The sequence below is a fragment of the Nocardia xishanensis NBRC 101358 genome, assembly GCF_001613365.1.
GTDB classification, from domain to species: Bacteria; Actinomycetota; Actinomycetes; order Mycobacteriales; family Mycobacteriaceae; genus Nocardia; species Nocardia xishanensis.
In genome coordinates this window covers 1-57,671 of record NZ_BDCF01000015.1, presented here as the reverse complement: position 1 = coordinate 57,671, position 57,671 = coordinate 1, and the positions used below count along the sequence as shown (strand labels likewise).

Annotated in this window: 47 protein-coding genes and 2 pseudogenes (1 of these 49 running past the window's edge); 34 read left to right on the top strand and 15 right to left on the bottom strand. The window is 67.0% G+C overall.

The window, feature by feature from the left end; genetic code table 11:
- The 4 genes from NX1_RS14380 to NX1_RS14375 form a co-directional block, all read left to right on the top strand.
- Positions 1 to 39, top strand: the 3' portion of a protein-coding gene (locus NX1_RS14380; protein ID WP_157119738.1) for a PucR family transcriptional regulator. Its footprint begins 1,182 nt before the window's first position; 39 of the gene's 1,221 nt are visible here — the last part of the coding sequence; its start codon lies beyond the left edge, outside the window; the stop codon is at positions 37 to 39.
- Between the two features lie 278 nt (positions 40 to 317).
- Positions 318 to 587, top strand: coding sequence for a hypothetical protein (locus tag NX1_RS36240; protein WP_157119737.1), 270 nt, complete (start codon positions 318 to 320; stop codon positions 585 to 587).
- Between the two features lie 21 nt (positions 588 to 608).
- A complete protein-coding gene (locus NX1_RS36235; RefSeq protein ID WP_157119736.1) occupies positions 609 to 749 on the top strand; it encodes a hypothetical protein in 141 nt (46 codons plus the stop codon).
- Positions 750 to 1,646: 897 nt separating this feature from the next.
- Positions 1,647 to 2,009 carry a GFA family protein gene (locus NX1_RS14375; protein ID WP_068058598.1) on the top strand — a complete coding sequence of 121 codons (363 nt, stop codon included), beginning with the start codon at positions 1,647 to 1,649 and terminating at the stop codon, positions 2,007 to 2,009.
- A gap of 57 nt (positions 2,010 to 2,066) precedes the next feature.
- Here the strand turns inward: NX1_RS14375 and NX1_RS36230 are convergent, their stop codons facing one another.
- Positions 2,067 to 2,204: a hypothetical protein gene (locus NX1_RS36230; protein ID WP_157119735.1), complete on the bottom strand. Its 138-nt coding sequence runs from the start codon at positions 2,202 to 2,204 to the stop codon at positions 2,067 to 2,069.
- 33 nt (positions 2,205 to 2,237) lie between these two features.
- Complete coding sequence (locus NX1_RS14370) at positions 2,238 to 2,777, bottom strand: SMI1/KNR4 family protein (RefSeq protein ID WP_084501428.1); 540 nt, start codon at positions 2,775 to 2,777, stop codon at positions 2,238 to 2,240.
- A gap of 585 nt (positions 2,778 to 3,362) precedes the next feature.
- On the opposite strand from NX1_RS14370, the gene NX1_RS14365 reads away from it, so the two are divergent.
- Positions 3,363 to 4,025 carry a DUF3558 family protein gene (locus NX1_RS14365; protein ID WP_157119734.1) on the top strand — a complete coding sequence of 221 codons (663 nt, stop codon included), beginning with the start codon at positions 3,363 to 3,365 and terminating at the stop codon, positions 4,023 to 4,025.
- A gap of 214 nt (positions 4,026 to 4,239) precedes the next feature.
- Here the strand turns inward: NX1_RS14365 and NX1_RS14360 are convergent, their stop codons facing one another.
- Positions 4,240 to 5,463: an FAD-dependent monooxygenase gene (locus tag NX1_RS14360; RefSeq protein ID WP_068058593.1), complete on the bottom strand. Its 1,224-nt coding sequence runs from the start codon at positions 5,461 to 5,463 to the stop codon at positions 4,240 to 4,242.
- A gap of 182 nt (positions 5,464 to 5,645) precedes the next feature.
- Positions 5,646 to 6,494, bottom strand: coding sequence for an alpha/beta fold hydrolase (locus NX1_RS14355; protein WP_068058773.1), 849 nt, complete (start codon positions 6,492 to 6,494; stop codon positions 5,646 to 5,648).
- Between the two features lie 99 nt (positions 6,495 to 6,593).
- Here NX1_RS14355 and NX1_RS14350 point away from each other — a divergent pair, with 99 nt between their 5' ends.
- Positions 6,594 to 6,980 carry a winged helix-turn-helix transcriptional regulator gene (locus NX1_RS14350; RefSeq protein WP_068058591.1) on the top strand — a complete coding sequence of 129 codons (387 nt, stop codon included), beginning with the start codon at positions 6,594 to 6,596 and terminating at the stop codon, positions 6,978 to 6,980.
- 162 nt (positions 6,981 to 7,142) lie between these two features.
- On the opposite strand, the pseudogene NX1_RS35380 reads toward NX1_RS14350, so the two are convergent.
- Both NX1_RS35380 and NX1_RS14345 read right to left on the bottom strand, forming a co-directional pair.
- Positions 7,143 to 7,334, bottom strand: a pseudogene (locus NX1_RS35380) (ATP-binding protein); the annotation flags it as partial.
- A gap of 108 nt (positions 7,335 to 7,442) precedes the next feature.
- Complete coding sequence (locus NX1_RS14345) at positions 7,443 to 8,342, bottom strand: helix-turn-helix transcriptional regulator (protein ID WP_068058589.1); 900 nt, start codon at positions 8,340 to 8,342, stop codon at positions 7,443 to 7,445.
- 102 nt (positions 8,343 to 8,444) lie between these two features.
- On the opposite strand from NX1_RS14345, the gene NX1_RS14340 reads away from it, so the two are divergent.
- Positions 8,445 to 9,872, top strand: coding sequence for an MFS transporter (locus tag NX1_RS14340; RefSeq protein WP_068058587.1), 1,428 nt, complete (start codon positions 8,445 to 8,447; stop codon positions 9,870 to 9,872).
- Positions 9,873 to 9,974: 102 nt separating this feature from the next.
- Entirely contained in the window at positions 9,975 to 11,561 is a 1,587-nt protein-coding gene (locus tag NX1_RS14335) for a GMC family oxidoreductase (RefSeq protein WP_068058585.1), read from the top strand.
- A 49-nt stretch (positions 11,562 to 11,610) separates the two neighbouring features.
- Here the strand turns inward: NX1_RS14335 and NX1_RS14330 are convergent, their stop codons facing one another.
- A complete protein-coding gene (locus NX1_RS14330) occupies positions 11,611 to 12,087 on the bottom strand; it encodes an HAD-IIIC family phosphatase (RefSeq protein WP_068058583.1) in 477 nt (158 codons plus the stop codon).
- Between the two features lie 917 nt (positions 12,088 to 13,004).
- Between NX1_RS14330 and NX1_RS14325 the strand changes: the two genes are divergently transcribed.
- From NX1_RS14325 to NX1_RS14225, 21 genes are all read left to right on the top strand, one after another.
- A complete protein-coding gene (locus NX1_RS14325) occupies positions 13,005 to 14,225 on the top strand; it encodes a PucR family transcriptional regulator (protein ID WP_068058581.1) in 1,221 nt (406 codons plus the stop codon).
- Positions 14,226 to 14,547: 322 nt separating this feature from the next.
- On the top strand, positions 14,548 to 15,180 hold the full coding sequence (locus tag NX1_RS14320; protein ID WP_068058579.1) for an HAD family acid phosphatase: 633 nt from the start codon (positions 14,548 to 14,550) through the stop codon (positions 15,178 to 15,180).
- A gap of 679 nt (positions 15,181 to 15,859) precedes the next feature.
- Positions 15,860 to 16,081 carry a hypothetical protein gene (locus NX1_RS14315; protein ID WP_068058577.1) on the top strand — a complete coding sequence of 74 codons (222 nt, stop codon included), beginning with the start codon at positions 15,860 to 15,862 and terminating at the stop codon, positions 16,079 to 16,081.
- A gap of 131 nt (positions 16,082 to 16,212) precedes the next feature.
- Positions 16,213 to 17,358, top strand: coding sequence for an NAD(P)/FAD-dependent oxidoreductase (locus NX1_RS14310; RefSeq protein ID WP_068058575.1), 1,146 nt, complete (start codon positions 16,213 to 16,215; stop codon positions 17,356 to 17,358).
- A 1,065-nt stretch (positions 17,359 to 18,423) separates the two neighbouring features.
- Positions 18,424 to 18,681, top strand: a complete 258-nt coding sequence (locus tag NX1_RS14305) for an acyl carrier protein (protein ID WP_068058573.1) — start codon at positions 18,424 to 18,426, stop codon at positions 18,679 to 18,681.
- 67 nt (positions 18,682 to 18,748) lie between these two features.
- Positions 18,749 to 24,694 (top strand): aminotransferase class III-fold pyridoxal phosphate-dependent enzyme, encoded by a 5,946-nt coding sequence (locus NX1_RS14300; RefSeq protein ID WP_068058571.1) that lies wholly within the window; start codon positions 18,749 to 18,751, stop codon positions 24,692 to 24,694.
- Positions 24,691 to 25,536: a nucleoside/nucleotide kinase family protein gene (locus NX1_RS14295; protein ID WP_068058569.1), complete on the top strand. Its 846-nt coding sequence runs from the start codon at positions 24,691 to 24,693 to the stop codon at positions 25,534 to 25,536. Before NX1_RS14300 ends, NX1_RS14295 begins: the two co-directional genes overlap by 4 nt.
- On the top strand, positions 25,533 to 25,784 hold the full coding sequence (locus tag NX1_RS14290; RefSeq protein ID WP_068058567.1) for an acyl carrier protein: 252 nt from the start codon (positions 25,533 to 25,535) through the stop codon (positions 25,782 to 25,784). The genes NX1_RS14295 and NX1_RS14290 overlap by 4 nt, the downstream gene beginning before the upstream one ends.
- Positions 25,781 to 27,502, top strand: coding sequence for a fatty acyl-AMP ligase (locus NX1_RS14285; RefSeq protein ID WP_068058564.1), 1,722 nt, complete (start codon positions 25,781 to 25,783; stop codon positions 27,500 to 27,502). Before NX1_RS14290 ends, NX1_RS14285 begins: the two co-directional genes overlap by 4 nt.
- A complete protein-coding gene (locus NX1_RS14280) occupies positions 27,499 to 28,884 on the top strand; it encodes a cytochrome P450 (RefSeq protein ID WP_068058562.1) in 1,386 nt (461 codons plus the stop codon). The genes NX1_RS14285 and NX1_RS14280 overlap by 4 nt, the downstream gene beginning before the upstream one ends.
- A 61-nt stretch (positions 28,885 to 28,945) precedes the next feature.
- On the top strand, positions 28,946 to 31,687 hold the full coding sequence (locus tag NX1_RS14275; RefSeq protein ID WP_068058560.1) for a PEP/pyruvate-binding domain-containing protein: 2,742 nt from the start codon (positions 28,946 to 28,948) through the stop codon (positions 31,685 to 31,687).
- 89 nt (positions 31,688 to 31,776) lie between these two features.
- Positions 31,777 to 33,081 (top strand): aminotransferase class I/II-fold pyridoxal phosphate-dependent enzyme, encoded by a 1,305-nt coding sequence (locus NX1_RS14270; RefSeq protein WP_068058558.1) that lies wholly within the window; start codon positions 31,777 to 31,779, stop codon positions 33,079 to 33,081.
- Complete coding sequence (locus NX1_RS14265) at positions 33,078 to 34,478, top strand: nucleotidyltransferase domain-containing protein (protein WP_068058556.1); 1,401 nt, start codon at positions 33,078 to 33,080, stop codon at positions 34,476 to 34,478. Before NX1_RS14270 ends, NX1_RS14265 begins: the two co-directional genes overlap by 4 nt.
- Positions 34,475 to 35,212 (top strand): HAD family hydrolase, encoded by a 738-nt coding sequence (locus tag NX1_RS14260; protein ID WP_068058554.1) that lies wholly within the window; start codon positions 34,475 to 34,477, stop codon positions 35,210 to 35,212. Before NX1_RS14265 ends, NX1_RS14260 begins: the two co-directional genes overlap by 4 nt.
- Positions 35,197 to 36,150, top strand: coding sequence for a diacylglycerol/lipid kinase family protein (locus NX1_RS14255; protein ID WP_068058553.1), 954 nt, complete (start codon positions 35,197 to 35,199; stop codon positions 36,148 to 36,150). The genes NX1_RS14260 and NX1_RS14255 overlap by 16 nt, the downstream gene beginning before the upstream one ends.
- Positions 36,147 to 36,926, top strand: a complete 780-nt coding sequence (locus NX1_RS14250) for an SDR family NAD(P)-dependent oxidoreductase (RefSeq protein WP_157119733.1) — start codon at positions 36,147 to 36,149, stop codon at positions 36,924 to 36,926. The genes NX1_RS14255 and NX1_RS14250 overlap by 4 nt, the downstream gene beginning before the upstream one ends.
- Positions 36,927 to 37,013: 87 nt before the next feature.
- Positions 37,014 to 37,460: a helix-turn-helix transcriptional regulator gene (locus NX1_RS14245; protein ID WP_068058549.1), complete on the top strand. Its 447-nt coding sequence runs from the start codon at positions 37,014 to 37,016 to the stop codon at positions 37,458 to 37,460.
- A 5-nt stretch (positions 37,461 to 37,465) separates the two neighbouring features.
- On the top strand, positions 37,466 to 37,876 hold the full coding sequence (locus tag NX1_RS14240) for a VOC family protein (RefSeq protein ID WP_068058547.1): 411 nt from the start codon (positions 37,466 to 37,468) through the stop codon (positions 37,874 to 37,876).
- A 214-nt stretch (positions 37,877 to 38,090) separates the two neighbouring features.
- Complete coding sequence (locus NX1_RS14235; RefSeq protein ID WP_068058545.1) at positions 38,091 to 40,508, top strand: ATP-binding cassette domain-containing protein; 2,418 nt, start codon at positions 38,091 to 38,093, stop codon at positions 40,506 to 40,508.
- Between the two features lie 198 nt (positions 40,509 to 40,706).
- Positions 40,707 to 43,058, top strand: coding sequence for an arylsulfatase (locus NX1_RS14230; protein WP_068058542.1), 2,352 nt, complete (start codon positions 40,707 to 40,709; stop codon positions 43,056 to 43,058).
- A 214-nt stretch (positions 43,059 to 43,272) separates the two neighbouring features.
- Positions 43,273 to 44,880 (top strand): AMP-binding protein, encoded by a 1,608-nt coding sequence (locus NX1_RS14225; RefSeq protein ID WP_068058771.1) that lies wholly within the window; start codon positions 43,273 to 43,275, stop codon positions 44,878 to 44,880.
- 388 nt (positions 44,881 to 45,268) lie between these two features.
- Here the strand turns inward: NX1_RS14225 and NX1_RS14220 are convergent, their stop codons facing one another.
- Together NX1_RS14220 and NX1_RS14215 are read right to left on the bottom strand one after the other, a co-directional pair.
- Complete coding sequence (locus tag NX1_RS14220; protein WP_068058540.1) at positions 45,269 to 46,081, bottom strand: SDR family NAD(P)-dependent oxidoreductase; 813 nt, start codon at positions 46,079 to 46,081, stop codon at positions 45,269 to 45,271.
- Entirely contained in the window at positions 46,078 to 46,767 is a 690-nt protein-coding gene (locus NX1_RS14215; RefSeq protein ID WP_068058538.1) for an SDR family NAD(P)-dependent oxidoreductase, read from the bottom strand. The genes NX1_RS14220 and NX1_RS14215 overlap by 4 nt, the downstream gene beginning before the upstream one ends.
- A 345-nt stretch (positions 46,768 to 47,112) precedes the next feature.
- On the opposite strand from NX1_RS14215, the gene NX1_RS14210 reads away from it, so the two are divergent.
- Complete coding sequence (locus NX1_RS14210) at positions 47,113 to 47,562, top strand: SRPBCC family protein (RefSeq protein ID WP_068058536.1); 450 nt, start codon at positions 47,113 to 47,115, stop codon at positions 47,560 to 47,562.
- Between the two features lie 268 nt (positions 47,563 to 47,830).
- On the opposite strand, the gene NX1_RS14205 is transcribed toward NX1_RS14210, so the two are convergent.
- Positions 47,831 to 48,505, bottom strand: coding sequence for a nuclear transport factor 2 family protein (locus NX1_RS14205; protein ID WP_068058534.1), 675 nt, complete (start codon positions 48,503 to 48,505; stop codon positions 47,831 to 47,833).
- Between the two features lie 374 nt (positions 48,506 to 48,879).
- Positions 48,880 to 49,638 (bottom strand): helix-turn-helix transcriptional regulator, encoded by a 759-nt coding sequence (locus tag NX1_RS14200; RefSeq protein WP_068058532.1) that lies wholly within the window; start codon positions 49,636 to 49,638, stop codon positions 48,880 to 48,882.
- 297 nt (positions 49,639 to 49,935) lie between these two features.
- Between NX1_RS14200 and NX1_RS38705 the strand changes: the two are divergent.
- Positions 49,936 to 50,135 (top strand): annotated as a pseudogene (locus NX1_RS38705) (hypothetical protein); the annotation flags it as partial.
- Positions 50,136 to 50,226: 91 nt separating this feature from the next.
- Positions 50,227 to 50,982 (top strand): class I SAM-dependent methyltransferase, encoded by a 756-nt coding sequence (locus NX1_RS14195; protein WP_068058769.1) that lies wholly within the window; start codon positions 50,227 to 50,229, stop codon positions 50,980 to 50,982.
- Positions 50,983 to 51,515: 533 nt separating this feature from the next.
- On the opposite strand, the gene cyaB is transcribed toward NX1_RS14195, so the two are convergent.
- From cyaB to NX1_RS14175, 4 genes are read right to left on the bottom strand one after another with little or no spacing between them, the layout of a single operon-like run.
- Positions 51,516 to 52,082 carry a class IV adenylate cyclase gene (gene cyaB / locus NX1_RS14190; protein ID WP_157119732.1) on the bottom strand — a complete coding sequence of 189 codons (567 nt, stop codon included), beginning with the start codon at positions 52,080 to 52,082 and terminating at the stop codon, positions 51,516 to 51,518.
- Between the two features lie 8 nt (positions 52,083 to 52,090).
- The gene (locus NX1_RS14185) at positions 52,091 to 53,470 is read right to left on the bottom strand and encodes a hypothetical protein (RefSeq protein ID WP_068058528.1); all 1,380 of its coding nucleotides are present in this window, start codon (positions 53,468 to 53,470) and stop codon (positions 52,091 to 52,093) included.
- A gap of 52 nt (positions 53,471 to 53,522) precedes the next feature.
- Positions 53,523 to 53,741, bottom strand: a complete 219-nt coding sequence (locus NX1_RS14180; protein WP_043704286.1) for a hypothetical protein — start codon at positions 53,739 to 53,741, stop codon at positions 53,523 to 53,525.
- Positions 53,738 to 54,070 carry a hypothetical protein gene (locus tag NX1_RS14175; RefSeq protein ID WP_157119731.1) on the bottom strand — a complete coding sequence of 111 codons (333 nt, stop codon included), beginning with the start codon at positions 54,068 to 54,070 and terminating at the stop codon, positions 53,738 to 53,740. Before NX1_RS14175 ends, NX1_RS14180 begins: the two co-directional genes overlap by 4 nt.
- Positions 54,071 to 54,829: 759 nt before the next feature.
- On the opposite strand from NX1_RS14175, the gene NX1_RS14170 reads away from it, so the two are divergent.
- Positions 54,830 to 56,266 (top strand): helix-turn-helix domain-containing protein, encoded by a 1,437-nt coding sequence (locus NX1_RS14170; RefSeq protein WP_157119730.1) that lies wholly within the window; start codon positions 54,830 to 54,832, stop codon positions 56,264 to 56,266.
- Positions 56,267 to 56,273: 7 nt separating this feature from the next.
- Entirely contained in the window at positions 56,274 to 57,188 is a 915-nt protein-coding gene (locus tag NX1_RS14165) for an aminoglycoside phosphotransferase family protein (protein ID WP_068058522.1), read from the top strand.
- Positions 57,189 to 57,671: the final 483 nt, after the last annotated feature.

Sequence of the window (57,671 nt, the reverse complement as noted above, 5' to 3'; positions counted from 1 at the left end):
CTGCGTTCGGCACTGATCGCCCACACTTACCGCAGCTAGCGGAGTGCGGTCGAGCGGGTGCGTAATTACTCCGGTCGATCAGCATCCGCCGTTCCAGTCGCAGCACGGCGGCGCCCGCGCTGGAGAGCGCCACCGACTGTTTCCGGTCACAAATTTCACACCACCAACGCCGACGAGTTGCGTAAACAGAGAATGTTTCCGTTCTCGCCCATGCTCGCGCCCGACCCGATCGATAGTATTCCTGCAATCAGCAGGAGGTAGACATCGACAACGGGCGAAAACGCTTCAGAACAAAGTCGACGAGTTAGAAACAAAATATGGATGACATCCGAAGAACCGAAGCCGACGGATTGCGCGCGACATGGCGGCCGTTTCAGGACTATCTGATATCCATCGTCGCCGTCCACGAGGAATCCGGTGCCACGCCGATCGTATCCTTCGGCCCCGAGGGCTTTCCCGATCTCGCACAAGCCCGAGAACTCCTTCCGGAAATGAACAAGCTATGGGATGCAGTCCGCCACGACTTCTGGACCAAACTCATTCCGCCGCAACCACGGTCTCGGCAATGGCGATGGACGCGATTTTGAAACCCCCGTACCCACTGCCGCGTGCGCATCGACCCCTCGATCAACGACCACCGCCATGCGGTCCTGCGCGACACCGCCGGAAAGGGCCAGGGTCTCGACAACCCGACGCTGAAGAACTGGTCAGCAAACCCGTCGACGCCGCCGGCGCAGATACCAGCGTAGGTTTCAGCATTGCCCGCCCAGGGATTTCGTTCCCTGGCACCACGAACTAGCACGTGCAGCCTGGCCGCTGTATTCGGCCCCTACGCACTGATCATGGTCGACTGGAGCTCGGTGCTGCCGTGGGGTCTCCCGCAGGCCGCACCCACGACAGGCCGATCAGACCGCACGCCGATCCAGTTCCGCCGGAATGCCCGTTTCAGGTGTGGGTGCTCGACACCCCGCCGTCCGGCAACGACGCCGATGGCGGTCCACAATGGCGTGGACCTGAAACGGGCCCTAGTCATGGTTGCCCTGAGTCAATGTCATAGGCCCGCAATATCGATACCTTTGCGCATCCGCGCTCGGAGCCCGACCAGATGGAACCCGGTTCACTCATGGATAACACGCATTGCCGTATATGCGGGAGCGATTTGCCATCGACAATGAAAGACCGTCAACGCCCGCACACATGCAACGCCAGGGCGGGTGCTCGTACAGGAATGACCTCTGCTGATTGGAAAGCTGTCGCTTGTTGGCTCGACCCGGGCAGGAATCATCCGAGGGGACAGATGGGATCGGAATAGCGGATCCGAGCAGCGCATTGAATCGACATGGATCTGCAATGCCAGGTAAGGATTTTCGCTTCCGAGGTACGCCCACGGGACGGAGCGCAAGTCACACCGGTTCTGGGCTCCGCCGTCGCTGTCGGCGAGAAGGGCGGACCGCAGGCGGGGCTCGCCGCCGCACGCGCTCGATCCACTCGAGTCAGGCGATCGCCCTGGCCTGAGTTGGCGCCGCCCAGCATCCGGGAGATCCCGCGGCCGGCGGCTTGCAGCGCGGGAACAGCGGTGCGGGCCGCGACATTGTTGGGGACGACCACCGACAGCGCCGCCACGATCCGGCCGCCCAAGGAGCGATGTGAACGGCGGCTGTCTCTGCGGCAACATCCGGTTCTCCGCGACCGGCGACCCCGACTTCCCTCACCTGTGCTCGTGCGAGCACTGCCAGCGACTTTCAGGCGCCCCGGTGATGTCGTGGGTGTCCTTCCCGGAGGAAGGATTCGCCTGGACCGGTCCGGGCGGAGAACCGACCTGGTTCGAGACCTTCCCACAGATCTGCCGCGGGTTCTGTCCGAAGTGCGGTTCCTCGGTCGCGTCCAAGGGGGATGAAGCCGGCTTGGTGGGGGTCACGATCACGGCCTTGGATGATCATGCCGACCTGGTGCCGGTCAAGCAGAGCTTTGCTCACAACGCAGTCCCGTGGATGGCCCCGCTGAGGTGAGTCGCTGCCCTTGCGGGACAACCCATTCCGGCTGTCCCGCAGAGGCGTTGGGACCTTTTACTTCTGCCGAAAGTCCTCGGTCAGTACCACATCCGCGCCCTGACCGTAGGCGCGGTCCTCGGTCATCGCCAACAGCAGCCTGCCGTCCCGGCCGACCGCAAGCTGGTCGATGCGATCGTGTTCACGCACTGTCATCTGTCGAACCTATCCTCTGTATGCCGTGGTCAGTCACTCGTCTTCGTCGAGCGGCATGTCACCCAACTCCACCAACTCCTGGTACTCATCGACCGACTCTTCGAGCCAATGGATGAAGCTGTCGTACTCGCCCTCTTCGTCTTTGTAGTGCTGAACCAGACGCCAATCGCCGTCGTCCGTCGCATCGGATGGATCGAGGAGAATCCGCGTCTGGTTAGCGTCTGCCCAGCCGATCACCACACCGCCCGCCGCGACTGGATCCGCGGACTTGTCGGCCTGGCGCTGCCAAGCCTCGATCCTCTCGGCTTTCGCCCCGCCGAGCAGATCCTCCACCGGCAGCAGATCGGTGACGCCATCCACCATCTGCCAACCGTTGTGCAGCAAGAGAAACGCTCGGTACGAAGGCGGCAGGCTTTGCCCAATCCTGGTTTCCAACCGACGGATCAGTTGCTCGCCGGCCGGCGCACCGAGCGTCTGCAGATCGTCCAGGCCGATCGATGCGTAGTAGGCCGAACGAGCCCGTACGCCATCCTCCACCGCGCGTCGCACGCGGTCAGTCAAATCAGCTTGCATGCTTCTCTCAACAGTTCTCGGTAGTGAATCCGGCGGGGTTGTTGTTACTGCTGGCCCGTGCCTACCCGATATTCTGGCCCGCCCCGAGGAGCCCTCGACCTCGCCGTCCACCCTCCACCTCAGACACCGACCCCAGCCAGCACAGCGCCAACCACCCCGCCACCGCAGCGCAGCAACTCGAAAACCCAACCCTATCAATGGCCTACGGCATATCCGCCCGAAATTCGGGAGTCGCCCCCAAGTCCTTCTCGCCGCGATGAACACCGCCTACGCCGAGAAGGCAGCAGGAGGAGTTCTGGATTCTCGCCTTGCCGTTGCTGCTGGGAGTGTTCGTGACTGTTTTGGCCTGCTTCGTGCTGGTGCTGTTCGAACGACGTCTGTGGCCACCGGAGCGCCCTGCCGGGCGGCGGCGGACGAACCAACGGGAGAACTTCGTTGCCTGACGTAACGTGTTGAGCGACTTGGCGATACACCCTCGAGTCCTGGCCGCAGGCTGGGTCCCGCTGATCGAATATGTGAGTACGGCCCGGCGATATCGACGGGTCGGCTGCGCGCAAACGCGCAGTGGCGGAAAGGGTTTCGCTCATGACGGGTAACGTGAAGAAGGCTGTTCTGGTCTGTGTTGTCGGGGCGGCGCTCGTCTTGTCCGGCTGCACCACCGCCGAGGACAAGGACGCGGGTGCGGGGACCACGACGGGATCGGTGACAGTTTCCGCGGCAGCCACCAGCTCGGCCACGAATTCCATTGGCGGCCAGCAAGAGCCGACCCTGGGCGCCGAAAAGCCCACGCCCGCGCCGCAAGCGTCCTGGACCGCGCCGACCACGGCGGAGTCACGGACCTCGGCACCGGCGATGTGGAATCCGTGCGCGATCGCCGACGCCGACATCGCGCATCAGGGGCTGCGACCCGAGAGCAAGCAGGTCGTCGAGGGATCCGACGGCGAGCCGGGTTGTCGCTGGCGTTCGGCCACCGACGCCTTCGAGGTGACCATCACCTCCACCCACCAGAGCTTGCAGGATGTCGAGCAGTCCGGCCGCTACACCGATTTCGCCGCGGTGCGCGCAGGCGGGCACGACGCCACCCGATACCGTGCGGCCCAGGACACGAACAAGATCGGCTGCTATGTGAGCATCACGGTGGCGGGCGGGCAAACGGTGTTCGTGACCAGAAACCTCAAATCCGATGCTCTCGAACCCTGCGGGGTCACCCAGCGTGTGGTTGACGGGCTGACCGGCTACCTGTCCTGACCCCGAGACGGACTCGGCGAGGAAATCGTGGACGGGGCCGTGGGGATGGCGGCGACGCAGGCGGCCGAGGTGCGGGCTGTCGTCGCCGAGGTCGCCGCGTTCGCGTCAGGCGGGTTCGATTCTGTGCCGACCCCCAGACCAGGTGCGGCATATGCGGACGCAGTGCGACGGCGTCCTACTGAAGCGTTGCCCCGTTCGACACGCTATGTGACACCTAGGGCTTGGCCGACGAGGCGGCCGGCGGTCCGGCTAGGATTCCGGAGTCCGGCAGCTCCGCGTAGTCGGGCAGTTCGACCCCGTTGATCGCGCGCTCGACCAGCTCGGCGAACCACTCTCCGGTGAAATCGGGGCCCGGCTCGGCATCGGCCCCGGGGATGTCGCGGCTGCGGGCGTTCAATTGGGCGATCTCCTGATTGGCCTCGACGAACGAGCGCATCCGCGCCTCGTAGCGGGCGAAACCGATCTCTGGATTCCACTCGGCAGCAGCCAGCTCGCCGGCCAGCACGTAGGCGCCGACCAGGGCCAGCCCGGTGCCCTGGCCCGACATCGGGGAGGAGCTGAACGCCGCGTCGCCGAGCAGCCCCACTCGCCCACGCGACCAGCGATCCATCACGACCTGAGCGACCTGGTCGAGATAGAAGTCCGGGGTGTCGTCCAGATGCGCGAGGATGCGCGGGGTCAACCAGCCCAGGCCGTCCATCCGCTCACGCAGCAGCCGCTTCTGGGCCTCGATATCGCGGTAATCGACATCGACGTCGGCCGCGGCGAAGGAGAACATGGCCATCGCCCGGGTGGCGTCCTGTATCGGCCGCAGCCCGGCCGAGCGCCCGGACTCCTGGTACTCGATCAGCCATTTGTCGAGTCCGAACTCGTTGGGCACGCTGAAGAAGGCCAGCACGTGCCCGAGGTGGCGGACGAACTGCTCGTGCGGCCCGAAAACCGTTGTGCGCAGCGCGGAATGCAGCCCGTCGGCTCCGACCACCAGCTCGAAACGCCGCCGGTTACCGCTGTCGAAGACCACCTCGACCCCGTCCGCGTCCTGGGAGAGTTCGGCGATCCGGTCGCCGAAGACATATTCGACATCGTCACGGGTGTCCTCGTAGAGCACCTGTGACAAGTCACCGCGCAGGATCTCGATCTCCGCGATGAATCCGTCGCCGCCGTCGTCGTCCACGCGGAAGGTCTCCAGCACGTTCCCGTCCACGTCTACGGTGTGCGCGCCGATGGTCTGGGTGCAGGCCGCGCGCACCGCCGGGTCCAGCCCCATCCGCCGGATGACTTCCTTGGTCACTCCACGCGCGTCCACGGCCTGGCCACCGGGACGCAGTTCGGCGGCCCGCTCCACCACGGTCACCACAGCTCCCCGCCGGTGCAACCAGTGGGCCAGCGCGGGCCCCGCAATGCTCGCTCCCGCCACCAACACTCTGATACCGCTCACCGCGCCTCCCACTTACCCCGCCGAATCAAAGTCCGGATGAATTGCTTCTGTTCCGACCCACCGCTTTCGGTGCATCCAGAGGTATCGACGACGAATCCGCCAGGAATTCATCGGTGCACCCGAGACCGTGTCCACGTTCCTGCGAACCCCCTGAGCCCGCAGGCATTATCGTGTGTTGCCCTTCAGGAATCGAGAAAGTCGATGAGCAGCGGCACCAGAGTCGCCGGGCGGTCGAGGGGGATGATGTGGCCGCAGTCCTCGATCATGTGGCCGGTCAGGGTGTCGGCGATGGGGCGGAGTTGGTTTTCGAGTGCGGTTCCGACCGGGTGAGATCCGATGGCCATGGTCGGCACGGTGAGCCGGGCGGTGTCGACAGCTTGCCGGATCTGCTCAGCGCTGGTGGGCATCGCCCGATAGTAGGAGAAGGCGCACCGCAAGGAATCGGTGTCGGTGTAGGAGGCGACGAAGGCGTCGCGGGTTTGCGCGGGTATGCCGCGCCCCCGGGTGCCGGTCGCCAGGAACCAGTCGAGGTAATCGGATTCGTTTCCAGCAAGGACTTTTTCGGCAAGACCCGGCACCGCGTGAAACCCGAACCACCAGGGCGGCCCACCGGCCAGAAAGGTTTCGGCACCGGGCAGCGTGCCCAGCAGCGATTCCATGAGCACCAGCCGATTGACTCGTTCGGGCCGTCGCATCGCGAGGAGGAACGCCGGGGGAACACCGGCATCGATCGCGACGACAGAGGCGCTGGTTTCGCCCAGGGCGTCGAGCAGCCCCTCGGCGTCGGTGGCAAGGGTGTCCGCGTCGTAGCCGTCGAGTGCTCGTGTGCTGGCGCCGAGGCCGCGCAGGTCTGGCGCGATCACCCGGTGTCGTCGGGCGAGTGGGCCCATCACCTCGCGCCACAGCTGCCAGGTGTGTGGAAAGCCGTGCAGTAACAGGACTGCCGGTCCGGTGCCGGCGATCGCCACGTTCGCCTCGATGTCGTTGGTTGCCACCATCTGCACTGTGAAATCGGGCAGTTCCGAAGGCATTCGATTCTCCACTTGGGTTACTGATAGTTACTACATGACCATAGGTAAGTATGGCTAAACTGCGAAGACGGCACTTTCGAGACAGGTGGTGAGCTCTAGGTGACTACCCGACCCGGCACAGGCCAGCGCGGAGATCTGTTCTCTCCGCGCTGCCCGACCCGCCAGCTACTGGATCGGCTCGGCACCAAGTGGGTGTCCATGGTGGTGAAACTTCTCGCCGAGGCCGCGCCCGGCGAGGTGCGCTTCGCCGAACTGCAGCGTCGGATGCCCGGCGTTTCGCAGAAGATGCTGTCGGTCACTCTGCAAAGCCTGTGCCGCGACGGACTGGTCGCCCGCCGCGTCGAACCCACTGTTCCGCCGCGCGTGCACTATCGCCTTACCGATCTCGGACTCTCCCTGGAAAATCCGTTGGCCGCGCTGCGGGCGTGGGCGGAGGAGCACATGGCCGAGATCGACGCCGCCGCAAAACGTGCGGGCCACGCATGACCTCAGGTCTATCCCGGCGATAACCACAAAGACTCCCACGGTGTGGTGGCGGCGTCAGCGGGTCGAAGACGAGACGGCGCACCTAGCGGCCGTCGCTCGGGTCCATTCGGCGAATGATCCGACAATCGGCTGCTTAAGACTGGTGGTAGGACAAGGAACCTCGGCCAGCCGCGCCACCCATTTCGCGGCGGTCGCGAACGCGACCCGATGCCCGGCCTGGCAGGCCCGGATCGAGAGCCCGATCGACAGATGCGTCTTACCGGGCCCGGGCGGCCCGAGAAAGACCACATTCTTTTTCGCGGTGACGAAGTCCACGGTTCCCAGATGGGTGGTGGAGTCACGCTCGAGGGAGCGCTCCGCGGCACCCGACCCCACCCCGGGCCGCCCGCGGACAACAAACCCACGAAATCATCAGGCGCACCCCAACGGTCGAGGCCCTTGTTTCAGCGCGACATACGAAACTCACCCCGCCGCAGCGTGAAACCTCTCCCGATGCTCCACCCACGGACGCTGCCGCTCCTCCTCGGCCATCGCCAACAACTCCCGCAACTTCCCCCACCCCACCTCATCGGTCGGCGTAAACACCTGCATCCACGCATGCGGCACCGACGGCAATGACATACTCGTCAAGAACATCTCCAACTCCCCCACCGCCAAATTCCGCACCAGCTTCGTCCGACTCGCCGGCACCGCCACATCGTTCAGCGCCCACAAAGATGCGAAAGCCTCGCTCTCCGAACACATCTCGGCAATGAACTCCTCCCACCCCGGATCACCCAGATTCTTCGCGTACGCCCCACGCAAATACCCCACCATCCGACGAAGATCATCCCAATTATGGTGATAGGTGTTGCAACACTCCGGCGTCAGGAAGACGCGGCGGGCCACATTACGTTCCAACAGGAAGCCAGGGCACAGCGCCTCATACGGCTTGTTGTGCGCCAACACGTCATACCGCGCACTCAACACCACCCCCGGCAACGGCTCCAGATGATCCAAAATCACCTGCAACTCCTCCGGCAACGCCGACCCCGAATGGCCAGAAGGCACCGTCGGCACGTCCGCCATCCGATATAGATGCGCCTTCTCCGCCGCATCCAACGACAACGTCCGGGCCACCGCATTCAAAACCTGAACGCTCACATTGATTTCGCGCCCCTGTTCCAGCCACGTGTACCACGTCACCCCGACTCCGGACAGCTGCGCCACCTCCTCCCGGCGCAGCCCGGGCGTACGCCGACGCGGCCCCGGCGGCAGGCCGACATCCTCCGGTGAGATGCGGGCGCGCCGCGATTTCAGGAAGGCGCCCAGCTCGTTTCGCCGGGCCTTGCGCAGGGCGCGAGCATCCACCGTATCGGTCATACAGTGATCCTCACCGATCGTGTCCGGCTTATCCAGGTGGTGCCAGTACTAGTTTTATCGGGCTCCTGTTACCGGTGTCGGCGATCGCGCAAGCTCGATCCCATGACCCAGACCTTGCCGACACGGCCAGCCGACACGGCGGCCGCCCCGGCCCGCGGCGCATGGCGCGCCACGGCCATCCTCGCCATCATCCTCACCGGTCAGTTCATGGCCGTGCTCGACGCTTCCATCGTCAACGTCGCCATCCCGTCGATCCGTTCGGGGCTGGGCACCAGCGGGTCCGCGCTCCAGCTGATCGTCGCCGGTTACGTGATCGCCTACGCGGTGTTGCTGGTCACCGGCGCTCGCCTCGGCGACCGTTTCACCCAGCGGCGCGCCTTCATCGCGGGACTCGCGCTGTTCACCGTCGCCTCGCTGGCTTGCGGGCTTGCCTGGAACGCGGTGGCGCTCATCGTGTTCCGCTTCGTCCAGGGTGCGGGCGCGGCGGCGATGATTCCGCAGGTGATGACCGTCATCCAGCGGGACTTCAGCGGACAGGCCAGGGCCAAGGCGCTGAGCGTGTACTCCGCCATCATCTCCGGCGGCGTGGTCGTCGGTCAGGTGCTGGGCGGACTGATCGTGGACGCCGATCTCTTCGGCAGCGGCTGGCGGGGTGTGTTCCTGGTGAACGTGCCGGTCGGCGCGGTACTGCTGGTACTCGCCCCGCGTGTACTTCCCGCCGACGGACCGCGTTTCGACCGGAAACTCGATCTGGCCGGGCTCACCGTGCTCACCGTTTCGGTTCTGCTGCTGGTGGTGCCGCTGGTGCTCGGCGCCGAACAGGACTGGCCCGCGTGGACGTGGATCGCCTTGGGCGCCAGCGCGTTCGGCGCCGTGACGTTCGCGTTGGTCGAACGCCGTGTCGCCCGGCGCGGCGGTGCGCCGCTGTTCGCGCGGGAGGCGCTGCGCGCACCGGGCCTGCTGCTCACCGCGGCGACGCTGCTGGTCGTGATGGCGACCTTCGGCGGCTGGATGTTCGTCATGGCCATCCACCTGCAGAACACGCTCGGTTACTCCGCGCTGCACGCGGGACTGGTGTTCGTGCCGATGGGCGCGGTCTTCGCCCTCGCGAGCCTGAACTGGCAGCGCGTCCCCGAGCGGTTCCACCGCGCGATGATTCCGCTGGCACTCGTCCTCGGCGCTGCGACAATGACGGTGCTCGCGGCGATGCTGCGCAACGGTGCCGAGCCGGGGCCGTTCGCCCTGGTTGTCTTCGGACTGATGGGGCTGGGGTTCGGCCTCGCCTTCACCCCGCTGATGACTCGCACGCTGGCGACCGTTCCGCGCGCGGTGGCCGCGGACGCGAGCGGCATCCTCGTCACGCACGTCCAGCTGGGTATCGTCGTCGGCATCGCCTCCTTCGGGACCGTGTTCCTGAGCCTCGCCGGCGCGACCACGGTGTCTGCGGCGCGGGCGCTCGGTGTGACCGGCATGGCGGAAGGGGCGACGGTGCTGCTGGCGGCCGCGTTCGCGTCCCGCGCGGCACGGTGAGGCCGGGAGCCTGTCCGGCCCGGGCGGCGTCTGCGCGAAACCGGGCCGGGGCGGGCTCGTTGGCCGTATCTTTGCCGTAAGTGGTGCAGATCGGAGTGGACAGTGGCAGCAGGGCAGCTCTCGGCCGACTACGTGATCGTCGGATCGGGGTCGGCGGGCGCGGTGATCGCCAACCGGCTCAGCGAGGATTCGGGAACCCAGGTGGTGGTGCTGGAGGCCGGCCCGCCGGACAAGGACAAGTTCGTTCATATTCCGGCGGCCTTCGCGAAACTGTTTCGCTCCGAGATGGATTGGGACTACTTCACCGAGCCGCAGCCGGAGCTCGACAACCGCCAGGTTTACTGGCCGCGCGGTCGCATGTACGGCGGGTCGTCCTCGATGAACGCCATGATGTGGGTGCGCGGCTTCCGTGCCGACTACGACGAGTGGGCGCTGCTGGCCGGCGAGGAGTGGGGATTCGCCGCCGCGGTCGAACAGTTCCGCCGGATCGAGAACGTCGAGGACGCGCAATACCCCGACGAGGGCACCGCGGGACCGCTGTACGTCTCGCACCAGCGCAGCCCGCGCTCCTCCACCGCGGCGTTCCTGACGGCGGTGCAGGAATCGGGCTTCACCGTGGAGGCGCCGAACCGGCCGCGGCCCGACGGTTTCAGCCAGACCATGGTGACCCAGCACGGCGGCAGGCGGTGGAGCACCGCCGACGGGTACCTGCGCCCGGCGCTGCGGCGCGCCAACCTCACCGTGCACAGCGAAGCCCTGGCGACGCGGGTGGTGTTCGAGGGCAAACGCGCCGTCGGCGTCGAGTACCGGCACAACGGCGAGACCCACACGGTCACCGCCCGTCGCGAGGTGGTGCTGTGCGGCGGCGCGATCAACAGCCCGCAACTGCTCATGCTCTCCGGCATCGGCGATGCCGACGAACTGGCACGTCACGGCATCGCCGTGGTGGAGCACGCACCGGATGTCGGGGCCAACCTCCAGGATCACCTGGTCGCCGGCATCGGCTACGGGGTGGAGGACTCGCTGTTCGGCGCCGACAAGAAGCCACGTCAGCTGATCGACTACCTGCTGCGCCACCGCGGCATGCTCACCTCCAACGTCGGCGAAGCCTACGGCTTCGTCCGATCCAAGCCCGAGCTGGAGCTGCCGGATCTGGAGCTGATCTACGCACCCGCCCCGTTCTACTACGAGGGCCTGATCGATCCGGCCGAGCACGGCATCATTCTGGCGACGGTGCTTTTGCGCCCGCAGAGCCGCGGGCGGATCACGCTCGGGTCGGCCGATCCCACGGCCAAGCCGGTCATCGATCCCCGCTACCTGTCCGACTCTGCGGGCGCCGACCGCGCCGCCCTGCTCGCCGGCCTGCGCACCTGCGCGAGGATCGCCGACGCGCCCGCGCTGAAGGCGCTGCTCGGCAGCATGATCTACCCGCCGAAGGCGCCGGACGAGCTCGAGGCCACCCTCGAACTGGCGATCAACGGCTATTCGCACACCTTGTATCACCCGGTCGGCACCTGCCGGATGGGCACCGACCCGGCCAGCGTGGTGACACCGCGACTCGAGGTGCGCGGCGTGCAGGGACTTCGGGTGGCCGACGCGTCGGTGATGCCATTGCTCATTCGCGGACATACGCACGCGCCGAGCGTGTTCGTCGGCGAGCAGGCCGCGAAATTCCTGCGGGAGTCCTGACCTCGCGCCGCTCCCCCCGCCGAGGCCGGGTTCCGCGGCGACGGGCGAGCTAGAAGACGGGGACGCGGTCGAAGCCGAGCGGCGGCGTGGGGGTCGGGCCGGTACCGAGCACGGGCTTGAAGTCGGGCAGCGCGGTCAGCACATCGATGTTGCGGGCCGCGTAGCAGCGCACCTGCGGCAGCGCGCGGGACACCTCGGCCCGCTCCACCGGCTCGTCGTCGACGAAGGCGATGGTGTCCAAGCTCAGGCCCAGGGTTCGGGATATTCGCACGATGCTGGCCGATTTGCGGCCCCAGCCGATCTCGAGCGCGGAGAACATTTCGTAGAGGCCGTGCCGATACAACTGCTCCAACGTCGAATTGCGGTCGCTGCGGCTCGCCACCGCGTGCCAAATACCGCGGTCGGCCAGCGCCCGCAAAGTGTGCAGCGAGGCGGGTCGCGGTGCGCCGCTCGTCGCGTCGCACACGACGCCGTCCCACATGGTGTTGTCCAGTTCCCAGACAAGACATCTCAGAGCCGGTCTCATGCCTGCCCCTATCGCTTCGTCATCGCTGCCTTCCCTGCCGTGGCGCGCCCGGCAGGCGGGATTACTTGCAACCATCCGGGGCACGACACGTGCCGGGCAAGCCCCAGGTTTCTGGGTGGCCGGTCCGGCCCGGGTGATACTACCGCGAGCCCGCTGAAGCGCCACTCGATCCGATCAGGCAAACCATCAGCGCTCGCCGCCGAGTGAACCACCTTGTCGCCCTGAGACGGTCGGCGCGACGAGCTTCCTCCGTTGCCCGGCCAAGCGCTCGTTCGGCATGGAGTGCAGTTGTGCGGGCCGCGCCGGAATTTCGCATGCCGCGACTCTCGGGCGGACGACCTTCGCCTACGGCGGCGCGAGAGTGCATGGGGCTTCGCACATCGCGCCACTAACGGCGACCGAGCGACCGACGAGTAACTTCGTCGGCGTGGACCATATGCGGCCCGAATCCTCGCGTGGCACGGACCATTCGGCGCACTCGCGATACATCTCACGCCGCTCCCATCCACCGCACTCCCCGCGGGCGTAACCGGCTGTCGGCCAGCCGGTCTCGGACTCGGCTCCGCGGGCGGCCCGAGCAGATCGGCCGCAGCGCGCAACACAGGGCACGAGAGGGGGTCGACATCCGCAGCGGCCCACCCGATTTCGCCGCGAGTTCGAATCGCCGATACTCCAGTGATTGCCGGAGAGACACACTCCGAACCCATTCCCGAGATAACTGAACAATTGACCAGAAAATACCTCGAACCGCATTTGCCGGGACCGCCGAAGCCCCGCGACCTGTGAGCGCTCACAAGCGCCCGATTTCGGCGCCGTCGTGATCTCACAGAACCCGACGAATCGTTCCGCGCCATTGATCATGCGGTTAGTGTGAATGCGCCGCACAGCAATTTTCCAGGGGGCGGAAGGAGTCGCCAATGACCGTCGACAGTGGGGCCAGACCGAGCTTGACTCTGTCCGGCCGACCGATGTCCTCGCCGTTGCAGGATGTCCGGAGTCTATCGCGCCAGATGGTCGGACATTTCGTCGAGAACGTGGTCCCCTGCGGCACGCTACCTGGCGACGCCATCAGCGGCGACGTCACCACCATCACCAGGGTCTGCCTCGAGTTCGCCGTCAGCATGCTGGACGGACGGGACATTCCGGCCAAATTGCAGCGGCTACAAGACGCGGCGGCGGGCTGGGCGCGCGAGGGCGTGCCGATCGACACCATCCACCACTCGATCCACGAGGGCTTCAAGATCGGCCTGGATCTGGTGGTCTCCAACGCCTCGATCAAGGACTACGGCAACCTCGTCGACGGCGCGAAGATGGTCGTGGAAATGCTCGACCAGATCACCTCCGCGATCTCGGTGGCCTACGTGCGCGAGCTGCGCGCGGTGGTCAGCGAGCACCACACCGCAGTGCACACGCTCACTTCCGCACTGCTGGGCGGACACAGCACCTCCACCATGGCGCGTGAGTGCGGTATCGCCATCGCCGCCTCGTACGCGGTCATCGCGGTCGCGATCCCGCAGCATCGCGACGAACGCAATCCGGCCGTCGACGGGCAAGTGGTGGCCAGGCGCAAACTGCGGCGCGTGCAAGCCGAACTGGCCACCCGGTGCGGCAGCAGCGCGCTGTCGTTGCTCAGCGTGGACGGCGGAACCATCCTCATCCCGTCCGTCGCGTTCGACAAAGAGCAGTTGGACGCGTTGATCACCGAGCTGTCCCGCGCCGCGCAGGTCGGTATCACCGCCACCCTGGTCGAGGCAGCGCCGGAACAGATACCCAACGCCGCTGACCAGGCGCACGAATTGCTCGACATGGTGCAGCGGCTGCAAGCCGTGGCCGGTCTCTACCGCTTCGACGAGCTCGCGCTGGAGTATCAGCTGACGCGCCCTGGCCCGGGCCGGGAATACCTCGGCTCACTGCTCGACCCGCTCGACGAACACCCGGAGTTACTGGAGACGCTGCAACGGCACATCGCCAACAACCTCAACCGCCAGCGCACCGCCCGCGTGCTGCACGTGCACACGAACACCGTCGACTACCGGCTCAAGCGGATCGGCCAGCTCACCGGTTTCGATCCGTCGCAGCCCTCCGGGCTCTGGTATCTGCGTTCGGCGCTGGTGGCGCGCACCTATCGCACTCCCTGAGCCGCGGGCTCGCTGGACGGCGCGGCGGGGAATGCCGGATTGCCATTTGGGCGACGGTTCCCTGCCGCTTCTCCGCCGCAGGGACTCTCGGGCCTCGTGATACGTGGCCGAAGATCCGGCCCCGACGGAACTCCGAGGTCACTGGACGGCGCCGGACTGTAATGCCCCACACCCTCGGCGGCGCATCACCGCCGAGCCCTGACACGAATCGACTTAGCGCGCAACGACTTCCATCCCTACCGTCCCACTGAATGGGACATCTCGAGCGGAAGGATGTGAAACACATGCGCGTCGGTTTCGTGCCCGATAGCGTCCCCTGGTCATGAGACGTTCTGTTGCAGGTATCGCCCTCGGGATCACCATCACGGTCGCCGCGCCGCTGTCCGTCGCGCAGGCCGACACCGGCTCGTCCTCGTTGTCCGGCGGCACCGGCTCGTCGTCGCTCTCCGGCGGCGGCGGTCTTCCCCCGTATTCGCAGTGGATCACCGAGGTGCAGACGGTCGCCGCCCAGGCCAAGGATTATCTGGCCGGGCGGTTGCCCGGGGCGACGCGTCCGGCCATCGTCCTGGACATCGACAACACCTCGCTGGAAACCCAGTACAACCCGGGCCCCGTCACCCCTGCCATCGCCCCCATTCTGCAACTGGTGCGATGGGCCAAATCGCAAGGCGCGGCAGTTATTTTCGTCACCGGTCGCCCCTCGCTGACGAACCTGTACACCCGAACCAACCTGACCGCCGTCGACTACCCGGTGGATGGGCTCTACGGCAGCCCGCTCACCACACTCTCCGCAGGCTCGGCGGGGCTCGAGGAATACAAGACCAACGCCCGCATCGACATCGAGGGCGACGGGTACACGATCGTCGCGAACATCGGGAACAGCCCTTCGGATCTCGCGGGCGGGCACGCGGAGAAGACCTTCAAACTGCCCGACTACAACGGCAAGCTCTCCTGACGGACCGGAACAACGGCGAGTTTTCACCGTGGCACCGTGGCACCGATCGTCCAGCGTTCCCGCCGCACCCCCGGTCGCTGTTCTCCAGCACCACCAGCCCCTCTGGCAGCGGCAGCGGCGCGTCGGCGGGCGGCACCACAGCAACGGAACGAGAAAGAGCCCCGAGGCACGGTCGTCGCCTAGACCTCGCCACCGGCCGCCGGGATCGCATCACCGGCCGATTTCAGGATTTCGACGAGTTGGGCAGCGAATTCCCCTGCATCCGTGCGTATTCCGCATGCATTTAGGGCGCGCCACACATCCATCACGCGCCCCACACAGCCGATGACACACTGGGGCGTCGGTGTACGCGTCTCCGTCGTTGCCGCCGCAGGGCGCCCATTTGGCGGATCTGGCCGAGGCCGACAAAACGCGTAGCGCCCAGCCTCGAGGTTGCACCGGCCGAAGGTCATCACGTCGTCGACGAAGTCGATCGCCTCGTCCCAGGTCTACTTGCCCGTTCGAGCACCGCACGTCCATACGGGTTCGGTCGCTCGCCACCGGTCACCTAGACCACATCGGTGCGCTCGACAGGGTCCAGATCAGGAGCGGCATCGGAGTCCATCACGTTGGTCGCGCCCGCCAACGCACCGCAGCCGACGACTATCGGCACGCCTGCCTTCTTGGCCCCGGGCGCGCAGTGGTTCAGCGGCTCATCGACGCCGTCGCGCGCCAAATCCGAGAAGAACAGGCTCGCGGACGCACCCCGGCAGCGCTCGACGCGAACGAGACCGCCCGCGCGCTGGCGTGGATGGACGAGCCTATCTCTTGGAAGCCCTCGGACGCGAACCCCGGAATTGTCGTGGACGTTCTGTACAACATCTGGATGTCCGCGCTCTACGGCGCCGACTCGAGCGACTGATCCGCAGTCGCGACCGAGGCCGAACAGGCGTCGGCACCGCCACCGACCGGCTCGGCGACAGTACTTGCCGGAGGTCGACGCAAACCTCCGTTCGCCAGCGAACTCGAGGCAACCGGGAGGACAATGAGCGCATGCGAACCGTGCTCATTCTCGGTGCCGGGTTCGGGGGGCTGGAGTTGGCCAGCCGTCTGTCGCATTCGCTGGCCGACGAGGTCCGGATCGTGCTGATCGACCGGAACGATTCGTTCACCTTCGGCTTCGCCAAACTCGAGATCCTGTTCCGGGATGTCCCGCCGGAGCGCGTCCGCGTTCCGTACGCGGATCTGGCCCATCCCGGCGTCGAGTTCCGGCGCGAGGAGGTGACCGCGATCGATCCGCGGACCCGCCGCGTCGTCACCGACAAGTCCGAATACGAACCCGACATTCTCGTCGTGGCGCTCGGGGCCGATTACGATCCCGCCGCGACACCTGGATTCGTCGAAGACGGATACGAGTACTACTCGATCGAGGGCGCGTGCCGGTTGCGTGATCGGCTGGCGACCTTCGAGGGCGGCGATGTGCTCCTCGCGATCCTGAGTGTGCCGTTCAAATGTCCGCCCGCGCCCTACGAGGGTGCGATGCTCCTGTACGAGAAGCTGTTCAAACGCCATATCGACGCGCGCCTGCACATGATCAGCCCGATGGATTCACCGATTCCGGTCTCGGCCGACACCTCCGCCGCGCTCGTCGAGGCACTGAACAATCGGGGCATCGAATACTCACCGGGCCGGCGGGTCCACGCCCTCGATCCGAGCCGCCACGTGGCGTTGACCCGCACGGGCGATCTCCACTACGACCTGTTCATCGGCATCCCGAAGCACCGGGTGCCCGCCGTCGTCGAGGCGTCCGGGCTGACCGAAGGCGGCGCGGACGGCTGGATCGCCGTCGATCCGCACACCCTGGAGACGCCGTACCCTGGCGTATACGCGCTCGGCGACTGCGCCGATGCCCCGGTCCCGCGAGCCGGCGTGTTCGCCGAGGACGCCGCCCACACCGTCGCCGCGGGCATCACGGCGACCGTGCGCGGGTCCGACTGGTCCGAAAGATACCGAGGACGCGGCGTGTGCCATATCGAGTTCGGAGACGGTCTGGTCGGCAAGGTCGACGCGGACTTCTTGTCGGGCCCCGCTCCGGTCGCACCGTTCTCCGCGCCCTCGAAGGAACTGGCCCGCGAGAAGGCCGCCGCGGCCGCCGCCCGGCTCGACCGTTGGTTCCCGGGCTCGAACCGCAGAATCTAGCGACCATCCGCACCTCTGTCGCGGTCGAGGTGAGCGCCGTGCTCTCGATCGGCCCCGCACCGCGCGCTCGACCACAGCCGGATTCCCGGCTCGGCGGACCACCGCCGCCACCCTCGGCGCCCGACCGAGACTATCCACCGGGTCGGCGAGAACGACCATGCGCCACAACGTCTTCGGTCGAACCCCACGTCAACGGCCGCCGCCACCGTGCCCACCGACTCCACCCCACCGCACCCCCTGCGTGAGATCCGAATACCCAGTGCCCCAACTGAACCAAAGTCTCGCCGCGACGGCAAGGGGAGCCGTGCCGAACGACTCGCCCTGCGGCAGGATTCTCGCGGGCCGGAAAAACAGCTCCGAGCGATGTTGTGATGGCCCACATAGTCGATTCCACTACTCGCTTGCAATGATAGCGGTCACAATCTTGTGAACTCGAAAATGTTTGCCACGCTTCGGAATAGGGACCGAGGCCATCGGTGCGCAGTGAAAATTTTCCCCGCAAGTATGGAATTGATCACCGGGATGTGGTAGGACCCAATTCAACCGGAAAGTACCAATGGGTTGGTTTTATCCATTCGGTGAACCGATCGTGAACAGCGAACTTTCCGGCAACCTGCTCCACGCGAGCCGGCGACCATCGCACGGGGGAATACCTGTAACCGGAAATCGCAGCATTGATTGTCCGAGACACCCCGCCCTCGTGCCCCGTTTTCCGGGGGCGGCGCCGGGTAGCGAACACAACAATCGCGGCCTGTTAGCCATGAGATTGCCTCTCCGCGAGACCTGCTGTCCGACAGTGCTTTTCGCATTGCAGCCCCCAGATCAGCGGTGTAGAGATTGGTCGAACGTACGACTGTGAACGGTGACAGTCGCGCAGGGTGACGAGATATGAGGCGTAACAGTTTTGGTTGTCGATATCGGAAGGCATGTGATCACCGGCTCGGCTATCGCCGCATCCGGCACTGACCAGCGAAAAGGCGGACACTCGACAGTGTCGGCAAACACGGCGGCCCAGGTCGCCGACGTCGGCGGCACAGCGGCCCCGAGGCCGATCGGAGGTCTGCAATGAGCGCCCCGGACACGGTCTCGGAGCGCGTCCGAGAGCTGTTTCGCAACGGCTTGCGCGTCGACGAAATCGACCTCGATACGCCGTTGCTGGATTATGGCCTGGACTCCGTCCGGTCGGCCGAGATCGTCATCGAACTGGAGCGTGCCTTCGACGTGGAGATCTCCGACGAGGAGGCCTCCGGGCTGCACACCGCGCGCGACGTGATCGAGTGCGTGACGAGCAAAACGAACCAGCGCACCGGGGTCGGTGCGTAACCCTATGGCACCGCGAGGACAAGACCACGAAATAGCTTCGGCCGGAACGGATGCCGGGGCATCGCAGTTGTTCGCCGATTTCGCCAGGCACAACCGGCCTGGATTGGCGCGGCTGCTGCGCGCCTGTCACCTGGACGTGGTGTACGTCGGCGCCGAGGGCGATCACCTGATCCGCGCGGACGGCACGCGGGTGCTCGACATGGTCGGCGGCTTCGGCGCGGCCTTGTTCGGGCACAACCATCCGGCGCTGGTCCGGGTGGCCACGGCGCGGTTGAACCAGCAGACGCCGTTCGTCTCGCAGGGCAGTGTCCGCCCGGGCGCTTCCCTTCTGGCACATCGGCTTTCGGATCTGGTCGGGACGAGCACCGGTCGTGCGTACGTGGTGACGTTCGGGTCGACCGGCGCCGACGCGGTCGAGGCGGCCATCAGGCACGCGGCCGTCGCGCACGCCCGCAGGCTGGCCGAGTTGCGCGCCGAACTGCGACGCACGCTTCGGCAGCTGCGCCGCGACGGACTGCACGCGGTGCGCCCGGTCTCGGCCGTACCGGACGAATCCGATCGCGGTGGCGATGAAACACGCTCGGCGGCAGCTATTCTCGAAGAGTCGCTGCGCGTCGTCGAGGAGGTCGAGCGACGGGGACCCGTCTTCGTTTCGCTGGCCAACGCCTTCCACGGCAAGACGGCGGGCGCCTTCGCGCTCACCGAACAGGCGGATACGCCCGCCGACCTGATCGTGCCCGGCCCCGAGCGGCGCAAGCTCGACACCTGGACGCCCGACGAGGTATCCGCCGCGTTCGCGCAGGAGTTGCGGCCCGTGGGCCGGATCAGCGTGGACGCCGCCGGACGGCCGGTGTTGTCCCAGATGTCCGTCTCGCCGATCGCCGCGATCTTCGCCGAACCCGTTCAAGGCGAGGGCGGGGTACGCGAGGTCCCCGCCGAAACCCTGCGCGCTCTGCGCGAACTCGCCGACCGGCACATGGCCTCACTGGTTTTCGACGAGATCCAGTCCGGCATGGGCCGCACCGGCACCTTCCTGGCTTCGGCGCCGTCGGGCGTCACCGCGGACTACTACCTGCTGTCCAAATCGCTCGGCGGCGGCCTGGTGAAGATCTCGGCGCTGCTGGTCGACCGCGCCGCGTCGGTGTCGGACTTCGGCCGGTATCATACCTCGACCTTCGCCGACGACGAGTTGTCCAGCGCGGTCGCGCAAGCCGCGCTGGATCTACTGCGCGAAAACCAGATCCGAATCAGCGACGCCGGCGCGCGGCTGCGGTCGCGATTGGAGACCGTCGCGCGGCGCTGGCCGCGGGTACTGGCGGGCGTGCGCGGCCGTGGACTGTTGCAGGGCATCGAACTGATCCCGCCCACACCGGAATCGGCGCTGTTGCGTGAGATCTGCGACCCGGACATGTTCGGCTATGTGGTGGCGGGCTACCTGCTGCACACCCACCGGATCCGGATGCTTCCCACCCTGTCCGCGCCAACCACGCTGCGGCTCCAGCCGTCGGCGTTCATCACGGAATCCGATCTGAACCACCTGGAATCCGCGTTGAACGAGCTGGCCGAGCTGCTGCACCGCGGCGACCTGGCCACGCTGCTCGCCCACCTGACGACGCCGGTCACCACGAATTGGCCAGTGCCGGAACGTAAGGCGCTGTCCGAGCGGCGTCTGGCCGAGGTGGCGCGCGAGCACGACGCGCCGAACCGGGTGGTCTTCCTCGCGAATCTGCCCGAGCCCGCCGATCTGCGCCGGTTCGCGCCGGAACTGGCCGAGTGGTCGGACGCGCAGTTCGCCGCGCTGTTCGAGCGGCTGCGCGGGGTGGCCGAACCCTTCGAGCTGACCAGGCAGCTGGTCAGCTCCCCCACCGGCGCCACGGTCGAGGTCTGCCTGATCGCCGTGCCGATTTCCGCCGAACAGATCGTCGAATATCAGCGGTCCGGCCATCGGGCCTGGCCGCGCGATCTGGTGCTGGAGGCCGTCGAACAGGCGATCGCGTTGGGCGCCAAAGTGATCGGGCTCGGCGGATACACCTCGATCGTCACCAATGCCTCCCGCGATGTGGTGGAGGACGCGGTGACGGTCACCTCAGGAAATTCGCTGACCGCCGCCTGCGCCTACGACGTGGTGGTCGGCGAGCTCGCCCGGCTGGCGCCGGGTCGACGGCGCGTCGGCATCCTCGGCGCGCTCGGCAATATCGGCGCGGTCATGGCGGAGATGATCGCGCCGCACGCCGAGGCGATCACGCTGGTGGGGCGGCCGGGTTCGGCCGGTCGCCTGCGCAGGATCGCGGACCGGCTCGCGTCGGCAGCGCCGGTGGTGATCGAGGTCAGCGAGGACATGGCCGCGCTGCGCGACTGCCACGTGGTGCTCACCGCGACCAATTCCGCGGTCCCGCTCGTCACCGCCGACCTGCTGGCCGCCGATCATCCGGTGCTGGTGTGCGATCTGGCGGTCCCCGGCGATGTGGATCCCGCCGTCGCCGCGCGTTCGAACATCACCCTGGTCTCCGGCGGGCGAATGCTGTTGCCGCTCGGCCAGACACCTCCCTTCCCCGAAACCGGATTGCCCCCCGGCGTGGTCTACGCCTGCATGGCCGAGACCGTGCTGCTCGGCTTCGAGCCCGGCACCGCCAGTCCCTCCTACGGCGGACTCACCGTCGCGGGCGTGCACGCCGCGCGTGAACTGGCGGCTCGTCACGAGGTGCGCCCGGTTCCGCTTCCGACAGGAGCCACTACCGTGTCCGACAGCCCCACACTCGCGCCGATGTTCCTGGGCGCGGCCGATTTCGCTCCCGAGCGAGCCGGCGGTAAGGCCGCCACCCTGCACGAACTGATCGCCGCCGGCTTCGAGGTGCCGCCCGGATTCGTGGTGCCCGCCGAGCTCGATCTCGACACGGTCGGCGACGACGACCTCGCCCGCTGGGTGCGGACGCTGGGCGGATTCCCGGTCGCCGCTCGCTCCAGCGGTGTGCTGGAGGATCTCGACGATGCCAGCTTCGCCGGACAGTACGAGTCCTACCTGGACATCACCGACGTCCCGGCGCTGCGCGAGTACATCGGGCAGTGCCGCGCCTCGGTGCACAACGACCGGGTCCGCACCTACCTGGCCAAGCACGGCTACACCGAGGCGAAGGCCTCGGTAGCGGTGCTGGTGCAGCGGATGGTCGACGCCCGATACGCCGGTGTGGGTTTCAGCATCGACGCGCTCACCGGCATCGAGGAGCACGCCGTCGTCGAATGCTGCGCCGGTCTGGGCGAGCGACTGGTCTCCGGCCAGGTGACGCCAACGCGGTACACCCTGCGCCTGTTCGACGGCGCGGTGGTCGAGCGCGACGCGGGCGGCGAGGACATCGAGCTGGAACCGGGCGCCACCGCCGAGCTGGCCGCACTGATGCTGGCCGTGCAGGCGCACCGGCATCGCCCGCAGGACATCGAATGGGCGATCGACGGCGCGGGCAAGCTGTGGCTGCTGCAAGCGCGGGCCATCACCGCGATCGCTTGGCGCACCGACATCGACCAGTTCTCCGACGCGGACCTGCGCGACGGCGGCGTCTCGGCGCGCGTCTGCACGCCGATGATGTTCTCGCTGTACGACAACGCTTTTCAGCATTCGATGCAGCGGTTCTTCGAACGGTTGAAGCTCGCCGATCCCGGCGTGGAACCGGACTGGATGGCCATGTACTACGGCCGCGCCTACTGGAACGTCAGCGCGGTGAAGAACTGCTTCTTCAAGATTCCCGGCTTCGACGAGCAGCACTTCGACGACGACCTCGGCGTGCTCAACGACTACGGCCCCGACGGACCGCACCGCACCCCGACCTCCGCCAAGACCATCGCCAAGGCGCTGCCCGCGGCGCTGGCCGTGCAGCAGAGCTATCGCGACCAGCTGGCCGCGGTGGACGTCTTCGCGGCGGAATGGCCGGCGAAGTACGCGATCTGGCGCGACCGGGTCGCTGTCCTGGCGCAGACCGACGACGCCACCTTCGCCGCCGACCTGACCGACTGCCTGCTCACCTTCCACGCCGCCACCGAACGCACCTACTTCACGACCATCTACAACAACTCCAGCGTGCAGACCGACTTCAAGCAGCTGCTGGACAAGGTGGACGCCGCGACGGAGGGCTCGACCTCGGCCATCGACCTGATGGGCGGTCTCGCCGAGATCAGCCACATGCAGATGCAGCGCGGCATCGTCGAATTGCACCGCGTGGCAAACGAACACGGGCTCGACGGCGCCGAATGGGATGCGGCGCTCGCGGAATTCGTCAGCGAGCAGGGCTTCCACGCCGACGCCGAGCTGGATCTGACCTGCCCGCGCTGGTCCGAGGCGCCCGAACGGGTGCGCTCGATGATCGCGGTCATGCTCGAACACGGCACCGCGCCGGCCGATCCGGATGTGACCCTGGTGGAGCAGCGCAGGCGCTACGAGGCCGAGCTGGCGGCGCTGCGCGGCCGGGTGCGCGCCAAGACAAGGACCCGGGTCAAATTCGCCAAGTCCGTTGACAAGCACGTCGAGCGGATGCGGCGCTACCTCGTCGCCCGGGAACGGATGCGCGAATTCTCCTCGCAGTGCTACGCGATCGTGCGGGCCTACGTGGTGGAAGCGGGCGCGCGGCTGGCCGCAGTGGGCACGCTAGAGGACGCCGACGACGCGTTCCAGCTGAGCATCCACGAGCTGAGCGACCTGGTCGCGGGCCGTGTCGAGATCGCCGAGCTGGCGCCTCGGATCGCTTATCGCCGTGCGCTGTACGCCGGATACCGGGATCTGACGCCGCCGCACGAGCTCGGCGGCGGCGTCACCGTCGGGGCGGTACGCGAGATCGGCGAGGGTGATCTCGCCGGGCTCGGCTGCAGCCCCGGCGTCGCCGAGGGCACCGCGCGGGTGATCACCGCGCTGTCCGATATCGATCAGCTGCGCGAGGGCGACATTCTGGTCACCCGGTTCACCGATCCCGGCTGGACCCCGGCCCTCGGCCTGGTGGCCGCCGTCGTCACCGAGGTCGGCGGGATGCTCTCGCACGCCGCCGTCATCGGGCGCGAGTACGGGATTCCCGCCGTGCTGAACGTCGCAGGCGCGACCACCGCGGTGCGCTCGGGCCAGCGAATCCGGGTCGACGGCAGCGCGGGCGTCATCAGCGTGCTCGACGCGGCGACGGCGAAGGACGATGCGGCGGTGGCCATCCCGTCGGCCGATGCGACCGGCACGACTCCCGAGATCGAGACAAGCGACTCCGCGCCCACGAAATTCGAAAAGGCAAACAGCGCAGAAGAAGTCGCGCTTGCGACGGCGGCAGAGGCGAAGAGCGCCCCCGCCGAGTCCGTCGCACCCCCCGTAGAAGCAACCCGCCCGGCGCCTGCGCGCCCGGCGCCGAGAAGGGATGAACCACTGACCGCACGCAAACGCCTGATCTGCATCGCGGGGGGCGACGGCTCGGGCAAGACCACCCAGGTGGCGCGGATCGCCGCGGAGTTCGAGGCCCAGGGACACAGCGTCGCCGCGGTCACGATCTGGGATGCCTTCCTCGATCCGAAGGTCTCCTCGAAGCTGCCGTGGAAGAGCCCCTCGGAGATCTACGGCTACCTGAAGTTGCTCACGCCGCTGAGCCGCGCGCACTTCCTGTTCCACGCCATGCAGCTGTCGTTCGATCTGGCCGCCGCGCGCGGCGTCGACATCGTCCTCGCGAACGCGTACTGGTACAAGTACTACGCCACCGAGGTCGCGCACGGCGGTGACCCCGCGGTGCTGCGCAAGCTCACGGCGGGCTTCCCCGAGCCGGACCGCACCTTCTATCTGACCGTGAGCCCCCAGGACGCGTTGGGGCGCAAGCAGTTGCGTAGCGATTACGAGAGCGGCTACGGCGACGAGAAGGCGTTCCTCGACTTCCAGCAGCGCAGCCACGACGCGCTGGAGGAACTGGCCGAGGAACTGGCGTGGGTCCGCCTCGACGGCACCGCCGCGCCTTCCGAGATCACCAAGGCCGTGCTGGCCCAGCTGCGGGAGGACGACCGATGACCCGCCGCGTCGCCATCGTCGGCATCGACGGCGCGGGCAAATCGTCGGTGATGGCGCGGCTGCGCGAGCTGGCCCCGGCCGGTGATCACGCCGCGTTCGCCTCGATGACCTGTCCGGACTTCCACAACACCCGTGACGTCCCGCTCACCGAGCTGTCCAAGCAGCTCAAGGCCTTCAGCGTCGGATGCGACGAGATCGCCGGCCTGGAGATGAAGGCCACGGCGATGTACCTGCAGATGACGCTGTTCGGTCCGGTGGAGCGGCACTTCCTGGACACCTGGGCGCCGGATGTCCTCGTCTTCGAGCGTCATCCGCTCATCGAGCTACTGGTCTACGGTCCGCTGTACGTGGCGCTCGCGCGGCCCGAGTGGAACGGCCACGACCGGGAAGCCGAAATCGCCGCGGTGCTCGAACGCCACCGGCCAGGCACCTTCGACGACATCCTGGCCTGGCAGCGCTCGGAGTCCAGCAGGCTCGGCAGCTCCCCCGATATCTGGCATTTGCTCTCGGAGATCGCCGACCTGGTCGGCCGTGAGATCACCGCCTCGGTCGCGGGTTTCGCGGCCCGCTTCCGCACCACCCTGCCCGATGCCGTGCTGTGGCTCGACGTGCCGCCCGAGCAGGCGGCGGCCCGCTGCGCCGAGCGCTCCGCCGACGGCGTCAAGGAGGCGCACGAAACCGCGGAACGCCTCGCCGCCCTGCGCGAGGGCTACCTGCGGGTGCGCGACACTCTTGCCGCCGCCTACCCGGAGGTCGGCTTCCATCGCATCGACACCGCCGACGGCGTCGACCTGGACGAGTCCGTCCGCGCCTGCGTCACGGAAGGAAAACTCTTCGGATGAGTGCACGAACCCAGACCGCCGCCGAGACCGAGGCGCGGGTGCGCGCCATCGTCGGCGAGGTGCTGTGGGTGGCGGCCGACGACATCGACGCCGCCGCCCAGTTGATCGACTACGGACTGGACTCGCCGACCGCCATCGAGCTGACCATCCAGCTGGAACGGGCTTTCGACGTCGAGATTCCGGAAGACGCTGCGGCGCAGTTGAATACGGTCGCCGAGATCGTCGACTACGTGCGAGGCGAGTCGTGACCGGCCCACTGACGCCGCGGTTTCCGAGCATCGTGCACGCGCTGCTGGCGAATGCCGAACGCGGCGCCGACGGCCCGTCGACCATCTTCGTGCCGGAGCGCGGCGCGGACGACGAATTCGTCTGGCGGCACGACGATCTCGCGCTCGCCGCCGGGCGGGCCGCGGCCGCGCTGGCCGATGCCGGAGTACGGGCCGGGGATCGGGTGGTGCTTTCGCTGCCCACCTCGCCCGAGTTCGTCACCGCGTTCTTCGGCGCGCTGACGCTCGGCGCGGTGCCGACGGCGGTGGCGACGCCCGGCGGATTCGGCTCGGCCGAGCTGTTCTACGAGAAGTTCCACCGTTTGCTCGCCTACCTGGAGCCGAGGGCGGTCGTCGCGGGCGCCACGGTGCTGGCGGCGGCACAGCTCCCGGCCGGCGCGACCGGCATCGACGGAGCGGAGCTGCACGCGGTGGCCGGGTCACCGGACGCGCCCGCGCTGGCGCCGAGGCTGCCCGAACCCGGTGATCTGGCCTTCATTCAGGCCACCTCGGGCTCCACCGGCACGCCGAAGGGAGTGCAGATCACCCACGCCAACCTGGCCGCGAACTGCGAGCAGATCGCGCTCGCCGCGTCGATGGGACCGGGCGACACCTGGGTGGGCTGGCTGCCGCTGCACCACGACATGGGACTGATCGGCGGCTTCCTCACCCCCATGTTCCGCGGTATCGATGCCGTGCTGATGCCGCCGAGCCGCTTCCTGCGCAGCCCGGGCGACTGGCTGCGCGCGGTCGGCAAGTACGGCGGAACCTTCACCGCCGCACCCAATTTCGCCTACGGGTACGCGGCGGCGCGGGTGACCGACGAAGAACTGGACGGGGTGGATCTGTCGAGCTGGCGGTTCCTGTTCTGCGGCGCCGAGCCGATCCACCCGCCCACCGTGCAGCGCTTCGTCGATCGCTTCGGCGCGTGGGGCCTTCCGCCGGACGCGCTGGTGCCCTGCTACGGCATGGCGGAAGCCTCGCTGGCCGTGACCGTCGCGCGCCCGCACGCTCCGGTCGCCTACGATTCAGTGTCTCGTCGGGCGCTCACCGGAAGCGGTGTGGCGCTGGATGTTCCGGACGACGATCCGGACGCGATGCAGATCGTGGACTGCGGCGAGCCGGTGCTCGGCACCGAGGTGCGCATCGTCGACGGCGACGGCACACCGTGCGGCGCGGACACGGTCGGACGCATCCAGTTCCGCGGCCCGTCGACCACCGTCGGCTACTTCCAGCTCCCCGGCGCCACCGCGGCGGCGAGCGAAGGCGGCTGGTGGGACACCGGCGATATCGGGTATCTGCGCGCCGGAAGGCTGCGCATCACCGGCAGGCAGAAGGACCTGATCATCATCCGTGGCGCGAACTACCTGCCCACCGATTTCGAAATCGCCGCCGAGCAGGTGGACGGCGTTCGGCTCGGCGGGGTCGCGGCGGTCGGGCACGCCGACGCCGCGGGCCTGTCGGAGGAACTGCATCTCATCGTCGAAACCTCCCTCGCCCCAGGCGAACACGACGCGCTGCGGCGCGCGGTGCGGGTCGCGGTGAGCAAGCGGACCGGGGTGCTGGCCGCGGACGTCCGGGTGGTGCCGCCGCGCAGCATTCCCAAGACGACCAGCGGCAAGGTGCAGCGCGCGGAAGCCCGCCGCCTGTTCATCGACCGGAGGGAACCGGAACTGGTCGACGCGGGAGGCGGCGCATGACGGCTCGCGCTCTCGCCGGTCCGGCGCTGCGGCATCCGCTCGGCGCCTACCTCGACTACCGCGCCGACCCGCTCACGCTCTTCTACGAGCAGGCCGTCGCGCACGGCGGCAGCGTGCGGCTGCGGCTCGTGCACCAGCAGTTGCACCTGTTGGTGGAGCCGGACCACATCAACCAGGTGCTGGTGACCAACGCGGCGAAATACGCCAAGGGCATCAGCTATCAGAGCCTGAACTATCTGCTCGGGCCCGGTCTGCTGACCAGCGGCGGCGAGCTGTGGAAACGCCAGCGCGCGTTGATCAAACCGGCCTTCGCGCGCAGGCACGTGGACACCGAGATCCCGCTGATGATCGCCTGCGCGCAGCGCATGCTGGACCGTCTCGACGCGCGGGCCGCCGACGGCGCGGCGTTCGATCTGGTGCCCGAGGTGATGGGGTTTGCGGCCGACGTGGTGTGCCGCGCGGTGATGGGCGCGGACATCGACGGTGTGCTGCCACAGATCGAGGACGACGTACGCGAGGGCGTCGCCTGGGTGATGAACCACATGTCGGCCCCGATCCAGCTGCCGCCGAGTGTGCCGACACCGGCCAATCGGCGCTTCCACGGCGTGCTGACCCGGTTGCACCGGGTGGTCGACGACGTCATCCACGGCCACCGCGCCGCGGCGACGGGCGCGCCGGATTCGCTGCTCAGCCGCCTGCTCGCGGCGCGCGACGACGCGGGCCACGCCATGGATGACGAGCAGCTGCGCCACGAGGTGCTCACCTTCTTGCTCGCCGGGCACGAGACCACCGGCGGCGCGCTGGCCTGGACCGTCTACGAACTGTGCCGCAATCCGGCGGTACTCGATCGGGTGCGCGCCGAGATCGACGGTGCACTCGGCGCGACCGGCATAGCGGGGGCGCTGCCCGCGCTCGAGCTGACCGGCCGGGCGATCGACGAGGCGATGCGGCTGCATCCGCCCGCCTGGGCATTCAGCCGCACCGCGCTGGAGGCCGACAGCTTCGACCGCTTCGACCTGGAGCCAGGGGCGATCGTGGTGATCAGCCCGTTCGTCAACCACCGCTTCCCCGAATTCTGGGATTCGCCGTTGACCTTCGACCCGGACCGTTTCACCAAGGAGCGCACCAGGGCTCGCCCGCCGTTCCGCTACTTCCCGTTCGGCTGGGGCGCGCACCTGTGCGTCGGCCAGCACATGGCGTTGACCGAACTGCGCGTCGGCCTGGCGATGCTGTTGGCGCGCTACGACATCGAACTGGTGAACGGGTTGCGGGTGCGGGAGAACCCGGAGATCTCCAACACGCCCGACCCGGTGCTGGTGCGACTCACGCGGCGCGCGCCCGCGACGTCGGCCGCGGGCGCGCTGGCGGAGTCGGCCCGATGAACGCCCGTCGCACGAGTGGCGCACGCCCCCATTGTCTTTCGATACGCAGAGGCGCAGATCTATGAACCCAACGAACACCGGCGTGGTGGTGCCCGCCGCGACACTGGCCGCGCGGCCGGATGCGGCGCAGGAGCACATCGCGCGATTCGGGGCCAAGGCCGCGAATCTCGGCCGCCTGCTCGCGGCCGGTTATCGGGTGCCGCCGTTCGCGGTGGTCACCACCGAAGCGTGCGCGGAGATCATCGCGCCTGCCGCCGACGGAATCGCCGAGCTGCTCGCCGCTCTGGACCACACCGACCCCGCGTCGTTGCGGTCGGTGTCGGCGGCAGTGCGCGGTCTTGTCTTCGGCCTTTCCCTGCCCGGCACGGTCGCGGCCGAACTGGACGCGGCGATCGCCGAATGGTCGGACGGCCCGGTTCGACTGGCGGTCCGCTCTTCGGTGAGCGGGGAGGACTCCGCCACGGATTCGTTTGCGGGCCAACTCGATACGGTCTTGAATGTGGCGCCGTCCGACGTGCCGCGCGCCATACTCGAGGTGCTCGCGTCGGCCTATTCGGAGCGTTCGCTGTTCTATCGAGCGCATCGCGGCTTGGACAACGGCGGCGTCGACTGCGCGGTGCTGGTGCAGGTGCTGGTCGACAGCGCCGTCTCCGGCGTGGTGTTCAGCTGCAACCCGCAGACCGGCGATCCGGCCGAATCGGTGGTGTCGGCGGCGCTCGGCCTCGGTGAGGGCGTCGTGGCGGGCACGGTGGAATGCGATACGTATTTCGTCGACAATGCCTCGGGCGCGGTCGTTTCCCGCACCGTCGTCGACAAACGGAGCCGGGTCGTCGCCGACTCCGGCTCCGGCACCGCTGTGGCGGAGATCGCGGGCGGCAGCGCCGAGCCGGCGCTCACCGACGAGCGGATCATCGAACTCGCTCGCACCGCCGCCGCGCTCGCCGACGCGTTCGGCGGACCCCAGGACGTCGAATGGGCCTACGACGAGGACGGCACGCTGTTCCTGTTGCAGGCCCGCCCCGTCACCGCGACGGGGGCGCGCGAAACGATCTTCGACAACGTCAATGTCGCGGAGTCCTACCCGGGATTGTCCAGCCCGCTGACCTTCTCGATCCTGCGCGCCGCCTACGAGCAGGTCTTCCGCGCCTGCCACCGGGATTTCGGCGCGACCGGCGCGATCGTGGACCGCAACGCGGCGAGCCTGTACCCGTACCTCGTCGGCACCGCGCACGGGCGGATCTACTACAACATCAGCAATTGGTACCGGCTGTTCCTGCAGATCCCTGGCATGGAGTTCGCGATCGAGGGCTGGGAGGCCGCGCTCAACATCGAGAACCGCTACCAGCGTCCGGCCGCGCCGAAACGCGGTGTGGCGCGGTTGCGGATGTACGCGCTGCGGGTGCGGGTCTTCGCGATCATCGCCTCGGGCTGGGTGCGGTTGCCGCGCCGGTTGCGCGACTTCTTCACCGAGCTGGCCGCCTTCACCGCCGACCTCGACCGGCGCCTGTCCCCCGAGACGCCGGAACGCGAACGCGATCCGGAGGCGCTGCTGCAGTGGATGGAGCGTTGCCTGCACGAACTCGTCCCCGCGTACTCGGTGCAGATCTTCAACGACTTCCTGGCCCAGCAGCTGTTCCACGTCGTCGGGCTGCTGCTGGAACAGCAAGGGCTGGAGCCGACCGAGGCGATCACGCTGCGCAACGAATTGTTCTGCGGCGAGGAAGGTGTCGACAGCGTCGACCCGGTGCGCTCGGCGCTGGCTTTGACGGCGACGATTCGCGACGACGCGGCACTGCGTGCACTGTTCGAGGGTCCGCTGGACGCGCACGCCGTGTGGAAGACGCTGACGCAGACGGAGTTCGCCGCGTTCCGTGCGGCCTGCCTGCGTCATATCGCGCTGTTCGGCGATCGCACGGTCGACGAGCTCAAGCTCGAAACCGATCCGCTCGGCGAACACCCCGAGCGCCTGGTGCCCATGCTGCGCAACTACTTGCGCGGCGGCCAGAACATCGACGAAATGGCAGCGCGTGAAAAGGCCATCCGCCGTGAGGCCGAGGCCACCGCGGCAAGGCTGTTCCGCGACAGCCTCCCCCGGCGCATCGCCTTCCGTCTCGCGCTGAGCCGCGCCAGGGAGCACGTCAAGCAGCGCGAGAACATGCGCTTGGGCCGCAGCCGTTCCTTCGGTCTGGTCAAGCGGGTGTTCCGTGAGTTCGGCAAGCAGATGCACGGCGCAGGCCTGCTGAACGATCCGCGTGACATCTTCTGGCTCACCTACGAGGAGATCGCGGCGCTGACCCGAGGCACCGCCGTCGACACCGACGCCGCCCGCATCGTCGCCACCCGCAAGGCCGACCACGAGCGCTGGCGCGCCACCGAACTGCCCACGCGGATCGTCACCACCGGCATCGCAGCGGCGACCATCGACGATCCGGCTTTCGAGGCACCGGATACAGCAGTCGACGCAACGGCGCAGACCGTGCTGCGCGGCATCGGCTGCGCCCCGGGTCGTGTCGAGGCGCCCGCCCTCGTACTCGGCACACCGGATCCCGAGGTGGAGATCGACGGACAGATCCTGGTCGCCTCGACGACCGACCCCGGCTGGGTCTTCCTCATGGTCGCCGCGGGCGGACTGGTGAGCGAGAAGGGCAGCGTGCTCTCGCACACCGCCATCATCGGCCGCGAACTCGGCATCCCCACCGTCGTCGGCGTTCCCGGCGTGACCCGCCTGGTCGCCACCGGCGACCGCGTGGTGCTCGACGGGCGTGCGGGCACCGCAACGATTCTGTACGAGGACAAAGAATGACAGCATCACGTAGTGATTCCGTGCGGGGTGGCGGCCGGGCGACGGGTGGGCCGGCATCGCATACGGATTCCGTCAGGAGCGCCGAGAAGGTGACGGGTCAGGCGCGGAGCGAGACCGCGGGTCACGGAGAGAATTTCAGTCTCGAACATTATCTCGACCCCGCGGCGCACACCTTCGAACAGCGCTTCGAGGAATTCCGGCCTTATGTCACGAATGCCAGGGGCAGCGGCTTCGTGCTGCGCGAGATCACCGGCCCGGCCGGTCCGGTCGTCCAGGTGCGCGATCCCGACGGCGGCGAGACCCGCGAGCTGATCATGCTCGGCTCCAACAACTATCTCGGGCTCGGCAGCGAACCGGAGATCATCGAAGCCGCGGTCGCGGCGACCAGGGAGTTCGGCGTCGGGTGCGGCGGGCCGCCGTTGCTCAACGGCACCACCTCGCTGCACCGGCGTCTCGAGGAGCGCCTCGCCGAGACCAAAGGCTGCGAGTCGGCGATGGTGTTCTCCTCCGGCTACGCGGCGAACGTCGGCTGGGTGACCGGTCTGCTGCGCAACGGCGACACCCTGCTCTACGACGAGCAGAGCCACGCCAGCCTCTACGACGGCATCCAGCTCGGCCGGGTCAGATCGATGGCGTTCCAGCACAACGATCTGCGGCATTTGCGGCACCGCCTGATGCAGGTGCGCTGGCGGAACCCCGGCGCGAACATCGTGGTCGCGGTGGAGGGCGTCTACTCGATGGACGGCGATATCGCCCCGCTGCCGGAGATCCGCGCGCTGTGCGATTCGTTCGGCGCCTGGCTGGCCATCGACGACGCGCACGGCACCGGCGTGCTCGGCGCGCGAGGGCACGGCACCGCCGAGCATTTCGGCCTCGGCGACGGCTCGGTGGAGCTGTACATGGGCACCTTCTCGAAGGTGTTCGCGACCACCGGCGGCTTCGTGGCCGGATCCAAGGACCTCGTCGACACGCTGCGGTTCTTCGCTCGCTCCTATATGTTCTCGGCCTCGCTGTCGCCCGCGGTGGTCGCCGCCGTGCTCGCGTCGATCGATTTCATCGACGCCCACCCCGAGCGCGTCCGCCAGTTGCACGACAACACCGCCTATTTCGCGCGGGAACTGCGGCGGATGGGTTTCGCGGTGGACCCGCAGACCGCCATCATCCCGATTCTGGTGCCGCAGCGACTGGCCGTCGCGGAGGTGGTCGCCGCGCTGCACCGCGCGGGCGTCTTCGTCAACGGCGTCGAATTCCCCGCGGTGCCAAGGGAACAGCAGCGCCTGCGGGTGTCGATGATGGCCACGCTGACACGCGACCAGCTGGACTTCGCGCTCGAACAGATCTCGACCGTCGCCAGGAGCTTCGGATTCCATCCAGAACAGGAGGGTGCGGCATGACCGGAACCCACATCGCCGCGGGCGGTTCCACGGTCGAGCGACTGCTGGTGCACGCGTCGCTCGCGGCGCCGAGCGCGGACGAACGCGCCGAGACGGCGAAGCTGGCCCACGACATCACCGACTGGGCCGAATTCTTCGCGCTGGCGAAGCTCAACGCGACGGTGCCGCTGGTGCAGCGCAGGCTGGAGGCCCAGGAGCTCTACGATCTCGTGCCGGACGCCGTCCGCGCGGACTTCGCCGCCGTCACCGACCACATCGGCGCCGTCAACGACCGGCGCCTTGCCGGGGCCCTGGAGTTGTTGCGCCGCTTCGACGAACGCGGCGTGCGGTGCGTGGTGCTCAAGGGAATGCTCTTCTCGACCGAGATCTACCACGATCCGCGCTACAAGCGGATGAACGACCTGGACATCCTGATCGAGCTGGATCAAGTCGAGACCGCCATCGAGATCTACCGTGAGCTCGGCCTTTTCGCCACCTCGGAGTTGCTCGGTAAGGCGCCGAAGGTGCGAGCCGAGCGGTCGCATCATCTGCCCTCGTTCGTCTCGCGCGACGGCGCGCTGGTCGTCGGCACCCACTGGGGTCTGATCACCCCGCTGACGCCGTACACCATCGACTACGGCGCGATCTGGGATCGGGTGCGCCGCATCGACTTCTACGGCGTACCCGCGTGGGCCATGGCGCACGAGGACAATCTGCACCACCTGGGTGTGCATCTGCCGTACTACAAGACGGGGGTGCGCGAGCTCGGCGACATCTGGAACCTCGCCCGCCACGCCGCCGATCTCGACTACGACCTGCTCGCGATCGAGATCGCGAAGGCGGGCACCGAAAACCTGATGTACCATGCTCTTTCGCTGGCGGACCGGCTCGTGCCGAACCCGGCGTTCGCCGCCATGACCGACCGGGTTCGGCCGAGGATCAACCGCTTCACCCGTTACGACACCGCCCGCAAGACCGCCGACATCCACGCGCTGCTGCGCAGCCGGTCGACGCACACCTCGCGAATCGAGAAGGCCTACACCGAGTTCAACATGACCGCGGTGGCCGACGAGAAGCGCGCCACCTTCGGCAGGCTGTGGTCGGATCTGCTGCTGGTGCCGCCCACGGAGGCGGCGAGGATGAGTTCGCTGCGGGAACCGTCGGCGCTCTCGGCGCTCGGAGCCCGCATCGCCGCTCCCTATCGGTTGACGCGGGTGTTCCAGCGCGATCTGGGCCGCTGGCTGTTCCCGGCGGCGCTGGCCAAGACGGTCTTCGACCTGGGCGCGGCCTACGGTGCGGAGCTGGCGCAACGCGCTGGCGTGCGCGCGGTCGCCGCCCGACCCGGGATCGACGAGTTCGCCGCGGGGCTGGGGTTGACCCGCGCCGACTTGCAAGCCGTGCTGGACAGTCAGGAATGACGGCGGCGCATCGCACCGTGTTGTGGGATCTGGACGGCACGCTGGTCGGTCTGCGCAGGAACAGTTTCCGTGCGCTGATGCCGCTGACGGCGGCGCTCGCCTTCCGGGACCTGACGCCGCCGCACCGGTTCCTGCGGGTGCTCTCCGGCGTCCTGCCGGAGGTGCGCCGCAACGAAACCGACCGCACCAATACCGATTTCATGGTCGGCTTGCTCGCCGATCGCTTGAATATCGCACCGGCACTGGTCGGTAAGCGGTTGCAGCGGTTGGCCGATCGCGATTTCGTCCGGCTGCGCCGCTGTTTCCCGGCGTTGCCGGAGGCGGTGTCCACGGTGCGCGAGTTGCGCGCGGCGGGCGTGACGCAGGTCGTCGCGACCAACCCGCTGTGGCCGTCGAGCACCGCGATCACCCGATTGCGCTGGGGCGGGCACGATCCCGGCGCCTTCGCGTTCATCACCAGCGGCGAGACCATGCGACGGTCCAAGCCGCGCGTCGAGTTCTATCACGAACTGCTCGATCGGCTCGGTCTCGCGGCGCCGGACTGCGTGATGATCGGCAACGACGCCGCCAACGACGCGCCCGCCGCCCGCGCGGGCATCCCGGTCTTCCTGCTCGGCGCCGCGGAATCCGCCGTACCGCCGGAGTGCGCGCGGACCGGGCTGGTCACCACGGGAGAGTGGACCCGGCTGCGCGAGTGGCTGGGCATCGAGGAGAAGTCATGCTCGTCATCTTGAATCCGCAGTCGAACGCGGGGACCGCCCTGCAACGCTGGCAGCAGGTGGAGCGCGCGCTGCGGGAGCGGCACCCCGGCATGACGGTCGAACTGCCCGCCGACGCCGACCAGGCCGTGAAACTTGTCCGCGCCCAGCTCGAAACACCCGACGACGGCGTGCCGGACGTGATCGTGGCGGCGGGCGGCGACGGCATGGTGAACCTGGTGCTCAACGCGATCATGGATCCGAAAACCGATCGGCCGCGCCGCGGCGCGGAGCGCGTCGCACTCGGGGCCATCGGGCTCGGCAGCTCGAACGACTTCCACAAGCCGCTGCGCCCGGCGTCGACGATCGCGGGCGTCGCGGTCCGGGTCGACGCGGCGGACGCGGAAACAGTCGACGTCGGCAAGGCGACGATGCTGCTGCCGGACGGCACCCGCGTGGTGCGCTACTTCCTGCTCAACGCGAGCATGGGACTGGTTGCGGCGGGCAATGATTCGTTCAATCACGCGACCGGCGCGCTGGCCTGGCTCAAGTCACGGAATGTCGAGGCCGCGATCGTGGCCACCGCGCTGCGCAATATCGCCACCCACCGGCCCTTGCGGCTCGAAGTGCGCGGCACCGGCTGGGCGCACACGGCGCCGATCACCAATATCGGCGTACTGAAGAGCGTGCACTTCGCGGGCGGGATGTACTACGACACGCCGGTCACTCGCACCGACGGCAGGTTCGACGTGAACATCTGGGCGGCCTCGGGACGACTGCGCATCCTCGGGCTGATCGCCGGGCTGTACCGCGGCGCGTTCTCGGGCTCGCCGCTGGCGATCTGCCACCGCGACACCACCGTCGAGTTGCGCCCGGAACGGCCGGCCCCGCTGGAATTGGACGGCGAGATCACGCTGGTGGAATCCGCGCGGCTCGAAGTGCTGCCCCGGGTGCTGAAGGTGTGTGCGGCGTGACCGGAGTCGTCCTGATCACTGGCGCGGCCAATGGCATGGGCGCGGCGACGATGCAGCATCTGGCACGAGCCGGCTACACCGTGGAAGGCTGCGATCTCGTCCCTGGACCGGCGCACGCGACGGTGGACGTTCGCGACACCGAATCCGTGAACGCCTGGGTCGAGGAGATGGCCGCGCGGCACGGTCGCATCGACGCCGTGGTCACCTTCGCCGCGTACGGCGTGGTCGGCTCGGTCGAAGAGACCGGTCCCGACGAGGCGGCGGCGCTGTTCGACGCCAATGTCCTCGGCACGCACCGTGTACTGCGCGCTGCGCTGCCGATCATGCGCGCGCAGGGCGGCGGCCGGGCGATCGTGGTCAGCTCGGGTGCGGGCGCGATCGCCGAACCGTACGGCGGCTGGTACTCGGCCACCAAGGCCGCGGTGGAACGGATCGGCGAGGCGATGCGGATGGAGGCGGCCGGTTTCGGCATCGCGGTGTCCGTGCTGGCGCCAGGGTGGACGGTCACGCCGATCATCGAATCGGCCGTGCGCGTGGCGGCGCCGCTGCCGGAGTACGACGCCGATCGGCGGGCGGTGCTGAAGCGGGTCAGCGGATATCTGGCCGACGGCCAACCGGCCGCCGCGGTCGCCGAGAAGGTGCAGGCCATTCTCGAAACGAAGCGGCCGCGCCAGACCTATCTCTGCGGCAACGACGTCCGGCTCTCCTTTTGGACCAGGCGGCTGGTCCCGGCCCGGGTGTACGAACGACTGGTCCGCGATTACTACGGGTTGTGACGTCATCTCCCTCGATCGCGGGGCCCGGGCGACGCGGCGTCCGGGCCCCGCTAGGCAGTGTCGGCGTGGCATGGGACGATCGCGTAGGTGACCAGCAAACCCGCCACGCCACACCTCGGTGACCTCGCGCGGTTGCGCCGCGTCCGCGACCGGATCGATCGCGAGTACGCGCAGCCCCTGGACGTCGAGGCGCTCGCCCGCGACGCGCATATGTCGGCGGGCCACCTCAGTCGCCAGTTCCGTCTCGCCTACGGCGAATCGCCGTACTCCTATCTGATGACCCGGCGCATCGAGCGCGCGATGGCGCTGCTGCGGCGCGGCGACCTCAGCGTCACCGAGGTCTGTTTCGCGGTCGGCTGCTCGTCGCTGGGCACCTTCAGCACGCGCTTCACCGAGTTGGTCGGCGTGCCGCCCAGCGTCTATCGGCGCGAGGCGGCGCAGTCGACCGAGGGCATCCCGTCGTGCGTGGCGAAACAGGTGACCAGACCGATCAGGAATCGAGAAGCACCGGCCGACGCGACGCAACTAGCCTGATCAGCATGGACATCACCATTCACTCGAGCTTCCTCCCGCAGAACGACCCCGACGCCGCGCTGGCCTTCTACCGCGACGCCCTCGGCTTCGAGGTCCGCAAGGACGTCGGATACAACGGGATGCGCTGGATCACGGTCGGCCCCGCCGATCAGCCCGGCACGAACATCGTCCTGTACCCGCCGCAGGCCTCCCCCGGTATCACCGACGACGAGCGCCGCACCGTCGAAGAGATGATGGCCAAGGGCACCTACTCCAGCATTCTTTTGGCCTCCAAGGACGTCGACGGCACTTTCGAGCGAATTCAGGCCACCGACGCCGAGGTCGTCCAGGAACCGACCGACCAGCCGTACGGCGTTCGCGACTGCGCGTTCCGCGATCCGGCGGGCAACATGGTCCGCATCCAGCAGGTCGCCTGATCCTTCCGGCGATCAACGTCCTGATCCGCCCGATCGAGAAGTAGTCCCGCCCCGCTGTGGGTGGCCGTCGCCGCACGGCCGCCCACGGCGAGTGCCCCGCCCGCTTCCGATGCGACCGGGTCGAACAGAACCGGCGGCGAAGCTGCTTCGATCGAGATCGATCCGCGTCGACGTCCGACCGCGACAAGAACCCCGCGCACCAGAGGGAGACACGATGACAACGGCCACGAGGAAGAACACCAGGAAGGCCACGGCGAAGGACGCGGCGCCCGCGCTGCCCGCCGCCGACAGCCACGATCTGATCCGCGTGCACGGCGCGCGGGTGAACAACCTCAGGGACGTGAGCATCGAGATCCCGAAGCGCAGGCTCACGGTGTTCACCGGCGTCTCGGGCTCCGGCAAGAGCTCGCTGGTGTTCGGCACGATCGCCGCGGAGTCCCAGCGGCTGATCAACGAGACCTACAGCGCCTTCGTCCAGGGCTTCATGCCGACGCTGGCGCGGCCAGAGGTCGACGTCCTCGAAGGGCTGACCACCGCGATCTCCGTCGACCAGCAGCGGATGGGCGGCGATCCACGCTCCACAGTCGGCACGGCCACCGACGCCAACGCGATGCTGCGCATCCTGTTCAGCAGGCTCGGTGATCCGCGCATCGGCCCGCCCAGCGCGTTCGCCTTCAATGTCCCCTCGGTCCGGGCCAGCGGTGGTTTCACGGTCGAGCGCGGCGAGGGCAAGACCAAGACCGAGAAGGTCACGTTCACCCGCACCGGCGGCATGTGTACGCGCTGCGAGGGCCGTGGCTCGGTCTCCGACATCGACCTCACCCAGCTCTACGACGACTCCAAGTCGCTCGCGGAGGGCGCGTTCACCATTCCCGGGTGGAAGTCGGACAGCTTCTGGACGGTGCGGGTCTACGCCGAGTCGGGATTCGTCGATCCCAACAAGCCGATCCGCAAGTACACCAAGAAGGAGATGCGCGACTTCCTCTACAAGGAACCGGTCAAGGTGAAAGTGGACGGCGTCAACCTCACCTACGAGGGACTGATTCCCAAGGTGCAGAAGTCGTTCCTGGCCAAGGATCCCGAGTCGCTGCAACCGCACATCCGCGCGTTCGTCGAGCGGGCGGTCACCTTCGCCACCTGCCCTGAATGCGACGGCACTCGCCTCGCCGAAGGGGCGCGCGCCTCGAAGATCGAGGGCATCAACATCGCCGACGCGTGCGCGATGGAGATCCGCGACCTCGCCGAGTGGGTCCGCGGGCTGGACGAGCCGTCGGTCGCGCCGCTGCTCGAAGCGCTGGGGCACACCCTCGACTCCTTCGTGGAGATCGGGCTCGGCTACCTCTCGCTGAACCGCCCCGCAGGCACGCTGTCGGGCGGAGAAGCGCAGCGCGTCAAGATGATTCGCCACCTCGGCTCGTCGCTCACCGATGTCACCTACGTCTTCGACGAACCGACCATCGGCCTGCACCCGCACGACATCCAGCGGATGAACAACCTGCTGCTGCGGCTGCGGGACAAGGGCAATACCGTCCTGGTCGTCGAGCACAAGCCGGAGGCGATCGCGATCGCCGACCACGTCGTGGATCTGGGCCCCGGCGCGGGTTCGGCGGGCGGCACCATTTGCTACGAGGGCACCCTCGAGGGGCTGCGGTCCAGCGCCACCGTCACCGGCCGTCATCTCGACGATCGCGCATCGCTGAAGCGGGAGGTGCGCGAACACACCGGCACGCTCGCCATCCGCGGCGCGACCGCCAACAACCTGCGGAACGTCGACGTCGACATCCCGCTCGGCGTGCTCGTCGTCGTCACCGGCGTCGCGGGTTCCGGCAAGAGCTCGCTCATCCACGGGTCCATCCCCGCGTCGGAGGGCGTGGCGTCGGTCGACCAAGCGCCGATTCGCGGCTCGCGCCGCAGCAATCCGGCGACCTACACCGGGCTGCTCGAATCGATCCGCAAGGCGTTCGCCAAGGCCAACGGGGTGAAGCCCGCGCTGTTCAGCGCCAATTCCGAAGGGGCGTGCCCCACCTGCAACGGCGCCGGAGTCATCTACACCGATCTGGGCATGATGGCCGGTGTCGAGACGCCCTGCGAGGACTGCGAGGGCAAGCGCTTCCAGCCCGCGGTGCTGGAGTACCGCCTCGGCGGCCGCGACATCAGCGAGGTGCTCGCGATGTCGGTGGCCGAGGCCGAGGAGTTCTTCGCCGCGGGCGAGGCCAGGATCCCGGCCGCGCACGCCATCCTCGACCGGCTCGCCGACGTCGGCCTCGGCTACCTCAGCCTTGGCCAGCCGCTCACCACGCTCTCGGGCGGCGAGCGGCAGCGGCTCAAGCTGGCCACCCACATGGCCGACAAGGGCGGCGTCTACGTCCTCGACGAACCGACGACCGGCCTGCACCTCGCCGACGTCGAGAACCTGCTCGGCCTGCTGGATCGCCTCGTCGATTCCGGCAAGTCGGTCATCGTCATCGAGCACCACCAGGCGGTCATGGCGCACGCCGACTGGATCATCGACCTCGGCCCCGGCGCGGGCCACGAGGGCGGCAAGATCGTCTTCGAAGGCACGCCCGCCGACCTGGTCGCCACCCGCGCCACCCTCACCGGCGAACACCTCGCGGATTACGTCGGCGCCTGATTCTCGCGGCGCGCACGGTGAAAGCACCGTGCGCGCCCGGACCGGTCCCGATCTGCGGCGACACCGGCGGGTCCGTAACTGAATAGTTGCCGACACCTCATCGAGTCGGTGCTTTTACGCCTCTGACGCGGCGCGGTGCGAGTTATTCTCCAACCCAGCATGTCGACAGCAATCTCCCAACCACGATCGGGGTGCGCGATGGCGACCGATTTCAAGGGCAAGATCGAGCTGGACATCCGCGACTCCACCCCGGATTGGGGTCCGTTCGCGGCGCCGACCGCGCCGGAGGGGGCGCCCAATGTGCTCTACATCGTCTGGGACGACGTCGGCATCGCCACCTGGGACTGCTTCGGCGGCCTGGTCGACATGCCGAACATGACGCGGATCGCCGAGCGCGGCGTGCGGTTGTCGCAGTTCCACACCACCGCGCTGTGTTCGCCCACGCGCGCGTCGCTGCTCACCGGACGCAACGCCACCTCCGTCGGCATGGCGACGATCGAGGAATTCACCGACGGCTTCCCCAATTGCAGCGGCCGGATTCCGTTCGAGACCGCGTTGCTCTCGGAGGTGCTCGCCGAAAAGGGCTGGAACACTTACTGCGTCGGCAAGTGGCACCTGACACCGCTGGAGGAGTCGAATCTGGCTTCGACCAAACGACATTGGCCGCTGAGCCGGGGCTTCGAACGCTTCTACGGATTCATGGGCGGCGAGACCGACCAGTGGTATCCGGAGCTGGTCTACGACAACCACACCACCGCGCCGCCCGCCACTCCCGAGGACGGCTACCACCTGTCGAAGGACATCGCGGACAAGACCATCGAGTTCATCCGCGACGCCAAGGTCATCGCGCCCGACAAGCCGTGGTTCTCCTATGTCTGCCCCGGCGCGGGCCACGCACCGCACCACGTGTTCGCCGAGTGGGCCGACCGCTACGCCGGTCGCTTCGACATGGGCTACGAGGCGTACCGCGACATCGTGCTGGAGAACCAGAAACGGATGGGCATCGTCCCGGCCGACACCGAAATGTCGCCGGTGAACCCGTATCTCGGCACCAAGGGCCCCAACGGCGAACCCTGGCCGCTGCTGGACACCGTGCGCCCGTGGGATTCGCTGAACATGGAGGAGAAGCGGCTCTTCGCTCGAATGGCCGAGGTGTTCGCCGGTTTCCAGAGTTACACCGACGATCAGATCGGCCGGATTCTCGACTATCTCGAAGAGTCGGGACAGTTGGAGAACACGATCGTCGTGGTGATCTCCGACAACGGCGCCAGCGGCGAAGGAGGACCCAACGGCTCGGTCAACGAGGTGAAGTTCTTCAACGGCTACATCGACACCGTCGAAGAGAGCATGCGGTTCTACGACCAGCTCGGCGGCCCGCAGACCTACAACCACTACCCGATCGGGTGGGCGATGGCGTTCAACACGCCCTACAAGCTCTACAAGCGTTACGCGTCGCACGAGGGCGGCATCGCCGACCCCGCGATCGTCTCCTGGCCCAAGGGAATTCGCGCGCACGGCACGGTATGCGACACCTACATCAACGTCTGCGACGTGACGCCGACCGTGTACGAGCTGCTCGGCATCACACCGCCCGACACCGTCAAGGGTATCCAGCAGCAGCCGCTGGAAGGCGTGAGTTTCGCTGCGGCGCTTACCGATCCGCGGGCAGAGACGGGTAAGGAGACCCAGTTCTACACGATGCTCGGCACCAGGGGCATCTGGCATCGCGGCTGGTTCGCCAACACCGTGCACGCCGCGACCCCGTCCGGCTGGAGTCATTTCGACCAGGACCGCTGGGAGCTGTACCACATCGAGCGGGACCGCAGCCAGAACCGCGACCTGGCCGCCGAGAACCCCGAGAAGCTGGAGGAACTGAAGGCGCTCTGGTTCTCCGAGGCCGCGAAGTACAACGGGCTGCCGCTGGCCGATCTCAACATCATGGAGATGTTGGGCCGATGGCGGCCCTATCTGGTGGTGGACCGGACGAATTTCACGTACTACCCGGATACCGCCGAGGTCGGCATCGGGGCGGGCGTCGAGATGCGCGGCCAGTCGTATTCGGTGCTGGCCGAAGTCGCCATCCACTCCTCTTCGGCCGAGGGTGTGCTGTTCAAACAGGGTGCGGGACACGGCGGTCACGTCCTGTTCGTCCAGGACGGCCGATTGCACTACGTCTACAACTTCATGGGAGAAGACGAGCAGCGGGTGTCCGCGCCGGAACCGGTGCCGCTGGGCAGCCACGTCTTCGGCGTCCGCTACGAACGCAACGGCACCGTCGACGGGAGCCACACCCCGCTCGGGGAGCTCTCGCTGTTCATCGATGACGCCGTCGTCGCGTCCCGGCCCGGCATGCGCACCCACCCGGGCACTTTCGGATTGGCAGGCGGCGGAATCGCCGTGGGGCGCAACGGCGGACAGTCGGTGTCGAGCGCGTACACGGCGCCGTACGAGTTCACCGGCGGCGCGGTGGCCAAGGTCGTCGTCGACACGTCGGGTACCCCGTACATCGATGTCGAGCGGGAGCTCGCGGCGGCGTTCTCCAGAGACTGACCATCGGCTCTCCGGCCACGGCGTCGGGGCGGCGGTCACACCGAACGAACCGGAAAGCTTCCGAATTTCTAGAACATGTTCTACAGTTGCCCCTGTCGGCTCGCGGCGCCGGAGCTCAGCTGCCCGAAGCTTCTCCGGCGACGCGGCCGACGTGGAAGTAGAACGCGTTCACAGGGTGCGCGTAGACCATGCCGACGGTCTGCGAGGAGTGGTTTTGCAGTTCAATCTGGCCGATGTCTTCGAGACGGTCGCGGCCGCCGTCCCCGACCGTGTCGCGCTGACCTACGAGGGCGAGCACATCACCTACGCCCGGCTCCGCACCGAAGCCGACAAGGTGGCGGCGCTGCTGTCGCACGCGGGCATCGGCGCGGGAGATCACGTGTCGCTGTTCCTGAAGAACAGCGTCGAACACGTCACCTCCCTGCTCGGCCTGCTCGAGATCCGCGCCGTGCCGATCAACGTCAACTACCGGTACACGCCCGCCGAGCTCGAGTACATCTTCACCAACTCGGACTCCGTCGCCGTCGTCGTCGAACTGCCCGAGCACCAGCGCACGCTGGCCGGGCTCCTCGCGGCGTGCCCGCTGCTGCGGACCGTGATCGTGGTCAGCGAGATCGACGACGAGCTCCGCTCCGCCGCGGCCGCCCGCTCGATCGCGGTGATGTCCTTCGCCGAGGCCGAGAACATCTCCCCCGCAGCGGAGTTCGAGCCCCGCACCGGCGACGAGCTGTATGTGCTCTATACCGGTGGAACCACGGGGTATCCGAAGGGCGTGATGTGGCGGCACGACGACTTCTTCCGCAAGCCACTCTCCGGCGGCAACCCCTACGGTGCGAACCCGCGCAAGGATCTGGCCGAGATCGCCGCCGCCGCAAAAGAATTCCCAGAACTGTCGTTTCTCATCGCCGCGCCGTTGATGCACGGGGCCGCGCTGTATTCGCTGTTCACCTTCTTCACCCTCGGGGCCCGTGTCGTGCTCATGCGCGACTTCGACTCGCGGCGCGTCGTCGAGGCGATCGAGCAGGAGAAACTGCAGGTGATCCTCATCGTCGGCGACGGCATGGGCCTGCCGCTGGTCGACGAGATGGAGCGCCGCAAGGGCGAGATCGACTTCGGCTCGCTGTTCTCGATCACCTCGGGCGGGGCGATCTGGTCGGTCGGCGTCCGCGAACGCATGCTCGCGGTCAAGCCGGATCTGTTGCTGCGGGACAACTTCGGGGCCTCGGAATCCGGCAACGACGGCGCCTTCACCGTCGACGAACAGGGCAACCTGCGCATGCCGCCCTCACCGAGCATGCTCCTCGTCGACGAGGACCTCGCCGACATCGCGCCGGGCAGCGACGAGATCGGCTACATCGCCCGCGTCGGCAACGTCCCGCTCGGGTACTACAAGGACGAGGAGAAATCCGCCCGCACCTTCCGCACCCGCGCCGACGGCACGCGTATGTCGGTGCTCGGCGATATGGGGCGCGTCGAGGCCGACGGCACCATCGTGTTCCTCGGGCGCGGTTCGCAGTGCATCAACACCGGCGGCGAGAAGGTCTTCGCCGAAGAGGTCGAGGCGGCCCTGCACGCCCATCCGTCGATCGCCGACGCCCTCGTGGTCCCCGTGCCCGACGAGCGCATGGGGCAGAAGGTCGCCGCCGTCGTCGCGACCTACCCGGACGCGCCCGCGCTGGAACTGGACGAAGTTCAGCAGCATTGCCGGAAGTCGCTGGCGGGGTACAAGATACCGCGCTCGATCGTCGTGGTGGACGAGGTCGAACGGACGCCGGCGGGTAAGGCCGACTATCGGTGGGCGGCCGAGGTCGCGGCGGGATAGGAACGCACGCGGCCGTGGGCGGCGCCGCCACGCCGACCTCGGTCGATGCGTCCCGCGGGGTGGGTTCAACCACAGTCGGTGCCGCCACGCCAGCCGCGATCGAAGCATCCAGCGGGATTGGTCAACCACAGTCGGTGCCGCCACACCGAAACCCCTTCCGGCAAGCCTCTCGCCAGCTTCACCCGCTTGGGATTTTCCGCATCCGGCTTGAACTCGATCCCCCGATCCGCCACGTCCCGAACGATGCCGGCGCGGCTACGCCCAGCCACCGAAAGAATCGCCACCCGCCCTCGACCCGTGTGACTCAGCAACTCACGCCACCGCCGCATCACCAACTCGGTGTATTGATTCGGCAACGCGAGAGACACCGGCCAGCAAGACATCTCGGTCAGGCGAAGGGGCCGCGGAATTGCTCGGTGAGTTCCCAGAGCCGCTGCGCGGAGACTTGGTCATAGGAAGCGTCCGAGCTGCGTGTTTCGGTGAAGCGGTTGTAATAGGCGCCGTTCGACAGGTTCGGTGTTGTCGCCAGCTGGATTACGGGCTCCGCGCCCTTCCGTGCCGACAACGCCGTCAGATGTAGCAGCGCCACCCGCGCTCGCGGGAAGTCGCGGCCCAGATCCGTGCGTACGAAGCCGGGATGCAGTGCCGCAACGGCCAGTTCCGGATATCGCCGATGCAGTTCGTAGGTGAACAGGAGGTTGGCCAGCTTCGTGCGGCTGTAGACCAGGAACGGATCGAACTGCCGCCCGCTCTGCAAGTCGTTCAGATCGATGCGCACCGGGCCGGACCGGAACATCGACTGCCGGTGACCTTCGGAGTTGACATTGATCACCCGGCCGCCGCCTCGTCGTAGCAATGGCAGCAGGCGTCCGGTGAGCGAGTACGGCGCCAGATGATGGACCGCGAAGTTCAATTCGAAACCCTCTGCTGTCACCTGACGTTCCGGCGTCATCACACCGGCATTGTTGATCAGCACGTCCACACCCTGGAACCGGCTCGCGATCTGTTCGGCGGCGTGGTCGATGTGCGTCGCGACGGACAGGTCCGCGCGCAGGAACCACCCGCCCGTCTCACGCGCCAGCTTCGCGCCCCCCGCCTCGTTGCGGCCGATCAGAACCAGCTCGTGACCGTCCTCCGCCAGCTGGAGCGCCGCCTGCCGCCCCAGCCCGGACGTGGCTCCGGCGAGCACGATCCGGCTCATCGCAGCGCTCCGGCCGCGAGGTCGACGCGTGCCAGACCCAACGCACGGGCGAGCACGCGGTCGCGCAGACGGAAGGGCAGGCGCGACAGCAGCCGCAGCATGCGCGCGTCAGAGCCTGCGACATAGCATTCCTTGGGCCGCCGGGCCTCGGCGGCGCGCAGGATCTGCTTGACCACTCTGTCGACAGGCCCGGCCTTCTGGCCGGCCAGCGCCGCGCCGACAGCGGCGAGTTGGTTGCTGTAGAGCTCGACACGATCCCCGTCGGACATCGTCAGCGCCTTCCGCGCATTCGACTCCGCCTTGGCGAAGATCGTCGTCTCGACCGCGCCCGGCTCGACCACCGTCACCGGGATGCCCCACGGCGCGAGCTCCACACGAGCCGCCTTGGACAGCGACTCGAGCGCCGCCTTGCTCGCCGAGATGGGACCCAGATAGGGCATCGCGGTCCGAGCGCACCACATCTGCGCGAAGGGGCGATGCGGGCCCGCGGCCGCCCATTGGCGCGTGATGCGCTCCAACTTGCCGGGGTCGACCTGGAGATGGATCGCCGCGACACCGTCGGCGGTCGCTTCGAGGCAGACGACGCCGATGACCTGCCCGTCGAATTCGAACAGCGCGGCGGGACCGCCGTTGACGACGGCGGCGTAGACGGCTGGGCGGCCGCCGACGACGGCGCGCGTACCCACGCTCTAGTTGGCCGACAGCCGCTCCATGAGGGTCAGCATCGCGAGCGAGACCGACTCGCGCTGCTCGACGGTGTCGGCGGGTCCGAGCATCGGGTCGCCGGTCAGCATGGTCGGCCATCCACCCGCCCGAGTCCACCCGCCCCCGATCCGCCTGGCGCGTGATCGCGCTACGGCGTCCTCGATCGGTGCGGCAAACGTTATTCAGGCCTGGGATCGTGGGAAGCCGAGAACTCCGAACTCGGCAGGAGTCGAAAGCGGAGTTCACCGAATGACCTGCCCAGTGACTGGAGAAGCCATGAACGATCCTTTCACCCCGGACGCGAAACGCGCCGAGGCAGCGCACCGGTGACGTCCGATTCGGAGCTGAATCCCGCCGCCGTCGAGATCGGCCGTTTCTTCCCGCAACCGCCGGGCATCGTGTGGCGGGCGCTGACCGAGCCGGATCTGCTCGAGCGATGGTTGATGCGTTCGATCGGGTTCGCCGCCACGGTCGGAACGCATTTCATTTTCGCGGTACGTAGCCAACCGACCGGCGAGATCGCGTGCGAGGTCCTGGCGGCTCGGCAGAACGAGCAGCTGACCCTCAGCTGGGTCGATCTGCGAGCCCGATATCCCGCGCGGTGGGTTGTCGATTTGGCGCTCCGGCCGCAGGGCCGTGGCACGCGACTTCTGCTGACGCAGACCGGATTCGACATCGCCGACCGTCGACAGAAGATGGCCCGCAATGTCATGGAGCGCGGCTGGACGATCACCCTGTCGCGACTCCACGAGGTGCTCGACCAGGTCGGAACGTAGTGTCGCCGGGGTCGGTGCGCGGCGCCGTGATCGCAGGCCGTGGGCCAGCGCGCGGTGATCGTCGCGGCATCCCAGAGCGGTGCGGCGGCGAGCGCGTGGACAAGCGCGTGCAGGTCGGTGTAGGTGGTCGTATCGCGGCGACGCGGTGTCCCGCAGACCGGCGTGGGTCGTCGCATCCAGGGCTGACGGCAGCAGCACGGCCGGATAACCACCGGCCGTCTGCTGTTCCCGGAACGGGCTCGGCGTCACGCCAGCCCGCAAGGCGCGGTCAGGACCTGGAAACCGGGCAGCCGTGGGCCAGCGGGCCCAGCAGCTGGTTGTTGTCGTAGAAATGCTCGAGCTCGAGGATGCGTAGATCCTCGGTGACCCTGGCAATCGTGACGCCGAACATCTCGATCGTCGCTCCGGTGGGCTGATGCTCTCGGTACGGGCCGTCGTAGCTGCCCCAGTGCCGCCAGCGGAAGCTGACGGTGGGCGGGCCGGACAGCACCTCCAGCACCTCCCAGAAGAAGCCGTTCGGGAAAGCGGTGTGGAAGATCTTGTGTGAGCTTTCGAAGGTCTCGGCCGCGGCCTCGTAGTAGGGGTTGTCGCCGATCAGGATGTTGTAGCTGCCGATCCGCGCGAATTCCTCCGCATCCTGCCAGGGGCCGCCGTTCACGCGGCCGCGGTAGTGCTCGGCCACCAGCGACACCCATGTCGCCGGATCCTTCTTGTGCGAGACCTCCATCTCGAAGACCCGGACCAGATCCTCGACGATCGCTTCCAGCGATCCCGGCGCGTGTTCGGTGACGCGCTCCCGCGGCACGATCTCATCGGTCAGGTGGTAGTCCGGTGCGCCGTTGCGCCAGTCCTCGGCCGCGGCCGCCGCGACCACGGCATCCCGGCCCTGCAACCAGAGCGGCGTCTCGTCCGTGGTTGTCGAATCGGTTGCGTCAACTGTCATTTCGGTTCTCATCCCGTTGAAGCTATTGGACGCGATGACCGTAACAGTCGGTCGATATGTTGTCGCGGCATCACCAGAGTCACTGCGCTTGAATGCTGTTGAGCACCTGCAATATTCGCGCAACCCCCGTAGCGGGGCATCATCTTGCAGGGTTGCGGATGATCCACCGACGACGTCGGAGAGCTCCGCCGGTCCGCACGAACCTCGGAGCGGCGGACAACGACACGGACTTGCTCAGCAGATCGAGCAAGAGACGGACGCCCGCGCACGCCAGATGGCGATTCCGACCCTGCGGGTCATCGGATCCCGTGCGCCGCCGAGAAATCGCACTTCACCGCCATCGACGCGATGACGGTGACGTTCACCGGGCCGCCCTAGCCGATGTCGCGCCGCACGGCCGGATCTGCTTCCGCGACAAGCGATTCCCGCTCGTCGAATGACGGCTCCGGTGCCGTCCAGCTGCCGAGCAGGCGGATCGCCTCTTCGTCGGCGGCCGCGGCCGGGGTGAAGGTGACAAGGGTGAGGTCGGTGTCGCCGGGCACCGGGAAACCGTGGAACAACAGCGCGATCACGCCGACCACGGGATGACGCACCCGCATCGTCCCGCTGCCCTTCTCCGCCACCCGGTGCGCCGCCCACAAGGTCGCGAACTCGGGGCTCGCGACGGCGAGTTCGACTACGAGAGCGGACAACTCGGTGTCGCCGGGATGACGACCCGCGGCCAGCCGCAGGTAGGTGACGATCGACTCCGCCTTCTCGGCCCATTCGAGATAGAACTCGCGGGCGGCCGGATCGAGGAATACCAGTCGCGCGCCGTTGGTTTCACCGCTCAGGTCCCAGCCCGCACCGGCGAACAGGCCGATACACAGGTCGTTGGCGGCCACCACGTTCATCCGGTGGTCGAGGATGTGCGCGGGCGTGGTCGGCCACGAGTCGAGCAGGCGTTGCAGACCGGGATCGATCAGTGCGCGGTGTTCCCGGCCCGGCGTCGACCGCCGACGGGCGGCCAGCCGGAACAGATGGGCGCGTTCGGTATCGGTGAGGCGTAGGGCGCCCGCGACAGCGTCCAGCACTTCCTCGGACACGGCGCCGATCCGGCCCTGTTCGAGGCGCACGTAGTAGTCGACGCTCATCCCGGCTGACGTGTTACTAGTGCATACTACATGACCAGTGGAAACAACCCGATTGGGCTGTTTCCACTGCGTTGGCTTCTCGAGGATCCGGGTCCGGTTCCAATCTGGACCGGACTGCGAGGCCGCATGAGAATGTCAGTGGCGCGAGCTGGGGAAACGGCGCTATGTGTCAGCAGCAAACCGCATGAGAATGTCAGTCGACGATGACCTGCGGGTTCGTCACTCGATGTCAGTAGGGGCCCTCAGCCCGGTACAGGCGGCGCAGTAGTGCACTCGCCTGCGGTGCGTTCGCGCGCGAAGTATTACGGGCTGGCCGTGAAGCTGCGCCGGTCCGGACAGCGCATCGATGACGAGATCCTGGCCCACATCTCTCCGGCGCACAGCGCCAACATCAACTTCTTCTCGGCCCTACCGGCTACCGACCGCTGCGGGTGCGCGACACCCCCTGTTCTGACCTCATCTCAGCGCTCCGGACGCCTTGGATCGACATCCTGTAACACCCGATAGTGGACGATTGTCGAGTAGTCAGAATGGTTGCCTGACAAGGCATTACAGCGACGCACGTGCGGGCGTGCCAGGATGGGCCGCATGACTCCCGTTCCGGAAGGCACCGCGCTTCCTGCCGATCCCGCCCAGGCGTACAACTACGACAGCATTGCCGAGGGGTATTCCGCAGAGAACGAGACCAGCCTGCTGAACGCTTACTACGAGCGGCCCGCGGTGCTGGGGCTCGCCGGGGACGTGAGCGGTCGGCGGATCCTCGACGCCGGGTGCGGATCAGGTGCTTTATTCGCTGAGCTGCGCGATCGGGGTGCCATGGTGACCGGCATCGACGCGAGTGCTGGAATGCTGGAGGTGGCTCGACGCCGACTGGGCACCGACGCGGACCTGCGAATCGCCGACCTCGCGAACCCACTCCCGTTTCCCGACGACGTGTTCGATGACGTCGTTGCATCCCTGGTGCTGCACTACCTGCAGGACTGGGGGCCGACACTGACCGAGTTGCGACGTGTCCTGAAGCCCGGCGGTCGGCTCATCGTCTCGGTCGAGCATCCTTTCGCCATCTGGGTCACCGAACGCTCGGCTGGGAAGAAGACCGACTATTTCCAGACCCGCGAGCGGATCGAAGAGTGGACCATGGGCGGGCAGTCCGCCCGGTTGCATTTCTGGGACCGGCCGCTGCACGCGATGACCGATGCTTTCACCGCGTCGGGTTTTCGCATCAGTGTCATCAGCGAGCCGCCGCCTGTGCCTGCGGGCCGCGATCTGTTTCCGGAGGTGTTCGGTGAAGTCATCGGCGAAAGTTTCTTGGGTTTCCTGTTTTTCGTCCTGCAGACAGACTGAGCCATTGCGACCTCGCACCAACCGACGAAGCAGCACATCGACGCCGAACGCCCTGCAACGCCGCTGGTCGTGCTGACCGGATCGGTCAGCACAGTTCGGCGGAACGCGCGATCACGCTCCGCATACTGCGCGTTCGGCAGACTTTTACCCGGGCAATCTCTTTGCCCCGGATAACGGGCTGTTATCTGGGCTATCGTCGGACCCGTGCTGCGGCGATCGGACTGCGGCGCAACACGACCCGGCCCCGTTATCCGGGGCAAGCCAGGAGAGGCAGGTCGATGGAGGCGAAGGTGACCCGGCTGCGCACCCCGCCGGCGCGGACTCTGCGCAGCGCCGCCGAGGCGTACCTGGACACCATCGGATCGGCGAACACCCTCCGCGCCTACGGCATCGCGATCGTCAAGACCGTCGACGCCCCTCGACGGCGCCCAGAATCACATCATGGGTGGCGTCGACGAACCACGTCACCCACGGCTTTGTCAACATGATCGGCCTCCCGCGGCATTGCGGTGCGCCGGTGGCGGCCGTTGACCCTAGTGGGCTGCGGCCATGACGAGATCGCGGTAGGGCAGGCCGACGACCGGGTAATCAGCTATGCCGAGTTCGGTTTCGACCTCTTCGAGATGGATGGTTGCGGCGTCGGTTTCTGCGGCGGTGACCTCGGTTTCGACGAAGGTTCCGGCATGGGTGACGGCGTCGATAGCGACGATGACGTCGTCGTGTTCGGGATGCTCGTAGATGGTGCGTGCTTTCTCAACGCGAACGAGTTCGACCATGCCGATTGCGGCGAGCAGTTGGTTGGCGGCTGAGGCTTGGTCGGGACCACTGAGAGCCACGTTGGTTTCGCGTTTGGCGATCACGTCGGCGTAGCTGTGGGTGCTGGCATTTGACGGTGGCTTGTAAGTGATTTCGGAGAACCCATCTCGCTGCCGAATGCGGAGGCACTCAACAGTTTTCATGTAGTCGACATCGGGGCGGCTGTAGTAGGTGTCGACCTCGGTGAGGTGTCCGGCCTCGCGGTATCCGAGTTCGGTGAGCCGCTGGCGGAGGGGACTGGGGTCGGGGAGTTCGCGTTTACGCTCGACCTCGATCAAGTGCATGGGTTGAATCATCCTCTCGTGTGGATGGCGGTGTGAACGCGGGCAAGGCTGGGTTTGGAGCAATGTTGGCGGATCGTTCCGAGTGCCTGCTGTAGGGCCTCGGAGTCGGTGACGGGGATGTTCTGGAACAACACCATCTGTTTGGCGTCGCTGAGTGGGTTGGCGAGGTTCTTGCCGAGGAACCGGTTGTAGTAATGCCGTTCTCGGACGAAGACATCGGTGGGTTGTACCGGCATGAGAACGGACGGCATGCCCTTGTCGGTCTCGGCGGAGTGGACGGCGAATGCCGTCAGTAGCTCGTCGGCGGTGAGGTAGGCGTAGGTTTCGCGGCCTTCGCGCTCGAGCCAGCTACTCCAGATCTGTCCGCAGTCGTTGTTGCCGCGTTCGACGGCTGCGAGGAACAGGTTCAGCGCGACATCGGTGACGGAGTCGAAGATGTCACCGTCGATCACGTGATGGTCACCGTAGGATTCGCTGACCGCCTGGATGTTGGCGCGGTCGTTGGTCGACATCCATGCGCTGTCGGTGAATGCGAAGTGCACGCGCTTGTGGCCGGTGCGGAAGTCTATCCAGTCCCCCGAGAGTTGGCCGTCGAGTATGGGCGTGAACCCCAGGATCCCCGAACGCCATACGTGGTCGCGCAGGGTGATGTAGTGGCGTTGCGCTTCACGGAACAGTCCGATCGGGCCGTGGATGACGGCGCAGACGCGGGGGTCGAGTTCGGAGGCGGCGACGATGCGCGAGTTCTGGCGGACGATGACCTCGTCGTCGTGATGGTGGTAGGGGTGGGTGCCGTGGTGGAGGTAGTGCGGCAGGAACAGGCGCAGAAACTGCAACCATGATGGGGCACTGTAGGACTGGACTGCGGGCTCGTGCAGCGATGGCGCGTCGACGGCGTACACGTCGCGGTAGACGAAGAACCCATAGGGTTTCAGCACACTCGGGAAGGTACGGATCATCGTGTGCAGGCCGCTGTAGGCACCGCCGTAGGAGTAGACCTCGTGCAGCAGCGCCGACGCGCTGATGACATCGACGGGTTCATTGATCAACGTTGCGATGTCTTGCGCCCATCCGCGTATCAGTGCGCACGTACCGACAGTAGTGAAACGGTCAATGGCCTGGGTGAGAGTGTGCGACGTTATGCCAGGTGCCTCGATTAGGGTGAGACGAACATCGCGGGGCTCGGCCACCAGTTGGGATGCCAGGAACGTGACGGCCGCGCCGCCACCGGGGCCGATCTCGATGACGTGCGGGTTGGCATCGGCAACCCGAGCAAGGGCACGTTGAACGAGTAGCCCCTTCTCCTGACCGTGGTCGTTGGCGGCCACGTCGAGGTAGGTTGCCTCGGATTTCTGTTGATGGGCAAATGAGTTCGATGTACCGATCATTGCGCACCGCTGGCCTTTGGTCTGGGAGTGTGGTCGGTCGAGGTGAGGGCGGCTACGGCTCGAGATAGAGGCGTTCATTGGGCAACCTCGTTAGTTCAGCGGTGTCACCAGGGATGACCTGCACCGCATCTGGGTAGTGGTGAGCGCGGAAGTCCTGGATGAACAGGAGCGCGGCGGTGAGGCATGCGGCGAAGTCGAACCGCGCACCATGCAGGTACACGCTCAGATGAACATCTGGATCCTCTGGTAGCGGGGAAGCCTGTTCACTCATGACATCTCCCGTAATCGGTCGGTGCTGGTGCAGGCCACGAACTTGGTTGGCGTGATCAGGTCGCACGCCACAGCGATGGCCCGGACGCGGCTGTTGAAGTGGGCCATGCTCGGCGCGATGACCGCTGTCGCTCCCTTGCCGCGTGCCGTCCCGACAATGAGGACTGTCGGCATGAACGTGTCGTCACCGATGGTGACCAGTCCCGTAAGGGTGTAGCCGCGTCGCTGCGCCAACTCGGCAATCACTCGTTCGTCCCGCAACAGGTGCGGGCCACTGACTTCAAGCGATAGAACACCAATTGCTCTGGGAGCGAGAGTATTCGTGTTCATGGCCGCTCCTGCATCGGCGGCGCGCACCTACGCTCACACATGAGCCGTCCGCCTCCGCACGGGCCGGTACCGACCTGAGCAAGCACGTACCGTGTCGACCACCGCAAGTCCGGATGGCCGGAATGTGCAGCGGGGCGGTTCGATCCAGCGCCGGAACTGCGCGCCTTTGTCGGCTGGCGACGGCAAAGCGACGGTGCCACCGGTTCGCACTACCGAGACGTCGAGGCGATACATCTCGGCGAACAGTCGGACGTCATCGGGGATGTCTGGCCGTATCAAGAATGTCCACCTGTTCTGGCGTGGATGAGATACCACCGGGCCGAGGTTCGAACCCTGCTGCTGCATACGGACTTTCACGGATTGGCCAAGGTGTGCGGGCATGGTCAGCGCCCCGACATGCTCGACCTTCATTACGATTCGGCCGAGTTGAGGTGGGTCGATGTTCGCGGGCAGATCGCATACCCGCCGGTAGAAGTGACAGCGGGACAACGGCGTGTCCCCGAACGGTATGTGCTCCATTGAGTTCAATCCCTTGAGTCGCGTTGCTGCGTGGAGGTTGGCTCGGTGGGTGTCAACTCGCGTAGGGCGTTCATGCAGCGCTCGATCACATCGGCACGGCGGTCAACCGGCCATGGGATAGGCGGACCAGCGAACGGTGTCCGGTCCGGTAGATCTGGGTTCGACATCGTGCCCCCTCAGTGCTGCGAATGTTGTAGGTAGGAGTCGGCATCGGCCCCGCATCGGACGCAGGTTCAGTCTGTGACCAGCCGCACGGAGGTCGGTATATGTTTGATGCGGACAGAAAATCTGTCCGCATCCGAGGCTGCACTGAAACCGGTCCCAAACGACCAGGTCGAAGAGGATGAAGCGATGGTCAAACAACCGCGCGAGCTGGCCGCTATGGAGTCGGCGCAACAGTTCTTCGGCGCGGAACTGCGGCACTGGCGACTGTTACGGAAGATGTCGCTGAACCGGCTCGGCGCTGTCAGTCACGACAGTGGTTCGCTGATCTGCAAGATAGAGAAGGCTCAACGGCGTCCAACACGAGATTTCGCACAGCGAATGGACGAAGCGCTGGAGACCGGCGGTGTCCTCGAACGCATGTGGTCCGACATGAATTCGCGAGCACCACAAGAGGATTCGACAATTTCGTTGGTAGCGGACGAGCCTAACGCGCCATGGGTCGGCTGTGACGTGTTCGATCCTGTGCGCGAATGGTTGGACGAGACTGTTCCGGTCTTTGCCACAGGCGAAAGCCATCGGCGTGTTGGCAACGCCGATATCGAGGTCATGTGGTCGATGTGCGACGTGTTCTCCAATGCGGACCACCACCTCGGTGGTGGCTACGCACGCGCGACTCTCGCGCGGTTTCTCGATGACGTAGTCGGACCGGCGCTGCGTGGCTCTTACGACAGTCGTACGGCGTCCGAGCTGTATGCAGTCGCGGCGCGGCTGTGCGACCTGAGCGGCTTTATGTGTTTCGATTCAGCTCGACAGGGGTTGGGACAGAAGTACTTTCGGCAGGCTCTGCGGCTTGCGAAGGCAGGCGGCAATGCCGCGCTGGGGGCGCATATCCTCACGGACATGTCGATGCAGGCGCACTACCTTAGCCGTAAGAAGGACGCGCTGTGGTTCGGCGCGGCGGCTGTACGCGCGGCAGAGCAATCGGGTTCACCGAGCAGTACCGCGCGGTGCAATGCAGTGTTAGCGCGTGCGCATGCGCTGAATGGCGATATGACCGCTGGCGCACAAGCGATGCTGGAGGCAGAGCGGCGGTTGAACCGGGCACGTCCGGATGACGAGCCGGATTGGATTCGGTTCTTCACTGACCGGCAGTTGTCGGCCGAGTTCATGTATGTGGCGCACGATGGGCGACGTGCTGTGGATGTACAGCGACGCGCACCTGTGGTTCTGGCGGATTCTGCGGGGATGGAGCGTCGGCAAGTGTTGGCAGCGGCGACGCTGGCGGCATCGTACGTACCCGATTCCGACGAGGCCACAACAGGCCAAAGTGTGGAGGTCGAGCAAGCGTGTCGGGTGCTCCTGAACACAATGCGCGTTGCTCGCGGCCTGACCAGCGCTCGCGGTATCGAGTTGATCAACATTGTCCGTCGTCGCCTGGCACCGTACGCTGATCTGGCTATCGTTCAGCAGGTGGAAGACGAGTTTCGATCCACAGTCGCACTAGTCGGGTAGGGCTGGCATGTCGTTGGAGGAGTACGCGGCGCTATCCGCCGCGTGCCAAATCTGCGGGCTCGATCCCGCCGGGGCGGAGCTGATCCACCATTCGAGCAACGCTGTCTATGTCCTGCCACGTCACGGAGTTGTTGCACGGGTCGGCGCCAACGAGGCGGACTTCGACAGGCCGAGACGGACCTACGAAGTAACCGAATGGTTGACCGCGAAGCACCAATTCGGCGCGACGGCTCCGCTCTCCGGCGTCGAACCGGTGCGAGTCAACGGGTGCACGGTCGGGTTCTGGCAGTACTACCGACAAGTGGCCGATACCCCGGAGCTGACCTCGAGGGAGCTCGGCCGTCTTCTCCGATCGCTGCATGACTTGCCCACGCCGACAATCGAACTTCAACAGTGGACCCCGTTGGAATCGCTGCACGGAGCGCTTCTAGTGGACAGCACGGTGAGCGTCATCAGCGAAGACGAGCGTGCGTGGTTACTGAGTCGAATCGACCAGGTTCGCACACAACTGACCGAACTAGATTGGCCATTAGGCGTCGGACTGATCCATGGTGACGCCTGGGCAGGAAATCTTCTGTGGGACAATAGAATCAATCCACCTCGGACGATCCTCGGGGATTGGGACTGGGTCAGCATCGGCCCACGAGAAGTGGACTTGATACCGACATGGCATGCCGCGGTGCGGTACGGACGTGACGAGACTTGGGTTCGGAACTTCATCGAGGAGTACGGCTACGACTTGTCGCCGTGGTCTGGGTACCAGGTGCTGCTGGACATGCGTGACCTTGTTCAGGTAACTGGCCCACTCCGACGAGCGACAACTTCGGTTGAGCACGCCCACCGGTTGCGGCAACGAATCGATGACCTCCGTGCAGGCGACCGGCAATCGTCGTGGAGCCAGTACATTCCGGGCAGACTTTAGACCAGCGCAACTGTGTTAGCGGTCTTGTTGCTGCGAGGGTGGCGTGTTGCTTTCGGGCGGTGGTCAATGCGTGGGGAAATACGGGGGGAAATACGGGGGGTCATCAAAAGGCCCCACTCTCTCCAGGGGCATCCGCAGCTCACACGGTGTATCCGCGTGTGGGTGTTATCCAGGATTGTCTATTCATACATAGTGAATAGACATCCGTGCTCGGCGCTCGCTGGTGTCTGCCGGAGTTCTCGCTGATCGCGTGCTCGGTGCTCGCTACCCTGTCTCGCCTGTCATGGCGGTGCCCCGTGCCACCGTGGCGGATGCTGTTCGGTGGGGGCAGCGGACCGCTTGGTCGTCGCCGCGAGTGGGCGAATGGGTGGGTGCGGCGATGAGATTTTTTCCGTGGCACCTTCGATGGTGGGGTTGCGTGCCCTATTCGGTGAAGGAGTTAAAACGACCCACCCGCATACGGTGTATCCGCTGGTCACCGCT

Excerpts from the sequence above, each read along its gene's own strand:
- NX1_RS14220 (WP_068058540.1), bottom strand. The coding sequence starts at position 46,081 with ATGAGCCGGATCGTGCTCGCCGGAGCCACGTCCGGGCTGGGGCGGCAG.
- NX1_RS14365 (WP_157119734.1), top strand. The coding sequence starts at position 3,363 with ATGACGGGTAACGTGAAGAAGGCTGTTCTGGTCTGTGTTGTCGGGGCG.
- NX1_RS14305 (WP_068058573.1), top strand. The coding sequence starts at position 18,424 with ATGAGCGCCCCGGACACGGTCTCGGAGCGCGTCCGAGAGCTGTTTCGC.
- NX1_RS14240 (WP_068058547.1), top strand. The coding sequence starts at position 37,466 with ATGGACATCACCATTCACTCGAGCTTCCTCCCGCAGAACGACCCCGAC.
- NX1_RS14165 (WP_068058522.1), top strand. The coding sequence starts at position 56,274 with ATGTCGTTGGAGGAGTACGCGGCGCTATCCGCCGCGTGCCAAATCTGC.
- NX1_RS14280 (WP_068058562.1), top strand. The coding sequence starts at position 27,499 with ATGACGGCTCGCGCTCTCGCCGGTCCGGCGCTGCGGCATCCGCTCGGC.
- NX1_RS14340 (WP_068058587.1), top strand. The coding sequence starts at position 8,445 with ATGACCCAGACCTTGCCGACACGGCCAGCCGACACGGCGGCCGCCCCG.
- NX1_RS14330 (WP_068058583.1), bottom strand. The coding sequence starts at position 12,087 with ATGAGACCGGCTCTGAGATGTCTTGTCTGGGAACTGGACAACACCATG.
- NX1_RS14325 (WP_068058581.1), top strand. The coding sequence starts at position 13,005 with ATGACCGTCGACAGTGGGGCCAGACCGAGCTTGACTCTGTCCGGCCGA.
- NX1_RS14355 (WP_068058773.1), bottom strand. The coding sequence starts at position 6,494 with ATGCCTTCGGAACTGCCCGATTTCACAGTGCAGATGGTGGCAACCAAC.
- NX1_RS14310 (WP_068058575.1), top strand. The coding sequence starts at position 16,213 with ATGCGAACCGTGCTCATTCTCGGTGCCGGGTTCGGGGGGCTGGAGTTG.
- NX1_RS14200 (WP_068058532.1), bottom strand. The coding sequence starts at position 49,638 with ATGAGCGTCGACTACTACGTGCGCCTCGAACAGGGCCGGATCGGCGCC.
- NX1_RS14205 (WP_068058534.1), bottom strand. The coding sequence starts at position 48,505 with ATGACAGTTGACGCAACCGATTCGACAACCACGGACGAGACGCCGCTC.
- NX1_RS36240 (WP_157119737.1), top strand. The coding sequence starts at position 318 with ATGGATGACATCCGAAGAACCGAAGCCGACGGATTGCGCGCGACATGG.
- NX1_RS14370 (WP_084501428.1), bottom strand. The coding sequence starts at position 2,777 with ATGCAAGCTGATTTGACTGACCGCGTGCGACGCGCGGTGGAGGATGGC.
- NX1_RS14260 (WP_068058554.1), top strand. The coding sequence starts at position 34,475 with ATGACGGCGGCGCATCGCACCGTGTTGTGGGATCTGGACGGCACGCTG.
- NX1_RS14180 (WP_043704286.1), bottom strand. The coding sequence starts at position 53,741 with ATGAGTGAACAGGCTTCCCCGCTACCAGAGGATCCAGATGTTCATCTG.
- NX1_RS14295 (WP_068058569.1), top strand. The coding sequence starts at position 24,691 with ATGACCCGCCGCGTCGCCATCGTCGGCATCGACGGCGCGGGCAAATCG.
- NX1_RS14320 (WP_068058579.1), top strand. The coding sequence starts at position 14,548 with ATGAGACGTTCTGTTGCAGGTATCGCCCTCGGGATCACCATCACGGTC.
- NX1_RS14290 (WP_068058567.1), top strand. The coding sequence starts at position 25,533 with ATGAGTGCACGAACCCAGACCGCCGCCGAGACCGAGGCGCGGGTGCGC.
- NX1_RS14255 (WP_068058553.1), top strand. The coding sequence starts at position 35,197 with ATGCTCGTCATCTTGAATCCGCAGTCGAACGCGGGGACCGCCCTGCAA.
- cyaB (WP_157119732.1), bottom strand. The coding sequence starts at position 52,082 with ATGCACTTGATCGAGGTCGAGCGTAAACGCGAACTCCCCGACCCCAGT.
- NX1_RS14230 (WP_068058542.1), top strand. The coding sequence starts at position 40,707 with ATGGCGACCGATTTCAAGGGCAAGATCGAGCTGGACATCCGCGACTCC.
- NX1_RS14275 (WP_068058560.1), top strand. The coding sequence starts at position 28,946 with ATGAACCCAACGAACACCGGCGTGGTGGTGCCCGCCGCGACACTGGCC.
- NX1_RS14195 (WP_068058769.1), top strand. The coding sequence starts at position 50,227 with ATGACTCCCGTTCCGGAAGGCACCGCGCTTCCTGCCGATCCCGCCCAG.
- NX1_RS14265 (WP_068058556.1), top strand. The coding sequence starts at position 33,078 with ATGACCGGAACCCACATCGCCGCGGGCGGTTCCACGGTCGAGCGACTG.
- NX1_RS14235 (WP_068058545.1), top strand. The coding sequence starts at position 38,091 with ATGACAACGGCCACGAGGAAGAACACCAGGAAGGCCACGGCGAAGGAC.
- NX1_RS14345 (WP_068058589.1), bottom strand. The coding sequence starts at position 8,342 with ATGACCGATACGGTGGATGCTCGCGCCCTGCGCAAGGCCCGGCGAAAC.
- NX1_RS14185 (WP_068058528.1), bottom strand. The coding sequence starts at position 53,470 with ATGATCGGTACATCGAACTCATTTGCCCATCAACAGAAATCCGAGGCA.
- NX1_RS14175 (WP_157119731.1), bottom strand. The coding sequence starts at position 54,070 with ATGAACACGAATACTCTCGCTCCCAGAGCAATTGGTGTTCTATCGCTT.
- NX1_RS36230 (WP_157119735.1), bottom strand. The coding sequence starts at position 2,204 with ATGACAGTGCGTGAACACGATCGCATCGACCAGCTTGCGGTCGGCCGG.